Source organism: Bradyrhizobium sp., from assembly GCF_027307225.1.
In the GTDB taxonomy this organism is placed as follows: domain Bacteria; phylum Pseudomonadota; class Alphaproteobacteria; order Rhizobiales; family Xanthobacteraceae; genus Bradyrhizobium.
Genome location: NZ_DAHUXJ010000099.1, coordinates 1 through 48,647 on the forward strand (window position 1 = coordinate 1; position 48,647 = coordinate 48,647).

The window sequence follows — 48,647 nt, forward strand, 5'->3', positions numbered from 1 at the left end:
TGCGAGATCAGCGTGCTTCAGCGCCAGTGTCTCGGCCGCCGCATCGACGACCCCAAAAAGCTCCGAAACGAAATCGCAGCATGGCAACGACGGCGAAATAAAACCCGAGCCCGCATCAAATGGATGTTCACAACCGACAAAGCCCGCGCCAAACTCGGCCGCGCCTATCCAACGACCGTCAAAGAGTCAAAACCACTGTGACGAACCACTAGCGCCTTAAATTCAAACCACCTGCCGCATCTGCCTGCCGACATCCTGCGAGGGCGTCTGCTGTGGCCGGTAGGCGGCTTGCGCATCCGCCATGCTGCCGCGCCGCAGGTTGCGGGCCTGCGGGACCCGCTGGGCTTCGGCGATCAGGTGCGTGACAAAGATCGGGTCAGGCGCCCAGCGGAACCAGCGCCGGCGGGATCGCCGTTCCACGAAGGGGGCTGACGGCACCAAGGCGCGGCTGGCGGGTTTTCTCGCCGCCGCAGCAGCAGCAGCAGCGTCGTCGATGACCGGCTCTGTTCGATCGTTGTTGAACACCGGTGGTGCCTTCCCTGCTGACTGTCACATTTTGGGACAATAGGTCCCGTGTTACAGTTTCTCTCGCAAGGGCCATGCCGGTCCGGACTTTTCTGTATCCGGGGACGAACCAAAGCGGGTTTTCACAATTTTTATGAACTCACCATAAGGTTTAGGGGTGAGCGGCCTATCCTGGTGGCCAGAGAATCAGTCCATCCTGTCCCGAATCGAGGCGATCGTGAACGAAAGTCTTCCCCCGGCCGATAGAATTCTCGCCTCCCTCGGCCAGGCCGCCTTTGTCTGGGATATCGCGACCGACCGGATGATCTGGAGCGAGCATGTCGCCGCGGTTTTTCCCGATATCCCGCCTGAGCGGCTCGCTACGGCCGCGGAGTTTTCCAACCTGATCGAGCCGCAGCGCGCGGTTCGCTCCGATGCGCTCGTGCCGTCGCCGGCCGCGCAGAGCGGCGAGGGCGCGCCCTACCGGATCGAATACGGCGTGCGGGCGAATACGTCGGCGCAAGTGCAATGGATCGAGGAGACCGGCTGCTGGTTTGCCGGCCCCGATGGCAGGCCGCTTCGCGCCCAGGGCATTGTCCGCATCAACAACGAGCGCCATGCCCGCGACGAGCAGCTCGTCAAGCTGTCGCAGAACGATCCGCTGACCGGCGAACTCAACCGCACGCATCTGATCGCATCCTTGGCCGAGATCATCGAGGAAGCCGTGCGCTTCCGCACCAATTGCGCCTTCATGCTGATCGGCATCGACCATCTGGCGCGCATCAACGACGCTTTCGGCTTCGATGTCGCGGACGCCGTGATTTCCGAAGTGGCAGGACGCATTCGCACGCGGCTGCGCGGCTGCGATGTGCTCGGCCGCTTTTCCGGCAACAAGTTCGGGCTGGTCCTGAAGAACTGCACTGTCGACGACATGAGCGTCGCGGCAGAGCGGTTTCTCGCCGCGATCCGCGATGAAGTGGTGCCGACCAGGTCGGGCCCGGTTTCGATCACGGCCTCGATCGGCGGCGTCGCGGTGCCGCGCTATGCGCGCAGCGCCGATGAAGCGATCAACCGCGCGCAGGAAACGCTGGAAGCCTGCAAGAGCCGCCGCGCCGGTTCGTTTGCGCTGTGGCGTCCGAACGTCGAGCGCGAGGCGCAGCGCCGCGTCAACATCCGCGTCACCGACGAAATCGTCACCGCGCTCAACGAGCGCCGCATCACCATGGCGTTCGAGCCGGTGGTCGGCGCGAAGGCGCGCGACGCCGCCTTCTACGAGTGCCTGGTCCGCATGGAGCAGGACGACGGGCAGGTGCTGCTCGCGCCCGACATCGTGCCGGTCGCCGAGCGGCTCGGGCTCATTCGGCTGGTCGATCACCGCGTGCTGGAACTCGTGGTTGCCGAACTTGCGGCGTCGCCGGCGACCCAGCTCAGCCTCAACATCTCGCCGGACACCACCATGGATCCGGACTGGTGGACCTCGATCGAAACGCTGATGCACGCCCATCCCGGCGTCGGCGAGCGGCTGATCGTCGAGATCACCGAGACGGTGGCGATCCAGGACGTCGATGATGTCCGCGGCTTCGTCACGCGGCTGAAGAATTTCGGCAGCCGCATTGCGATCGACGATTTCGGTGCCGGCTACACGTCATTCCGCAACCTGCGCAAGCTCGGCGTGGACATCGTGAAGATCGACGGCGCGTTTGTGCAGAACATCGCGCGCATCCCCGACGACCGCGCCTTCGTGCAGACGCTGATCGATCTGGCGCGGCGCCTCGACATCAAGACCGTCGCCGAATGGGTGCAGGACGAGGAAGCAGCAACCATGCTGCGCGATTGGGGCTGCGACTACATTCAGGGCCGCCTGATCGGGCTCGCCTCCTCGCAGCGGCCATGGCAGCAGCCGGCCACGACGGTGTTGCCGGCGGCGGGGTAGGGTAAGGGGCTTCGCGCAAAAATGTGCACTCGCGGGGACTTGCGACCCGGCGCCTTGGCTATACGCAAACAAGGTCCAGCCTCCTCAAGCGGTATATATCCCTCGCAAATTATAGGCCAATTTTGTGTAACTCATTGTATTTACTTAGATTGATTTAGAACATAACGGGAACAAAAATATTGACCATACGCGCCATTGCTCGTAAGATTTTGTTCGGGGGTTTACCCCACAAAGAAGTGGGACTAACCCATGCAGTTCACACCGGGCCAGTTGCGCGAAACGATCGGGATTTCCGTGGAGACCTTCCGCCACTGGAAACGTGTGCTTCCGCCGTTTGCTCATCGTAAACGCTACATTCCCTGTTTCACCATTGGCGACCTCTTGGCCGGGCGAATCTTGCGCAGCCTGACCGAAGGATGCGGCGTTCGGGTGGGGCATCTGGCGAAAGTGTCTCAGGAGATTGTTCGTGCCTGCAACGTCACGCCTTGGGCTGCCTTGGAAGACAAGACCCTGGTCATCGACTTGGCTAAGGGGACGTGCCGTCTTTCGAAGAACTATCAGCAAAACGAAAGCGCCGATTTCGTTCTTTTATGCGCGATGAATCCCATCACGCATGAGTTACGCGATACGCTGTTGCGGTCGCGCCCATCGACCGATCAACACAACCTGTTTCTCTCTCCGGTCAAGCTCGGGCGAGATACGCCTGTTCGCAGGAGAGCAACGTGACCGACGTCCGACCGCTTTCATCTGCATGGAAGGATCGGCTCGGCTTGGGCGGCCGGCGCGCTCCGGAATTCTATGAAAGCGCGGGCGCGGTCGTTGACACGCCGCACGCGCTTGCCATCCGATCCGCGCTCGATGATCTTGGCCTGTCAGGCGTGCTGTGTGTTCAGGGCGTGCCGACGATCGCCGTTCTTACCGTCGATCACTACGATGCCGCGCGCATTGTAGACATTCACGGAGCGCTTTGGAATCAAGGGCTCGCCAGCCTTCTGCTCGTCGTCGCAGGTGACACCGTGCGTGCATTTTCGCTCGCGCGAACGCCCCAAAAGGATTTGGGTGACGAGTTCGACCGGCGTTGCCTGATTGCGACGCTGGAAGCGACCGCGGACGCGCTGGAAATTCGTAATCTCATTTATGGTGCGGAATCCGGACGTTTGTGGAGGCAGCATGCGGAATATTTTGATGCCAAGGAGCGGATTGACGAGGTCCTCCTCGAAAATCTCAACGCATCACATCAGGCTCTCTGCAAAACCAAGCTGTCTTCCGACGCGGCGCAGGCCTTGCTCATCCAGGCCATGTTTATCGCCTATCTCGAAGACCGGGATATTATAACGGCAGAGTATTTTCAGGCGGCCACGCGTAATAGGGTCGATAGCTTCACTGCATTGCTCCAAACGAAGGACGTGAAGCTCCTAAAGTCGCTGTTCGCCACGTTGCGGGACGACTTCAATGGCGATCTTTTCGTGGCGCCATGCTCTTTTGAATCCCCTTCGAAAGCCCCGACAGTTATAGAAGCTCATTTGGATGTGCTTGCGCGGTTTCGAAGCGGTCGCGAACAGATGGCCAAGGGCGGACAGTTTCGCTTTTGGGGTTACAATTTTCGTTATATCCCGATCGAACTTGTAAGTGCCGTCTATGATCGTTTCCTCGGCGAACGCGAGGAAGAGCGAAAGGCGCAGGGCGCGTACTACACGCCCATGTTTCTTGCCGATACCGTTGTATCGCAAGTGTGGGACTTGCTGCCTTCTGCCACCAAGGAGAAAGGACACTTTCTCGATCCGGCGTGTGGCTCGGGCGTTTTTTTGGTGCGCTCGTTTCAGCGCCTGTGCGAAAATTGGCGCGCAACCCACAGCCCACGAACCATTCGCTGGGACAGCTTGCTCGCAATCCTGCGTCGTGTTCACGGATGGGATGTGAATGGTAGCGCCGTGCGTGTTGCAGTCTTTTCGCTTTATGTAGCGCTTCTTGAAGAGGTCTCGCCGCCGGATATTCGCGCGCTCATAAAACGTGGAAAGCTGCTGCCGGAGCTTTGGGAAAAGAACCTGATTTGCCGGGATTTTTTCATAGACCCGCAACAAACCCCGTCCTTCGAAGTAATTATCGGCAATCCGCCATGGACCAGCAGGCGCGGCCCGAACAGGGCTTCGCTTCGGTGGGCAGAAAAAAACAAGCTGCCGATGCCGAGCGGCGAGGATGCGTGGGCGTTTGTCTGGAAGGCGCTCCGGCACCTACGCCCGGACGGTATTGTTGCCTTTCTTCTTCCGGCAATGGGATTTTTGCATAACCACGCAGCGAACTCGCTTGCCGCGCGAAAGCAACTGATTGCCGAGAGCACGATCCGCAGAGTCATCAACTTTGCAGATTTGCGCTTTCAGCTTTTTGACGGTGCGATCCGTCCGGCAGCACTGATGATATTGGGAAGCAAACGCGTCCCTGCTATTCCTTACCGTTTCGACTATTGGACCCCGAAGGCCGATCTAAATCTCCAACTGAAGCGAATGATAACGCTCAGTAGCGCGGATAGAATCTCTCTCAGTTCCACCGTCGCAGAACGTGATGGGCTGGCTTTCAAGCATCGTCTATGGATGCGCGAGCCGGATGCAAAGCTCTTCAGCTACTTCTCCAAACTGCCCGCCCTCGGTGCGCTCATCAAGGATTTTGGCGGGCTCAAGCGCCGTAGCTTAGCCATTGAAGGACAATGGGTTATCGGACAAGGCTACCAGCCCTTCCATGGATTGGCAGAAGAAGGCTCATCCTCTTCCTATTCGATGAGCAAATTTGTCGGCAAATTGCCCGATTTACCGATCGCCGCCTTCCAGCGCTTGGGGCAACCCATCGCACATTTGACTCCTTCACCTTCAAAGCGGGTGCGCCGAAAAGGATTTGAGGCCGGCTTCTCCGGCCCTCGAATTCTGATACCGCGAGGTGTCGAGACAACGCAGACGCGTCTTCGCGCAGCTTACACCGAAGAGGCGCTGACCTTTCAGCACATTATTCAAGCGATCACGGTTCCACCCAACGAGGAAGGTCGGGGCAAGCTGTTGACGGCTATTTTGAACAGTCGCGTCGCCATCTGGTTTGCGTTTCACGGTACGGCTTCCTTTGGCGCCGAGCGTCCGGAGGTGCAGCAGGCAGAATTGCTGAATCTGCCTTTCCCCACCTTCAATGATCTGCCCGAGCCAGATAGAGCGGCCGATGCAGCCAAGCAACTTATCGCGCTGATCGACCGAGAGGTTCAGAAGGCAAGAGGCCCCTTTGCGCATCAGCAGGACAACGACGCCGTTCTGTCCGAGATCGACAATCTTGCCTACCAGTACTTTTGCCTCTCCAAGGACGAGACGATTCTTATCGAAGATACCGTCGAACGTATCGTTCCCGCCATCCAGCCACACCAAGGGAATTATCCGGATTTATGGAAGGCTCCGACGGAATCCGAAAGACGAGACTACGCCTCCACGCTCCTGACCCATATCGAATCCTGGCTCCAAAACGGAACGCCGGTTTATGCCGCGCTGGAGGCGATGAATGCTGACCTGGGGGTGCTCCGGCTTAGCTTGGAGACTTCGAAATCTACAGTCGGTTATATTGAAGAAGCCGGACGCGCCCTTCAGGATGTTCTTTCGCGGATATCGCAACATATTAAGCAGCCTCTTGACGGGAATTTTCAGCTCCTACCGGATTTGCGCGTCTTTATTGGCAAGAATCTCTATCTCGTTAAGCCCATGCAGAGACGATTTTGGCTGCGTTCAACGGCCTTGGCAGACGCCGACGCAATAGCGACGGATTTGCAAACGGCCATTGATCTCGATCGCAGCCGGAGCCGCGCTTGATGATTATAGGCGATCCTCAGCTTTGGAAGGATCGCTTCATCACGATTGACGAGCGGCTGCTTACCCGCATTTTGCATTTGTGGGCTGCCTGCCTCGCGCCGCTTCCGCAGCAGCCCGACGAAGACTCCATCACGATCAATCTTGTTCATCTGCTAGGGAAGGATCCCGTTGTTCGGAGCATCTGTCATTGGGTTGAATATCAATACGAGCCGTTCGGGGTTCATCCTAATGGCGCGCGATTTAGTAAGGGAATCATCGATCTCGCGGTGCTGCTTGACTGGGAACGGGAGACGTATCTTCCCTACGAGTGTAAGCGCCTCAACGTCGTTCACAGTGGATCGCGGAACTCGCTTGCCACGCCTTACATTGGCGAAGGCCTGATTCGTTTCGTGACGGAGCAATATGCTGAAGGACTCCCGCTGGGATTTATGCTCGGCTATGTAATTGACGGAGATTTGCCATTTGCCTTGAGGCAAATTCATGCCGCCATCGATGCGCAGAAGGTTTCTCTATTATTGACCGATGGCCCCAACCCAGGAGCGGTCGTTCAGGGTATTGAGCGGTTTGCGACCAGCCATCAGCGTGCCAGCAAATCACAAATTGAAGTGCGACATGTGCTGCTGCCATTTCCAACGGTGCCATCAGGTGTCTCGATGCCTCCTGCGGTATCCGGTCGTTCGGAGGCAAACAATCTTGGTCGCGTGGGCTAAATTTCCGCCGGCATTTGAAGCAAGAATTTGAGACGAGGCAAGGCTGAGCGAAGCTGGATGGCCGCTAGTGGCATGACTTGCTCGAACCGGTTTGGGTCGGGATCGGAATGGACCGCGAACGATACGACGGCTCTGCTTTCAAAGGCCGACGCGGTCAGACCGTTACTGCCTCGTCTCCCTAAGGCATGCGTCAAGAAATTTTTGCCTTGCACCGCCGGGCAAATCATTTGTACGCGCGTCGCGCATCCTGTCCCATCAACTGAGGGGCGGCTCGCGATCGTCACGAGGCGTGCTTGGCCTAGGCCAGCCAGTTCTCCATCTTCAGGCCACGAATACGTTTGAATTCGACGGCATTGGCGGTCACGATAGTGGCGCCGGTCGCGCAGGCGTGGGCGGCGATCAGCAGATCGTTTCCTCCGACAGGCTTTCCAGCCGCTTCAAGTTCCGCTCGAATCCTGCCGTATTCAACATCAGCCGGAACATCGAAGGGGAGCGTATCGATTTCGGCAAGAAGGTCCTCAACCGCTTTCTGCAATCGCGCCGAGCTACTCTTTGCACAGCCATATCGCAGCTCCGCCGCCACGATAATGCTGGTGCAGATATTCTGTTCGCCGTGCTTGGCGATTTGCTTCGCTGCCTTGCCGTGCGGGTTTTTGATCAGGTCGGAAATGATGTTGGTATCGAGCATATAACGGGTCAAAACACGCGCTCCGGAGGCGGCACCGGATCAGCCAGATCGGGAAAGCTCTCGTCGATTGGCTTCATCGATTTGAGCAAGGCAATCAGCCCGCGTTTGCGAACTGGCTCGATCACCAGCCGCTCTCCATCGCGATGCATAATGGCTTCATCACCCGGGAGTTCGAATTCCACGGGAATCCGGACTGCCTGGTTGCGGCCGTTGCGGAATAGTCTGACGTGGCGCTGCTCTGTCACGGTTGTCCCAGCGTTGGCATATGCCCGTAACATATGCCAGAATTGTGGTCGATAGCAAGGCCGCTTTCGTCGTTGTTCAAACGGCTTTGCTCGTCATTCCAATCTGCGCCGTTCAATCGTGCGTAAGATGTTAGCGCGTGATCGCTGATTTTCCGCGGCCAACGCGGTTCTTCCTGTCCGGTCGCCGGGCTAAAAAACTTTCATCTTGCGCCGTCGGGCAAATCATTTGTACGCCTCGCGCCATCCTGTCCCAATGACTGAGGGGCGGCTCGCGATCGCCACGAACGCGGGACAGGACGCGATGGCCGCTGGTCTCCTCGCAAGGCGTGCGAAGGACGGGCGGACGGCGAAGCCGTGTGGTCCTGACGCCCCGACGCTGGCGTCAACTCGCGATGATGCTACGCATTGCGCGGGGATGGTGGCAAGAAAGCCCGGTTCACCAGGGAGAGTACGGAGTAAGCCGTAAAGCCACTCGCGCAGGGAATGCCGGCCTTCGCCGGTGAACCTGTGGTGACTAACTCGTATGCTTTTTTACTTGCATACGAGGCCGCGGGTGCATTGGCGCCCGGCATTCCCTGCGCCCTCGGTACGGAGGGCGGACGGCTTTATGCAGCACCCGGACGCGAAGCGCGCCGCGGGAAGGTGGAGGCGTGTCCCGGACGCGGCGAAGCGCGTCAGCGGTGCGCCGCAGAGCCGGGACCCAGCAATCGAATGATGGAAATCGAACTATGGACCCCGGATCAGCAGCGCATCATCTGATCGGGCCGCGCGCCGCGCAGGCCCGATCATGCTGCGCGGCATCCGGGGAACGAGACCTACTCGCTCTTCGGCTCTTTCGACATGCGGTCGAGGCGGTCCTGCATGTCCTTCATCTGCTTGCGCAGATCGTCGATGTTGTCGTCCGCCGACGGCTCTGCCGCCTTTTCGGAGCCTGTGGAGCGCTGCGGCACGAACGGCTTGAACATCGAGAACGTCTGCTGAAACAATTCCATGTTGCGGCGGACGTGCTCTTCCAGCGGCGCAAACGGCGTTCCGCTGAACGTATCGGTGAGCTGCTTGCGGAATTTTTCCTGCTCGCGCGTCAGCGTGTCGATGGATTGTTCGAGATATTTCGGTACCACCATCTGCATGCTGTCGCCGTAAAAGCGGATCAGCTGCCGCAGGAACGTGGTCGGCAACAGATTCTGCCCGGCCTTGTTCTCCTGTTCGAAGATGATCTGCGCGAGCACCGAGCGGGTGATGTCGTCGCCGGTCTTGGCGTCGTAGACGAGGAAGTCCTCGCCCTCCTTCACCATCGCCGCGAGGTCCTCGAGCGTCACGTAGGTGCTCGTTCCGGTATTATAGAGCCGTCGGTTTGCGTATTTCTTGATGGTGGTGGGCTGGTCTGATTTCGCCATGGGGCTCACACGGAAAGAGCGAAAAACGGGAACCCTGCGGGGTGCCGAAGGGTGAGAGGCAACGCATTGCAGCAAAGGTAAGCATTTTCAATGCGGTTCGGCTACCGTTTTGTGCGGCACGGTTAATCCCAAGGCACGGAGGCGGCTTGAGGAAAGGGCAGCGATCACCATTTTGAGTGCAGTGCCGTTGACATGCCTCAACGACGTTAACAGGATGAGGGACGAGACTGGCCCATCAATTGGCGCCCGCCCGGCCTCATAAAAAGAACCCCAAGCTCAGGAGAAAAACCATGTCAGACGATGTCGTCATCGTCAGCGCCGCCCGCACCCCGGTCGGCAGCTTCAACGGTGCGTTCGCCACCTTGCCGGCCCACAATCTGGGCGCCATTGCCATCAAGGCCGCGCTGGAGCGGGCGGGCGTCGAGCCTGCGCGCGTTTCGGAAGTCATCATGGGCCAGATCTTGACCGCGGCCCAGGGGCAGAACCCGGCCCGCCAGGCCTCGATCATGGCCGGCATTCCGGTGGAGAGCCCGGCCTGGGGCGTCAACCAGCTTTGCGGTTCCGGCCTGCGCACCGTGGCGCTCGGCTATCAGGCGCTCCTCAATGGCGATTCGGACATCGTCGTCGCCGGCGGCCAGGAATCCATGAGCATGGCCCCGCATGCGCAGTATCTGCGCGGCGGCGTCAAGATGGGCGGCGTTGAGTTCATCGACACCATGATCAAGGACGGGCTGTGGGATGCCTTCAACGGCTACCACATGGGCAACACGGCCGAGAACGTCGCCAGGCAGTATCAGATCACCCGCTCGCAGCAGGACGAGTTCGCAGTCTCCTCGCAGAACAAGGCGGAAGCTGCGCAGAAGGCCGGTCGCTTCAAGGACGAGATCGTTCCCGTGACGATCAAGACCCGCAAAGGCGATGTCGTCGTCGATGCCGACGAATATCCGCGCCACGGTGCCACACTGGATGCCATGACCAAGCTGCGCCCGGCCTTCGAGAAGGATGGCACGGTGACGGCCGGCAATGCGTCCGGCATCAATGACGGCGCGGCTGCTCTCGTGCTGATGACGGCCAAGCAGGCGGCCAAGGAAGGCAAGACGCCGATCGCCCGCATCGTGTCGTGGGCGCATGCCGGCGTCGATCCGAAGATCATGGGCACCGGTCCCATTCCGTCCTCGCGCGCCGCGCTGAAGAAGGCCGGCTGGAACATCGCCGATCTCGATCTGATCGAGGCCAACGAAGCCTTCGCCGCGCAGGCCTGCGCAGTCAACAAGGACCTGGGCTGGGATACCTCCAAGGTCAACGTCAACGGCGGCGCGATCGCGATCGGCCATCCGGTCGGCGCATCCGGTGCGCGCGTGCTGGTGACGCTGTTGCATGAAATGCAGAAGCGCGATGCCAAGAAGGGCCTCGCCACGCTCTGCATCGGCGGTGGCATGGGTATTGCGATGTGCGTGGAGCGCAATTGAATCGAGGCGCGTGCAACGCACGCGCCAAAAGAAAGTTCAGTCGCTGCCGATTATATTTCCTTCGCAACCGCACAGGACTCACATAAAGGAAACGCCCGGCTCGCGCCGGGCGTTTTGTTCTGATCGGGCGTTTTGTTCTTGATGTTCGCGAGGCGGCTCGCATAATTCGAAGCGCGTTATAAAAAGCGTCTTCAAAATACCAAGGGAGGTTCCGACATGGCACGTGTTGCATTGGTGACGGGGGGAACGCGAGGTATTGGTGCTTCGATCAGCAAGGCTTTGAAGGCTGCCGGTTACAAGGTCGCCGCGAACTATGGCGGCAACGATGCCGCCGCGGAGAAGTTCAAGGCCGAGAACGCCATTCCCGTTTACAAGTGGGACGTGAGCTCGTTCGAGGCGTCGGCCGCCGGCGTCAAGCAGGTCGAGGCGGATCTCGGCCCGATCGAAGTGCTCGTCAACAATGCCGGCATCACCCGTGACGGCGCCTTCCACAAGATGACGATCGAGCAGTGGAATGCGGTCATCGGCACCAATCTCGGCTCGCTGTTCAATGTCACCCGTCAGGTGATCGAGGGCATGCGGGCGAGGAAGTTCGGCCGCATCATCAATATCTCCTCGATCAACGGCCAGAAGGGCCAGTTCGGTCAGGTCAATTATTCCGCCGCCAAGGCTGGCGACATCGGATTCACCAAGGCGCTCGCGCTGGAAAACGCCAAGGGCGGAATCACCGTGAACGTGATCTGCCCAGGTTACATCAATACCGAGATGGTGCAGGCTGTCCCCAAGGAAGTTCTGGAGAAGAGCATCCTGCCGCTGATCCCGGTCAACCGGCTCGGCGAGCCCCACGAGATCGCGCGCGCCGTGGTCTTCCTGGCGGCGGATGATGCCGGCGCCATCACCGGCTCGACGCTGACGATCAATGGCGGTCAGTATATGACGTGATTGATCCGATGATGTCATTCCGGGATGGTGCGTAAGCACCAGACCCGGAATCTCGAGGTTCCGGATTCGCTCAGTATCATTTCGCGCTCCGGAACGACAGCCGACATGACCTCCCGCACCGCGACCCTGATCGGACTATCCGCGATCCTCATGTGGTCGCTGCTCGCCGTGCTGACGGTCGCGACAGGGACTATCCCGGCGTTTCAACTGGCCGCGATCACCTTTGCGATCGGCGGGCTGGTTGGACTGTCAACCTTCATCGGACGGCCGGAAGCCTTGTCGGCTTTGCGGCAGCCGCCGCTGGTATGGGCGGTCGGCGTCGGCGGGTTGTTCGGCTATCACGCGCTCTATTTTCTGGCGCTGCGCTTTGCGCCACCGGCAGAGGCCGGACTTTTGAATTACCTGTGGCCACTCCTGATCGTGCTGTTCTCGTCGTTCCTGCCCGGCGAGCGATTGGCGCCGCATCACGTCATTGGCGCGCTGGCGGGCCTTGCCGGCACCGTGCTGCTGCTGGCCGGCAACGGCCTGTCGGGGTTCGCTCCCGGCGAGTTGCCCGGTCTGTTTGCGGCTTTCGTCGCGGCTTTTGTCTGGGCGACCTATTCAGTGATGTCGCGGCGGCTCAAGTCGGTACCGACCGATGCCGTCGCCGGCTTTTGTCTTGTCACGGCGCTACTCGCCGCGCTCATGCATGCGCTGTTCGAGCGCACGGTCTGGCCCGAGACGTCAAGGCAGTGGCTTGCCGTGATCGCGCTTGGCATCGGGCCGGTGGGGGCGGCGTTCTACACCTGGGACATCGGCATGAAGCGCGGCGACATTCGCGTGCTGGGTGCCGCGTCCTACGCGACGCCGCTGCTTTCGACCGGGTTACTGATCCTCGCCGGTTTCGCCAAGGCCAGCGCCAACATCGCGATCGCCGCCGTGCTGATCGCGGGCGGCGGATTGATCGCGGCGCGCGACATGTTTCGCAAGCGATGAAAGCGCCTTTTGGCGCTAACTCGAACTGCGGAGGGCCGCATGGCCATCAAGCGAATTCCTGCATCAGGATTTGTTCTTGCGCTCGCGCAACTCGCCGAACACTTCAGCCGCGCTGCGGTCTTTCATCCGCACGCTGGCGGCAACGGAAGGTTCGTCCGCGCGCAGGAAGACGTTGGCCTTCTTTTCTTCGCCAAGCAGCGTCGGGATCGTCGGCCTGTTCTCAGCTCGCAAGCGCTTCACTTCCTCGGCACGCGCCTTCAGCACCGGATTTTCCGGTTCGATCGTCAGCGCGAATTTGATGTTCGAAGCCGTATACTCATGGCCGCAATAGAGTTTGAAATCGTCCGGCAGTGCCCGCAGCTTGAGCAGCGATTCCCACATCATTGGATAGTTGCCTTCGAACACCCGCCCGCAGCCGATCGAAAACAGCGTATCGGCGGCGAACACCGCCTTTTCGTTGTCGAAGACGTAGCTGACATGGTCGAGTGTGTGGCCGGGCGTTTCCAGCACCCGCACCAGCAGGCTGCCGATCTTGAGAACATCGCCCTGGCCAGTGCGAAGATCGACATTCGCAATCTTGGTCGACTTGTCGTGGGGCGCGACGACGCGGCAGTTATATTTCTGCTTGAGTTCGGCGACGCCGCCGACATGGTCATGGTGGTGATGGGTGATGAGAATGTCGGTGAGCTGCCAGCCTTCACGCTCCAGCGCGGCGATGACGGGGGCGGCTTCCGGGGCATCGATCGAGGCGGTCGCCTTGGTCGCCGGATCGTGAATCAGATAGCCGAAATTATCGGACAGGCAGGGGAACAGGCGGATTTCGGCGGCCATGATACCTCCGTTTTTCTGGCGGGCGCTTCCTTTAGGCTATGAAATAGGGCGTTAACGCCGAATGAGCAATGCGCGATTGGACGCCCAATAGGGCGGCTTGCCGTGATAGATTGATGTCCATGTCGATCGATGTCATCGATTTGAGAGATTTCTACTCGCAGCGCCTCGGCATCGTGGCGCGGCGATTGATCAACCGCGGTATCCGCGCGCGCTGGCCGGAAGCCGAAGGCCAGCGCGTGCTCGGCATCGGCTATCCCACGCCCTATCTCGGCCTGTTTCGCGATACGTCTGAACGCTGCATCGCCTTCATGCCGGCGGCACAAGGTGTGCTGAAATGGCCGACGTCGCGGCCGACGCTGGCGGCGCTCGTCGATGAATTTTCGCTGCCGCTGCCGGATTCCGCGGTCGACCGCATCCTGCTGGTCCATGCGCTGGAAATGTGTGACGACCCCGAAGGGCTCTTGCGCGAGGTGTGGCGGGTACTCGCGCCCTCGGGCCGCATGATGGCGGTCATTCCCAATCGGCGGGGGGTGTGGACGCGTACTGACAACACGCCGTTCGGCCATGGCCGGCCCTATTCACGCTCGCAAATTACGCAACTGCTGCGCCAGACCTGGTTCACACCGATCGGCTGGGGTGAGGCCCTGTTCGTTCCGCCTGTCGGGGCTGGCTGGTTTCTCCGCTCGGCGACGGCATGGGAGCGCGTCGGCGCCGCGATATCGATGCCGTTTGCCGGCGTTCATATCGTCGAAGCGACCAAGCAGGTCTACCGCGCGATCCCGGCGCACCGCGAGCGCACGCGCCTGATACCGGCGTTGCCGCCGGTATTGGTGCCGTCGTCATTCCACCGGGATGACAGATAGAGAGTTCATCGAGTCCCTGCGCGAGCAGGCGCGGGAAGCCGGCTATTCGTTGCCCGGATTGAAATCGTCGCCAGGGGCAGCCGGTGCAGCGGCCGCGCCTTCCGGACGCGGCCCGTGCGGGCGGCGCCGGCGTCGCGGGAATCGCTCGCGCTCGCCGCGTTCGCCACCGTTGCCTTCGAAGCCGCCATTGATCTGGGGCTGCGGTCCGGTGATGAAGGACGGCAGGCGATCGACGCCGCCATTATCGGGCACCGAAGGTTGCGGCTGCGGCTGATGTTGCGGCTGGTTGCGTTGATCGCGCTGCTCGCGATGTTCGCGCGGCTGATGCTGCTGGTCGCGCGGTTGATAGGATTGCTGATGATCGCGCTGACCATTGTTGTCGCGATTGTCGCGCGGCACGAACGGTTGCTGTTGCTGCGGGACAAATCCCGGCTCCTGGCCGAAGCTTGATGAAAAGCCATCCTCCTCCTCACCGTCTTCCGAGATCATCTCGGCGTCCGGCCGGGGCTGCTGCGGCTGATTTTGGCGGAATTGTTCCTGGGCCGCCGCAATCAGGCGGAAGTAATGCTCGGCGTGCTGATAGTAATTTTCAGCAGCCACGGGGTCGCCGGAGGAGCGGGCATCGCGCGCCAGTTGCACATATTTCTCGGCAACGTGGGATGCAGTACCGCGGATCTTGATGTCGGGTCCGTTGGATTCGAACACCCGAGTCATCGGGTTTTGGCCGCGCCGGTTGTTGTTATTATTGTTATTATTGTTGCTATTGTTCCGGTTACGCATCCGCTTGTTGTTTTGACCGTTTCTCATATCGTGCCTTTGATCCAGCCCTGAAATTGCCCTGTCTCGAATTCCTCGCCCTGATCTCGACGGGCTCGGGAGTACTGCTCTTGCTTCTTCCACCTTCGCGCGCCGCCCGATCCAGCCCGCGCGTTCTCGTCGCGCACCGCACTGAAGCCGCCGCTTATTTCCTTACAGATTTGCTGTACGTCGCAGTCAACAAAAGACGCGTTCCCCACCAGCCCGGCGCGCATCGCCGGCCGCATCATGTCGTTCCGCCTGCGAAAACAAGCGCAGGTTTCGGGCGTGATTTTTCAAGCGCAATATCAATCAGGCTTTCGTTCGCTTTGCGGTCGGAGCAGCGCAGCTTGCTAAGCCATCGCGCTCAAAAGGACCTGCGTTTTGGAACCTTTCACCCGGGGCCGGCTCTCGTTTCGAGAACTCTGGCCTCAATCCGTATACGCCTACGGGGCCAGTAACCCTGGACTGATGTTGAGCGGAACGTAGTCGCTCCGGGGCAATATTCCAAGAGGTTTTTTTGCAATCCAATCAGGCTTTATTGGGACGGTTTCCGCCCCAAGACGGCTCGCGGGATGCCCGCCAGATCGGCTTTTGGCGCCCTCTGCGGCATTAACCCTGCTGCCGCCATCAACTGTGAAATAGGGACACTTTGGCCGCATCCGGCTTCCACGATCAGGATCCCGCCCGGCGCGAGCAGGCGGTCCGATTCGACGACGATCTGACGGTAGGCATCGAGGCCGTCAGCGCCCCCGTCCAGCGCGCCGCGCGGATCATATTCGCGCACTTCCCGATCGAGTTCCGCAATGTCGGCCGAGCGGATGTAAGGCGGGTTCGACACGACCAGGTCGAACGTTCCCGACAGCGCGGCCGCGTAGTTGCAGGCGACAAAGGCGGCCCGCGATGCGAAACCGAGGCGCCTGGCATTGCCCTGTGCGGTTTGCAACGCCATTGGGCTGATGTCGGTGCCGACGCCGGTCGCCTCGCGCCATTCGGACAAGAGCGCCAGCAGAATAGCGCCCGACCCCGTGCCGACGTCGATGATGCGGCGAGGCTGATTACCGTGTTCGCTGCGCCCTAATTCGAGGGCGAACTCGACGACCGTTTCGGTGTCAGGCCGCGGCACCAGCGTTGCCGGAGAAAGCTGCAAGGAGAGGCCCCAGAATTCCTTGACGCCGAGAATACGGGCAACCGGTTCGCCTGCCAGGCGCCGTTCCGCGAATCCCGCGAGCCGATGTGCTTCCTCCGGCGTGAGCCGGCGGCCCGCCGCACGGATCGTGCCTGTCAGGTCCAGCCCAAGGACTTCGCCGACCAATAAGCGGGCGTCGAGTTCGGCCGAAGCGATGCCGCCAGATTTCAAATGTGACGTCAGCGCACGCCGCGCATCTTCGACTGTCTGTCCGTCAAATCGGTCGGTCACGTGCATCCTGCATCCTGGCCCATTGACGCGGCCGTTGTTAGCCGATCACGCTAGTAGCGTCGATATTGCTTGCGTCAAGGCGCAACGGATGCTCTTCGTAAAATTCCGCTAAAATTCCAGCCAGGAATGACAAATGACCACGGCGGCCTATGACGATCAAAACATCTTCGCCAGGATTCTTCGCGGCGAGATTCCCTGCTTCAAGGTTCATGAGACCGATCGCACCTTCGCCTTTCTCGACATCATGCCGCGATCGCCGGGTCACACGCTGGTCATTCCGAAAGCGCCGGCGCGCGGTATCCTCGACATATCCGAGGACGATTTAGCTGAAGTCGCCCGGTCGGCAAAGCGGATCGCGGCGGCGGCGATGAAAGCATTCAAGGCCGATGGCATCATCATCCAGCAATTCAGCGAGCCGGCCAGCGGCCAGGTTGTTTTTCACCTGCATATGCACGTGATGCCGGTGAGCGCCGGGGTCGCGCTGTTGCCGGCCCAGACCCACAAGGCGGAAGCAGCAGTGCTGGAGGAGCACGCTCAGCGCATGATCGTTGCGCTCAGGAGTTGATCTCGATCGATCCGGCGTTAAACGCCGAGATACCGCTGCAGAACCTCGGGCTGGGCCTTGATCTCTTCTGCCGGCCCTTCGTGGACGATGTGTCCGTTGTTGATGATGTAAATGCGCTGGGCGAGCGCAAGGGTTGCGGCGAGATTCTGTTCGACCAGCACGATGGTCTGACCTGCGGCCGCCAGGTTGCGGCAGGCGGTCATGAGATCGCGCACGATAACCGGCGCGAGGCCTTCAAACGGCTCGTCGAGCAGAATGATTTTCGGATCGCGGATCAACGCGCGCGCAATGGCGAGCATCTGCTGCTCGCCGCCCGAAAGGTCGGTGCCGCGGTTGCCGCGGCGCTCCTTCAGGCGAGGAAACATTTCGTAGATGCGATCGAGCGGCCAGCGCGTCGAAGCGGTGATTCCGGCGAGAACGAGATTTTCCTCGACGTTCAGGCTGCCGAAGATCCGGCGTTCCTCGTGAACCAGCTGCATGCCGGCCTGAGCGATCTTGTGGCTCTTCCGCCCAGCCAAGTCGGTGCCGTCAAAGACGACCGATCCCGCCCTCGGGGTCACGACACCCATCAGGCTCTTCAGCGTCGTGCTTTTGCCAGCGCCGTTGCGGCCCAGCAGCGCCACCACCTCGTTGCGCTCCACCCGCATCGACACATCGAAGAGGATGTGGGAATCACCGTAATAGCTGTTCAAGCCACTGACTTCGAGCAAGCTCATGCGGCTAGCACTCCGTGCACGCCGCCCAGATAAGCCTCCTGGACGGTCGTGTTGTTCTTGATTTCTTGCGGCGTTCCCTCGACCAGCACGCGGCCCTCTTGAAGCACCGTCACGCGCTCGGCGAGCTCGAACAGCGCGTCCATGTCGTGATCGATGATGATCATGGTGCGGCCCTGGCTGATCGATTTGAGCAGCTTCACCGTTTCGACGCGCTCGCGCGGGCTCATGCCGGCCAGCGGTTCATCGAGCAGCAGCAGGCTCGGCGCGGTGGCAAGCGCGAGTCCGATTTCCAGGCGCCGCTTTTCGCCATAGGCGAGCTCCGAAACCGGGGTGTCCGGGCGCGCCGTCAAATTGACCAGCTCGAGCGTTTGCTCCACGCGCTCGGAAAGTCCCGGGATGTTCTGGATTCGTCGGAACAGATCGAGGCGGAATTTGCCGCGTAGCGCCGAAAGCGCGGCGATGGTGAGGTTTTCGCGAACGGTCAGGCCTGCGAACAATTGATTGACCTGATAGCTCTTGGTCAGGCCGCGCTGGCACACATCGGTGACCGTCATTCCGGTGATGTCGTTGCCCTCGAACACGATGGTGCCCGAAGTCGGTGGAACCTCGCAGGTCAGCATCTTGAAGAAGGTCGACTTGCCGGCGCCGTTGGGGCCGATGATGCCACGCAGTTCGCCGCGGTTGACCCTGAAGTCGATGTCGCTGTTGGCGAGCAGGCCGCCATAACGCTTGGTCAGGCCCCTGGCCTGCAGGATGGGGCTGGCAGTCGTGCCATCTTCGAGATGCGTGGCGGGTGCGGAGGGCGCGTCCGTCTGCCGCGCGGGACTCGCCTCCGCGGCGGGTTGCGGTTGTTCGGCAGGAGCGTTTGTCGCGGGGAGTACGTCTTTCGGTTCCTGAGCCGCACGCTTGCCGGTCGCAAGGTCGTAGAGGCTTGCGATGCCGCCGATGATCCCGTTCCGGAGAAAGCAGACCAGCAACACGAACACGATGCCAAGCACGAGCTTCCAGGCTGCGCCAAGCCCGAGTGTGGCCTGAAGAAAATCCTGCAAGGAGAGCCAGACCGCGGCGCCGACCAGAGGGCCGAACAGCGTCGCGCGGCCGCCGATCGCGGTTTGCATCACCAGCTGGCCGGAAGTATCGAAGGTAAAAGCATCCGGCGGCATGAACGCCTGCAGGACGCCGAGAAGGCCACCGGCAAAGCCGGCATAGGCCGCAGCAATCACGAAAGCCGTCAGCTTGTAGCTGTGGATGTTATGGCCGACCGCGGTTGCGCGCAGCGGATTGTCGCGGATGGCGCGGAAGACGGCGCCGACCGGAGACCGCACAATGCGCAGTGCGAGTACGATTCCAATGAAGTAGCAGAACGCCAGGAATGGATAGAGCGACCAGCCGGTCGTGAAATGAAGCGTGGTGAATCCGAGATGGATGCTCGGCGTCGGCACGCCCGGCAATCCGTTCTCGCCCCCAGTCCAGTCCGCCAGCGGATTGAATTCGACGAAGAAGAACACCTCGGCAATGGCAACCGTGATCATGGCGAAGTAGATACCGGTGCGCCGCAGCGCGATCAGGCCGACCAGATACCCAACGGCGGCCGCGGCTATCATGCCAATAACGAGCGCCAGCATGACGTTGGGAAATCCGGCCCGGGTCAGCAGATACGCCGCGACAAATCCGCCGGTGCCGTAGAATGCGGACTGGCCGAACGACAACAGGCCGGTAAAGCCGAACAGAATATCGAAACCAAGTCCGAACAGGCCCCAGACCAGAATCCGGTTGGCCGTGTTGGGCGCGAAACCGATCAGCGGCAACAGGAATGGCGCCGCTATCAAGCCTGCCGCCGTCAGGGCTTCGATCAGGAAGGGTCGCTGTTTCAGCATGACAAAAGCGCTCTCATTCGCGGCCCTGTGTACCAAGCAGGCCATGCGGCCGTAACACCAGCACGAGCGTCATTGCCGCAAACAACATGACGTAGGCGTAGCTCGGGTTGAACATGGAGGTGACACTGATGATTTCGCCGGCGATCAGGCCGCCGAGAATCGCACCCGGAAACGATCCGACGCCGCCGATCACCACCACAACGAAGGTCTCGACCAGAATGTCGTCACCGACGCCCGGCGTCAGCGATACCACGGGTGCGTTGACGATGCCGGCAAAGCCCGCGGCCATGGCGCCGATCCCGAACACGATCATGAAGACGCGATAGACGTTGATTCCAAGGGAATCGACCATGACCGAATCCTCGATGCCGGCGCGCACGATCATGCCCAATCGGGTGCGGTACAGCACGATGAACAGGGTGCCAAGGGCCACGGCAACGATGCCGACTACCGCGAGGCGGTAGGTCGGATAAAACATGAAGCCGAGCGAAGTGATGCCCTGAAACAGTGGCGGCGGAGGCACCATCTGCGATTGGCTGCCGAACAGCAGGCGCACGATTTCGACAAAACAGATGCCGAGGCCGAAGGTCACCAGCAGCTGGTCTTCATGCGGACGTTGATAGAAGTGCCGGATGATGACGCGTTCCATCACCACCCCGAGCACCATCACAAACAGTGAACCGGCAATGACCGCGGCGGTGAAGGAGTGGGTATATTCAAAAGCGACATATCCGGCATAGCCGCCGATCATGAACATCGCGCCATGTGCGAGGTTTAGAACGCCGAGCGTGCCGTAGATGATTGTCAAACCCGAGCTGATGAGTGCGAGCAGCGCGCCCAGCGCCAGCCCGTTGAAAAGCTGGGAGACGAAATTTGGCCAATTGATCATAACATCAAATCCACGTGTTCGCGGATCATTAGACACAAAAATAACGCCGTGGGTAGTGTCTCGCTACCCACGGCGTCCTTGCAACCACGAACTTAAGTATAGTCGCCGAGATGGCAGCCGAAGGCGTCCGGCTTCTGCATCAAGCCGTCACCCGGGACGATTTCGACGATGTCGTAATAGTCTTCCTTGTTCTTCATGTCCTTTTCCATCTTGCCCTTGACGATGATCACGGGGCGGACGCACTGGTGATCTTCGGGGCGATAGTGGACATCGCCGACGAACGAGGGGATCGTTTCGCCCTTTTCGTAGGTCTTGATGACGTCCGGCGGATAGAAGCTGCCGGTTTCCTCGACCATCCGCGCCCAATGGGCAAAGCTAATGTAGGCGTTCTCGGCGCCCCACTCGGGCTTGTAGCCGTACTTCTTGCTGAAGGTATCGTTGAACATCTTGGCGAGCGGATATTTGTCCTCGATCGTCCACCAATAGTCCGTTGCGGCATAGACGCCCTGCATCAGGCCACCGGTTTCGCGAGCGACGAACGGAACCTGATAGGGAACGACAAGCTTCATCTTGTCGAGCACGCCGAACTGCTTGGCCTGCTGGATCGAGAGCACCGCGTCATGTCCCCAGTTGACGTTCATCAGGACGTCAGCGCCGGAGTTGACCACGTTGAGCAGATAGGACGAGTAATCCGGCGCGCCCAGCGGCGACACCTGGTTGGTGACGGTCGTCCAACCCGCCTCGGCAAGGTGATCCTGCATCGCCTTGGTGACGGTGTGGCCGTAGGTGTAATCCGGCGTCAGATAGGCAGCCTTCTTGTTCTTTCCGAACTGCTTGACCAGCACCGGCGCGATCGCCGCCGCGGCGGTCTGACCGAAGAAGTTCTGGCGGAAGCCGTAGCGCACGCAATCCTTGCCCGTGGTGTCGTTCGAACCGGAGATGCCGGCGACATACAGGACCTTCTCGCGCTGGGCCAACTTGTTCGTCGCCACGGCGACTGCGCTCGAGGTGGCGCCGGTCAGCAGCACCGCCTTGTTTTCGGTAATGAAGCGTTGTTGCGCCTGCACCGCCTCGTTCGGCTTGGCGGCGGAATCGGCGACACCGATTTTCACCTCCTTGCCGAGCACGCCCTTGGTGGTCTTCGGCGAGATTTTCTTGATCAGCTCGTGGCCGCTATTGATGTGCTCGACCGCGAGCTGCCAGCCCTTCAATTCGTCCTCGCCCTGGACGGCATAGGTGCCGGTGCGAGGGACGGCAATTCCGATGAACACGGAAGAGCCGGACGAGCCGTCGGGATAAGTGCCGATCGCCGGGTGATCCGCTGCATACACCGGCATGGACAACGAAATCGGCAGCAGCGCTCCACCAGCCAAGCCGGCACCTGCCTGCAGCAAGGCCCGGCGCGACACGCCCGATCCCATTCCTTGGCGCAACTCCTTCGTACTCATTGTTCGGTCTCCTCCGTGATTAGATGATTGTTTTCGCGCACACGAGCCCACCGCCGGGTATCGGCGATCGGCTCTCGCGTCCTAGTGCCGCCTATTTGAAGTTCCTGCACCACAAGCGGCGAATTCTGTTCAGGAACTTCAAATAGAAAAGCGACACTAGAATCAATAAGCTTGCTAGTGCCCACCTTCCGAAGTCCGTGAAAGGTCGTGCTGAGATGTAACACGGACTTCGGAAGGTGGGCACTAGGCTGCATGCGCAGCTTTATTGCCGTTAGAATTGCTGTCCCAGCTATTCTGTCAATGTCACTTTGGTCGAAGGATGTTGCGATAATATAAGTATACGATATATCTCGATTTTACCTCTGGTTACCGTCGACCTTCACTTCATATATGCGCGCCCATGGTCCGAAATCGGCAAGCGGATAGTCGAGACGGTGCTTCGCGAGAAGAGACCGGGCCTTGCGGCGAGAAGGCTGCCGCCCTGCCGTCTGGCGGTTTGAGCGTTCGCGCGGTCAACGTGCTGAAGGAATTGGCGCCCGAACTGATTGAGCAAAACCCGCCGAAGGGAGCCTGGATACCCCCGGACGATCTGCTTCGGCAGCTAACCGCCCGGCATCTGGCGACCGCTCGCAATTGTGGGCCGCAGACGGCTCGCGAGATCATCGAGTGGGCCCGAACCAGGGGCGTGTCGATCAAGGTACCCCTCTATGGCGGCAAATCGCTATCGGAGGTGTGGCGCAGCCTGGCCGCGCGCGCGTCGGACGGAAAACTCACCCGGGCCGAAATCACCGAAGCGCTGGAGAAATCGATCCGCCGCAAAAGCGTCCGCATCCCGGTCGCCTTCCAGATCATTCTTCTGGAGATACTGAGTTCGACCTACGATCCGCCGCCGTTCACTTGATGGGTCGGCGTGGCGGCAGCCACGTTGCTTTTTGTCGGATGGAACAGCGTCGGCTGACGGTCCGTGTGACCCGACAGTCGAACAAGGCAGGTGGAATGGCTCAATCGAAGCGGCGACGTCAGCCGCGAGCACGGTCAGGCGCGACCAAGGTCAAGCGCAATGGAAGAGTCGCGGTTGATTACAAGGCGCTGGCGCAGTTTCGCTATCAGCTGCGTGTCTTTCTCGCCTTCAGCGAGACGGCCGCGGCGCGGCAGGGATTGACGCCGCAGCAGCATCAGGCCCTGCTTGCGATCAAGGGGTTCGCCGGATCCGAACTTATATCGGTGGGAGATCTCGCGCGGGCGCTTCTGATCCGGCATCACACCGCGGTCGAGCTGGCCACCCGAATGAAAAGGCTTGGCCTGATAAACCGAAACGTCGACGCCGGGGATCGCAGGCGCGTTCTCCTGAAATTGACGGCGCATGGCGAGCGAAAGCTGCGGGCGCTTTCGGCGATTCACCTCGGGGAATTGCAGGCTGTCGGACCGACTCTGGTCAAGATCCTGCGACAGGTCCGCAGCGCGCGAAAGCGGTGATTCAAAACGCGGGCCGCGTTGGAAGTTAGGCCGAGGCACCTTGCGCGGCCAGCTGTGCGGCCTGATGTTCCGTCGTCAGCGCATCGGTCAATTCGCTTAAGCTTTCGCCCGAGATCACCTGCGGGAGCTTGTAGAGCGTCAGGTTGATGCGGTGGTCGGTGACGCGTCCTTGCGGGAAATTATAGGTCCGGATGCGTTCGCTGCGATCGCCGGAGCCGACTTTTTCCTTGCGATCCGCCGAGCGCGCTGCGTCGATGCGTTGGCGTTCGGCGTCGTAGATGCGCGAACGCAGGATGTTCATCGCGGAAGCGCGGTTCTTATGCTGCGATCGGCTATCCTGCATCATCACCACGATGCCAGTCGGAATGTGGGTGATGCGGATCGCGGATTCGGTCTTGTTAACGTGCTGGCCGCCGGCGCCCCCCGCGCGCATGGTCTCGATCCGCAGATCATCATTCTTGATCTCGACGTCGACATCCTCGACTTCGGGCAGCACCGCCACCGTCGCGGCCGATGTGTGAATGCGTCCCTGCGTCTCCGTATCGGGCACGCGCTGCACCCGATGCACGCCGGACTCAAACTTTAGCTTGGCGAAAGCGCCGCGGCCCTGCACCTCGGCGATGATCTCCTTATAGCCGCCCACGGTGCCTTCGCTCGCCGAAATCACTTCGACCTTCCAGCCCTGCAGGCTGGCGAAGCGCTCGTACATGCGGAACAGGTCGCCGGCGAACAGCGACGCCTCGTCGCCGCCGGTGCCGGCACGAATTTCCAGCACCACGTTGCGGTCATCCATCGCATCCTTGGGCAACAGCGCAACGCGAATCTTCTGCTCCAGGTCGCCGATGCGCGCCCGCAAGGTGTCGCGTTCGGCTTCCGCCATGTTGCGCATTTCGGGATCGGTCTGCGAATCTGCGATCAGGTTCTCGGTATCGGCGAGTTCGCCGCGCGCTGCGCGGTAGGTTTTGACGGCGTCGATCAGCGGGTTGAGTTCGGCAAGTTCGCGCGTGATCCGCACATAGTCTTCCGAACTCACCTGGCCCAGGAGCTGCGCCTCGAGCGAGGCGTGGTGCGCCAGCAGGATATCCAGTTTGGCTTCGGGGAGCATCGACATGGTGAAGTCTCAAATATTTTTTCGCGGGGTTGAGGTGACGGAGCGGGCAGGATTGCCCGCTACAACGCCAGCCCCTCGGCCTCGGCGAATTCGGTGAGCTTCTGACGGATCGACACGCTGCCGGAAGGCGCGTCGAGCAGCGCGTTCATCGTGGCTTGCGCTTTTTTGACATCGAGGTCGAGCACCATTGCCTTGACGGGGCCATGCGCGGTTGCCGACAGCGACAGCGAGCGGTAGCCGAGCGCGATCAGGGCCAGCGCGCCGATCGGCTTTGACGCCATCTCCCCGCACAGCGAGGCGGATTTCTTCGCCGCGCTCGCCTTCTGCACGATCTCGCGCAGCACCCGCAGGATCGGGGCCGACAAGGTGTCGAACCGTTCGGAAACCTTGGCGTTGCCGCGATCGACCGCGAACAGGAACTGGAACAGGTCGTTGGATCCGACCGAGACGAAATCGACCTTCTTCAGGAGCTCGTCGAGCTGATAGAGCAGGGCAGGCACTTCCAGCATGGTGCCGATGTCGATGCGTTCGGGCAGCGCGTGCCCGTGCTGGCGCAAATACGTCAGTTCGCGCTCGACGATACTCTTGGCCGCATCGAATTCGGCGACTTCGGTGATCATCGGAAACATGATGCGCAGGCCGCGGCCGCCGCCGGCGCGCAGCAATGCGCGAATCTGGCCGCGCAGCAGGCCGGGCCGGTCCAGCCCCAGCCGGATCGCGCGCCAGCCAAGCGCCGGATTTTCCTCGATCACGCTCTCCATATAGGGCAGCGCCTTGTCGCCGCCGATGTCGAGGGTGCGGAACGTTACCGGCTTCGTTCCGGCGGCGTCGAGCACGGTGCGGTACAGGGCAAGCTGGTCGCTGGTGCGGGGCAAGCTCTGGCCGACCATGAACTGCAATTCGGTGCGGAACAGGCCGATGCCGGCCGAACCGGTGTCGTCGATGTGCGGCAAGTCGATCGCCAGCCCGGCATTGATCAGCAGTTCGATGGACTGGCCGTCCCTGGTCACACAGGGCTTGTCGCGCAGCGCCGAATATTGCGCCTGGCGTCGGGCGCGGAAGCGCACCCGCTCGGCGTAGGCCGCCTCGATTTCCGCGGAGGGGCGAACGTAGATCGAGCCGGAAGTGCCGTCGACGATGATGGCGTCGCCGGGATCGGCGATGCCCGGCGCGTTGGGCACTTCGCCGACCGCCGGAATGCCGAGCGCGCGCGCCACGATCGAAACATGCGAATTGGTGGTGCCTTCTTCGAGCACCAGGCCTCGCAGGCGCTTGCGGTCATAGTCGAGCAGCGCCGCCGGGCCCATCGCGCGGGCGATCAGGATCGCGTTGTCGGGCAGCTGTTCGCGCGAGGGCGCGTGATCCAGTCCGACCAGTTGCCGCATCAGGCGATAACCGAGGTCCTCGAGGTCGTGCAGGCGGTCGCGCAGATAAGGATCGGTCGAGCGCAGCATGCGCGCGCGGGTGTCGGATTGGACGCGCTCGACGGCAGCCTCCGCCGTCAGGCCGGTGGCCACCGCTTCGTGCAGCTTGTGCGACCAGCCGTGGTCGTTGGCGAACATCCGGTAGGCTTCGAGCACATCGCGGTGCTCGCCGCCGTCGGCGACGTCGCCGCGTTCTAGCATGCGGTCGAGGTCGGCGCGCAATTTGGCCAGCGCCGCATCGAGCCGCTTGATTTCCTTCGGCAGGTCTTCGGCAATGTAATTGGTGATGACGACGCGCGGTTCATGCAGCACGACATGGCCAAGCGCGATGCCGTCGGACAGGATCGCGCCGGTCTTGTGCTGGGAGTGCCGCGCGGCCGGCTCGGCGCCCGGCTGGGCCAGCGCCGCCAGTTCGCCGGAGGCGATCATCTCCGCCAGCACCATCGCGGTGGTCTGGAGCGCCTCGACCTCCTCCTCGACATAGGTGCGCTTGGCGCGGTTCTGCACCACCAATACGCCGAGCGTGTTGCCGGCGCGCAGGATCGGAACGCCGAGGAAGGAGTGGTAGATTTCTTCGCCGGTCTCGGGGCGGAACGAGAAGGCCGGGTGGCTCTGCGCGTCGTTGAGATTGAGTGGCGTCGCCTCGCTGGCCACGAGGCCGACTAGGCCCTCATGCGCGCTCAGGACGGTGCGGTGCACCGCGTCGCGGTTGAGACCCTCAGTGGCGTAGAGCTCCAGGGTGTTATCGACGCGCAGCACGTAGACCGAGCACACCTCCGCCACCATGTTGGCGGCGATCAGCACGACGATCTTATCCAGCCGCTCCTGGGCTGAGACCTGCTCCGCCATGGTTTCGCGAAGCCGTCTCAACAGGACGCGGGGACCTCCCGATGCGCTTCGCAGTGGGTTCAAATCCTATTCCTCCGGGCCAGCCGACCGCGTGGGGCGGGAGCTGGCGTTAGACTCAAGACGCAACAAATCTTATTCATTCAGCGGCGTCACGAATCCAAGCTATTGCCGAATCACGCCACTTAAAACAGTGGCACAGTTCACAATCGGGCTCATCTTCAGGCCGTATACCGAATTGGGCTTTGTTTTGCCAAGCAAAAGGCCTGCCAGCGCGACGGTTTCAAAAATCCGTACACAGCAGCCGATGTGGCTGCTCCACTTATGTTGCAGCCGCTAAGAGGACTGATTTTTCTAGGCTTGATCGAGGCCGTAGAGCGTGTGCAGCGTCCGGACGGCGAGTTCGGTATAGGCGGTGTCGATCAGCACCGAAAACTTGATTTCCGACGTGGTGATCGCACGGATATTGATGTTGCGCGCGGCGAGCGCCGTGAATGCCTTGGCGGCGACGCCGGCGTGGCTGCGCATGCCGCTGCCGATCACCGAAACCTTCGCAACGTCGGTGGCGGTGTCGAGCCGGGCGTAGCCGATCTTGTCCTTGGCGGAGGTGATGGTGTCGCGGGCGCGGCCGTAGTCGGAAGCCGGCACCGTGAAGGTCAGGTCGGTAGTCTTGCCGTCCTCCGAGACGTTCTGCACGATCATGTCGACGTTGATGTTGGCATCCGCGAGCGGGCCGAAAATCGATGCCGCCACCCCCGGTTTGTCCTCGATCTGGCGAATGGAAATCTGCGCCTCGTCCTTGGAAAAGGCGATGCCGGTCACGACGTGGCTTTCCATGATTTCCTCCTCGCTGCAGATCAGCGTTCCCGGCGGCTGGTTGGCATGCGGGTCGATATCTTCGGGCTTGTCGAAACTGGAGCGAACGAAGATTGGCATGTTGTGGACCATGCCGAGTTCCACCGAGCGGACCTGAAGCACCTTGGCGCCCAGGGAAGCCAGTTCGAGCATGTCTTCGAAAGCAATCCGCTCGAGCCGGCGGGCTTTTGGAACCACCCGCGGGTCGGTCGTATAGACGCCGTCGACATCGGTATAGATGTCGCAGCGGTCGGCGCGGAGCGCCGCTGCGATCGCCACGGCCGAGGTGTCGGAGCCGCCGCGTCCGAGCGTCGTGATCCGGTTGGTCTGCGGATTGATGCCCTGGAAGCCGGCGATGACGGCGACTTCCTTGCGCTCCTTGAAGCGGTTGAGCAGTTCAGTGCCGTCGATGTCGAGAATCCGCGCCGAGGCATGGGCGTCGCTGGTCTTGACCGGGATCTGCCAGCCCTGCCAGGAACGGGCCTGAATGCCGATCGCCTGCAAGGCAATCGCCAGCAACCCCGCTGTGACCTGCTCGCCGGAGGCCACCACCGCGTCATATTCGCGGGCGTCATGCATCGGAGAGGCTTCGCGGCACCAATCGACCAGTTCGTTGGTCTTCCCGGCCATAGCCGAGACGATGACCGCGACGTCGTGACCGGCATCGACCTCGCGCTTGACGTGACGCGCGACGTTGCGGATGCGTTCGATGTTGGCGACCGATGTGCCGCCGAATTTCATCACGAGGCGACCCATGATGAGCTAGAGCTCCGATTCCGAAGTTCGCAAACCATTCGCGGCCACCTCTGATGCGAACTTCGGAATCAAAGGAGCTCTACAAGGTATTGATTTGAGTAGCGGCCTTGAATTTGACGTTCCTATCACGAGCTGGCCGCGATACCGTAGGAACTTCAAATTCGCCGCACTGGTTTATTCCCCTGCGGATTATTAATGTAACCGAACGTAACCGTTCGCGAGAGCGCGTATACATAGCGGCGTGGTCGGGGGCAAGCAACCGCTTCCGGCCAGGTGCGATGCCACGCTAGGTCATTGAGTTAATTGAGGCTGTTTGTATGGCGCGTTACATCGACGAGATCCTGCAGCCGGGCGAAAAGGTGCTGTATTCGACCAATGCGCACTGGATCTTCTACCTGCCGGCGATCACCGCCTGGATCGTGGCGCTGGCGCTCCTGATCCTGTCCGCCACCGTCGCCGCCGGCATCCCGTCGGCGGTTCTGGCCGCGTGGGCCGGGGCGGTGATCGCCGCGATCGTGGCCGTCTACTTCACCATCAGGGGCTGGTTCCACCGTCTTACCACGGAGACCGACGTCACCGACCGCCGGGTGGTGCACAAGACGGGCTTCATCAAACGACGCACCTTCGAGATCGCACTCGACAAAATCGAGAGCGTCGACGTCGAACAGACCATTCTTGGCCGCATCTTCAACTACGGCGACGTCACCATCATGGGCGTTGGCGAGGGCAGGCAAACGATTTCGACCATTGCGTCGCCCCTGGCGTTTCGCAGCGCCATCACGGCGCGCTAGGAGCGGCAGATGGCGACCCAGCCAAACCCTCCCGCCGCATCGACCGTTGATCCGGCCGAAATCGCCAAATTTTCGAAACTGTCGGAGCAGTGGTGGGACCCCAAGGGCAAGATGGCCCCGCTGCACAAGATCAACCCGCTGCGGCTGACCTATATTCGCGACGCGGCCTGCCGCAAGTTCGATCGCAACGTCAGGAGCCTGAATTGCCTGTCCGGCCTGCGCATCCTCGATATCGGCTGCGGCGCCGGCCTGCTGTGCGAGCCGCTGACGCGGCTCGGCGCCCAGGTGATCGGCGTCGATCCCTCCGCCAGCAACATCGCGGCGGCTAGGCTGCACGCCGACAGAGGTCATCTGTCGATTGACTATCGCTGCACCACGGTCGAGGAAATGGACGTGCGCGAGCGCTTCGACATCGTGCTGGCGATGGAGGTGGTCGAGCATGTCAGCGATATCGGGCTGTTTCTCGGCCGCTGCGCCGCGATGCTCAAGCCCGGCGGCTTGATGGTGGTCTCTACGCTCAATCGCAACTGGAAGAGTTTTGCGCTGGCGATCGTCGGCGCGGAATACGTCCTGCGCTGGCTGCCGCGCGGCACCCATCAATGGGAGAAATTCGTCACCCCCGATGAACTTGGACGTCACCTGCTCGACAATCGCCTGACGATCACCGAGCAGACCGGTGTGGTGTACAGCCCCTTCGCCGACCGCTGGGGTTTGTCGTCCGATATGGACGTGAACTACATGGTGGTGGCGGAAGGCGTGGTGTGATGCCGTTGCTGCTGTCCCGGCGGGGACGGACGTCATCGGCGCGCAGTTCTGTCATGCGCGGCTTGGGTTGACCGCACGAAGTGCGCCCGGCACGGTGGCGGAGGCTTATTTCGCTCCCCCCGATTTTCACCGCAATGTTCACCGTCACCTCGCTCTGGATTCCCTTCACCGTCACCGCCGCGGCGGGTCAGGTCGCGCGCAACGCGATGCAGCGGCAATTGACCGGGCCGCTCGGGACGTGGGGCGCGACCAATATCCGCTTCCTGTTCGGCTTTCCCTTCGCCATCCTGTTCTTCGCCGCTGTGATGATTGGCACCGGCGAGGCCTTGCCGCGGCCAACCACCGCATTCTGGCCGTGGCTTTTGCTCGGGGCGATCTGTCAGATCGCTGCGACCGGGCTGATGCTGGTGGCGATGAACGAGCGCTCCTTCGTCGTGACCACGGCCTATCTCAAGACCGAGGCGATCCAGACGGCGATCTTCGGCTTCGTCTTCCTCGGCGACGATCTGACGGCCTTGAAGGTGCTCGCGATCGTGATTGCGACCGTCGGCGTCGTCGTCACCGCGTTGCGTCCCGGCGGAGAAAAGAGTTTTACCGATTGGCGGCCGACCGTGATCGGCCTGGTTTCCGCGGCGGCGTTCGCATTATCGGCCAACGGCTACCGTGGGGCGATCATCACGATCCACGGCACCTCGTTCGTGACGGCCGCGACCTATACGCTGGTGTTCGGGTTGTTCGTCCAGACGTTGATCCTGACCATTTATCTATTGTCGCGCGCACCTGACATTCTCAAATCGATTCTGCGCATGTGGAAGCCTTCGCTGCTCGCGGGCTTCATGGGCGCTTTCGCCTCGCAGTTCTGGTTCCTGGCATTTGCGTTGACCGCGGCCGCCAACGTGCGCACGCTGGCGCTGGTGGAAGTGCTGTTTGCACAAGGCGTGGCCTACTACTCGTTCAAGCAGCCGATGTCAGCGCGCGAGCTGATGGGCATCGTGCTGATCGTGATCGGGGTTGGGCTGCTGGTGGCGCTTTAGCCTTTGACGGCAATGAGAATGGCGCCCGCAGCGATCAGGGCGATGCCGACCCAGCCGCTGATCGAAGGTCGCTCGCCGAGAAAGGTCACGCCGAACAGCGCGACCAGCACAACGCTCAATTTGTCGATCGGAGCGACCAGCGTGGCAGGTCCGAGTTTCAGGGCGCGAAAGTAGCACAGCCAGGATGCGCCGGTGCCGAGCGCCGAGAGCACCAGAAAGAGCCAGCTTTTCGGGGATATCGATCCGGGGCTGGTCAGTTGCCCGGTTGCAAAGAGGATCAGCGACAGCGTGACCAGTACGATCGCGGTGCGGATCAGGGTGGCGAGATCGGAGTTGATGCCCTCGACGCCGACCTTGGCAAAGATCGCGGTCAGGGCGGCAAACACAGCGGACAGCACAGCCCAGATTTGCCAGGAGGTGCTCATGATTGGGCGCCTAACGAAGACTAGAAATGATTTCGGGCGCTTTGATCAGAAGGGGCCCGCAAAGCGTCGGGTTCGCGAGCTGAAATATCGCATCAGAGATCACCTGGGCATGGTCAGGCTCAAACTCGATATCCTCTCGGCACTCCACGAGATTGGCCCATTCCTCCAAAGCGTTCGCGTCAAATTCGCCGACCACAAACCGCTCTAAAATTGCGATGACATCGCGCTTCGCTAACGTGATGATCGAATTGTCGACATCCCAGGGAAATGACTCAAGCGCAACCTTTAGCCGCGTCACCGTTTCGCTGAACTGAATGAGTGAGGTGAGGACCGCCTGTCGGTTCATGGGGGCGTCCCGGCGCACGAATTTAGTTCCGGTCGTCCGGCAGGGTCGGCAGCGGCATCACTTCGACACCTTCCTCGATCAAGGCCTTCGCTTCATCGGGCGAGGCCTCGCCATAGATCGGGCGGTGCTCGATATCGCCATAGTGCATCTTGCGGGCCTCGTTCGGGAAGCGCTCGCCGACATTGTCGGCGTTCTTGACGATGTGGTCGCGCAATTCCTTAAGCTTGGCGCGCATCTCGCGCTCTTGCGTCATCAACAGCGGCGTCGACGGCGAAGGCGGGATGACTTCGGCGGGCGTGGCCGGCACAGATGCTGCCGGCGCGGGCACCTGCTCGACGGCGGGCGCCTGTTCGCGGCCTTTCTTGCGCGCGATCCGCGGGGCCATGATGGCGCGTTCGACATCGGTCGAGCCGCAAAGGGGGCAGTTCACCAGCTTGCGTTTCTCCTGGGTTTCATACGCGGACGAACTCTGGAACCAGCTCTCGAAGGCATGGCCCTTCTTGCAGCGCAGATTGTAATGGATCATGTCGATCCCGCCGATCCCCGCACGACGTGCAGATGGTCCGGACCGGACTTCGGATCGGCGACGGAAAAGCGCCGGCCATGCTGCAGTGATGGCACCGTCTTGCGCGCGGTCTCGACCAGCGAGGGATCGATCCTGGCCATGAACACGCCGGGCTCGACGCCGCCCTCGGCCAGCACCTCGCCCCAGGGCGCGATGATCAGCGAATGCCCAAACGTCTCGCGCTTGTTCTCATGCAGGCCGCCCTGGGCGGCTGCGAACACGAAGCATCCATTCTCAATGGCACGGGCGCGGAGCAGCGTTTGCCAATGGGCCTCGCCGGTTTTCCGGGTGAAGGCGGATGGCACGCTCAGGAAAGAGACGCCGCTTTCGGCCAGCGCGCGATAAAGCGCCGGGAAACGCACATCGTAGCAGATCGTGAGCCCGATGCGCCCCCAGGGCAGATCGGCGATCACGGCGGTCTCGCCCGGCTGATAGTTGGCGGATTCGCGGTAGCTCTCGCCGCCCGGCAGATCGATATCGAACATGTGGATCTTGTCGTAGCTCGCGATCACGTCGCCATCGGGGCCGATCAGGAACGAGCGGTTGACCGCGCGTTCAGGGGAAGCGCGCAGCGCCAGCGATCCGATGTGCAGATGGATTTTCAGTTCTGCCGCGAGCGCCCGATAGGCCTTCAACGAAAGATCGTCGGCCTCGTCCGCCAGAAGTTCGAACAGCGCCTTGCGGTTCACCTGCATCATGTTGCTCACCTCGGGCGTGAGCACATAGTCGGCGCCCTGCGCGGCGGCCTGCCGAATCAATTTGACGCCCTGCTCAAGGCTCGGCTCGGGCAACAAGCCCGTGCGCATCTGCACCATGGCGGCGGTAAAGGCGAGATTGGCGCTCATGAGTTGGCCTCTTCGCCGGCGAGCAAGGCGTCAAGCTTGCCCGCGCGGTCGAGCGCATACAACTCATCGCAGCCGCCGACATGGGTCTGGCCGACGAAAATCTGCGGGAAGGTCGCGCTAGTGCCGGCGCGGTCGTACATCTGTTGACGGTAGTTCGGATCGGTCGCCGTGCTCAACTCCGTGAAGGCGGCCTTCTTGCGCCTCAACAGCGATACGGCAGCGGAGCAATAGCCGCAGCCGGGACGGGTATAGATTTCGATGGCGGCGGGCATGGCGCGTTCTTCAGGCCGGGTCAGATAGTGACTGGAATCGTCGATTATATGGGATTTCGATGGCTATCCACAACCCGGGCAAACACCAGCACGTCGACAGCGGCCGCTTTCGCGCGCAGGAGCGCCCGCGCACAAGCGTCCACCGTTGCGCCTGACGTCAGCACGTCGTCGATCAGCACCACGCGGCGTCCGGCGATCAGATGCTGCCGATCGGCGGCGACCTTGAATGCGCCCTGCACGTTGCTGGCTCGCTGAGGCCGCGACAGCCCTATCTGCTGTTCGGTGGGACGGATCCGGCGCAGCGCCTCGGTTGCGAGCGCAACGCCGCTCTCGCCCGCGATGATTCGCGCCAGCGCACCCGATTGATTGTAGCGGCGGCTCCATCCTCGCCGCCAGTGCAGCGGAACGGGCACGAGCGTGTCGGCACCGTCAAGCAGTTCCCGCCCGGCGCGTGCCATCCAGCGGCCCATCGCCGGCGCCAGGTCGGTGCGGTCCTGGTATTTCAGGGCGTGTACCAGCTTTCGCGCCACGTCGTCATAGCGCACGGCGGCACGGGCGCGCGTATAGGCGGGCGGATTGGCAATCGCCTCCATCGAAAGCATGTCGGGTCCGGGATCGTACACAAAGGGAATGCCTAGCCGCGGGCAGAACGGCGGCGCGATGAACGACAGCTTGGCCCAGCAACTAGCGCAAACGCCTTCACCTTCGACCGGCTCGCGGCAGGACACGCACAGCGTTGGCAAAGCGATGTCGAGCGCGAGTTTGGCGGCGTGCGAGAGTGCACCCCGGCACGCAGAGAGCGCGCCGTGGAATTGCGCAGCGATAGAGCGGGATGGAGAGGGCCCGGCGTCCATGCGCCGAAGGCTATCGTTGGGCCGGCGGACGCTCAAGCGGCAAGAAGACATGGAGCGGCCTTGCCGAAACGCCCATCCATCGCTAGCTCAGCAAAGCAACGATTTGCGTTGACCTGACGACGAAGCCGGATCGCCATGTTCAGGGTCATTTTCCCGTACCCCTACCAGATCGAAGTCTCCAGGCTTCGTCAGACAGAATTCGCCAAACTTCTCCGGCACCTCGAGGAGGTGCATCTGGCCTGGGCGACGGAGTGGAAGCGAAGGCAGGATGATTTCAAGATTGAAAACATTCGCTTCCGCCATGATCCCACCTGGAATAAGCGAATCCTCAGCCTGCAGGCGGCCCGCGACGGCAGGATCTGGTTCTGGCGGGCCACGCGCGTTTTTCTGACCTGGGGCGTCGCGTCGATCTAGGACCCGCTATCCCCGCGCGACTCGCTGGCGAGAGGCTGGCTGGTAGGCAAGCCGGCTATGGCCGGCGCAATAGGGCAGGCCCTCCAGCGGCCGGTCGCCGCAGAAGCAGAAGTCTTCTTCCCCGGGGCTGTTGATCGGCCAGCGGCACCTCTCTTCGCTCAGTTCAAGCAACGAGCAGTGCTGTTCGCTGTGGATCGTCACGACATCTTCCGCCGGCGCCGCCTCCGCAAACAACTTGCGCAGGATCCGGTACTGCAGCCTCGGCACGGAGCGCGGGCGGTTTGTCTTCGCTCTCGGCCGTCGTATCTCGGGCTTCTTTTCCCGGGTCAGATCGAGGCGGGAGAGTTTGCCGATCACGGCGTTGCGGCTCACCCCGATTTCATTGGCGATTTCACGGCACGACAGGCCGGCTGAGAAATGGATTTTCAGGATTTCGATGCGTTCGGTCGTCCAGGTCGGTTCCTTGGCGGGCATTTGAAAAGTCCCAAACTATGAGCCGTCACGCCGGCTCCCCCATAGGCCTCCCAGTCGCCAATCCGTCCCGAATGCCGCGATTCTCAGGGCGCCTTGCCGTTGTCGCGGATCGAAAGCAGCCCGTCCTTGATGGCGAGACGGATGCCTTCCTCAATCAGGGTTCGCGCTACGCCCGGTACACTTGTCCCGTGGGTTCCCTGTCTGACCAGTTTTTCGAGATAGGTGATGGTCGAAAGGGCCAACGTGACTGGAACGCGGTCGGTTTCGGCTTTTTCTGTGGCCATGCAAAACGCTAGCCTCTCACGCGGGTACTGAAAAGTATCTATTAAGAGTCTATTTACACCAGAAAGGGGCGCCTTGTCAGCCCATGATCGCAAGCCTACCAACCGGCATGGTTACGAACCCGGCCGCCACCCCCGTCCTGTTTGACCGCACTTTGCTGCGCGCCCGCCTGAACCGGGCGCAACGGCTGGGCCCGGCGACGTTCCTGCTCGATTGCGTCGGCGCCGACATGGCGGAGCGGCTCAGCGCCGTATTGCGCGATTTCAAAAGCGTCGCCGAGGTTGGATCGCCGGGCGATCAAATCGCGCGCGCACTTGCGGGAAGGTTCGCTCACGTTGCGCACGTCGATCTGCCGGAGCGGGAATCCGAGCCGCTTGCACTTGCCGCGCAGTCGCTCGACCTCGCGATTTCCGCGCTCGCGTTTCAGTTCGTGAATGACTTGCCCGGCGTGCTGGTGCAGGTACGCCGCGCGCTGCGGCCGGACGGACTATTGATGGCGGCGATGGTTGGCGGCGACACACTGATCGAATTGCGGCAGTCGTTCGCCGCAGCCGAAGCTGAACTCGAAGGCGGCGTGTCGCCGCGCGTTGCGCCGTTTGCCGATCTTCGCGATGTTGGCGCGCTGTTGCAGCGTGCCGGATTCGCGCTCCCCGTCACCGATGTCGATCGCGTTGTCGTGCGCTATGACAGCGCATTCAGCCTGATGCAGGACCTGCGGCGGATGGGCGCGGCCAACATCCTGACGGAGCGCCGGCGAACGCCGACCCGGCGCACCACGATGTTGCGGATGGCGGAAATCTACCGCGAACGCTTTGCCGAATCCGATGGCCGCGTTCGCGCGACCTTCGATGTCATCTGGCTCTCGGGCTGGGCGCCGCACGAAAGCCAGCCAAAGCCGCTCAAGCCGGGATCGGCGAAAGCGAGTTTGGAAGAAGCGGTGAAGAAGGGGAGGGCGTAAACTGCCTACTCCGTCATTCCGGGGCGCCTCGAAGAGGCGAACCCGGAATCTCGAGATTCCGGGTTCGGTCCTGCGGACCGCCCCGGAATGACGCCATGCGTCACATCAACAGGTCGAGCAGATGCGGGATCAGCGGAAGGTCCGCCGGCGGCATCGGGTAGTCGCGCAGCTTGTTGACGCGGACCCAGGCGAGGTTCTGCCCCTCCTGCGGGGCCACGTCGCCTTCCCAGCGGCGACAGATGTAAAGCGGCATCAGCAGGTGGAAGTCGTCATAGGCGTGGCTCGCGAATGTGAGCGGCGCAAGGCAGGCTTCCCTCACGGTGATGCCGAGCTCCTCTTGAAGCTCGCGAATGAGGGTCGCTTCCGGCCGCTCGCCGGGCTCCAGCTTGCCGCCCGGAAATTCCCACAGGCCCGCCAATGCCTTGCCTTCCGGTCGCTGCGCAATCAGCACGCGGTTGTCGACGTCGATCAGGGCGCAGGCCACGACCAGGGTCAGTTTGATGTCAGCCATGTCTCGCCGTTGCCTGCAACGACCTCAACCAATATTCACGCGACGGCGTTTCACGCTGAGGCCCGTGCTCCATGATTGAGATGAGCCATAGTTGAGGCCCGTAGGCAACCCGAGCACGATCTTCTGTCTGCCTTCGATAAGCGGCGGTTATCTCATCGCCGCTTCTAGCGAGGCTAACAGGTCTTCTTCTGCAAATGTTGAATGCAGGTGCACGTCGTGTCCGGGGGGTTGCTGCTGCCATATTTGATATCATAGTACGCCGGACCGCTCGAGTTCGCGGGGCTGTCGGTCGAACAGCGCGGAAACAGCCAAAAGCTGTCCGCAAGATTTACGGTACCGCTGATCGTATAGCCGAGGTTGGGCGTATAGGCGTAGCTGGCTTCACTCACAATGAACGAAACCTGGTCGTTTTGATTGTTGGGATTGTTTGGATTGTTCGCCGTTCCGTTGAGCGATGTTGGCACTGTCAAGGCTCCGTAGGGTGGCGTTGTCGAACTGCCAATGCCCGGCCTTCCCGGTCCGAAGCTTGATCCGTCGAACGATCGACTCCATTGAAGGGTCAGGTTGCCACTGGCGTCGCTCGAGATTTCGGAAACCGTAATCATGAATTTGTTATTGTTGACGGAATACGGTGCGATGATTGTCGTTGCACCGGTGAGAATGTTCTGCATCGAGGCCGCACTGAGCGACGTGTTCTGCGTAACCATATCGGCGACGGAGTGTGCAGTCGCGCTGACCTTGACGTTGATCGCCATTCCGTCCCCGAGTTCGACGCCGCCGACCAAAAGCACCAACATGAACGGCACCACGATCGCGAACTCCGTCGCTGCCACGGCATCGGCGTCGGTAGAAAATTTCCGCATGCGAAATAGCAGGTTGGTCATGGGCTGATACCTCTAGGGATTGGCCGGCTCATTCTGGAATGCCGCGGACGCCATGATCAGCCGGCTGCCGTTGGCCTGATTGGCCATGTTGAAGGCGATCGGCCCGAAGAAAACCGGCCAGAGATACATCACGCGGACGACGACGATGTCGCCCGCATTTCCAGGATTGAATTGCAAGCTGGCAAGAGATCCGGCGCTGACATTCCCACTGGCGTCGTAGGTAAACGTCGGCATGGCGGCATTGGCCGAGGACCACTGGGGAGCGACCTGCACGTCGACCATCAAGCCGGCGCAGTTGAACAGGACGTTCGCATTATTACAGACGGTCTGGTGAAATGCGGCCACGGCTTGGGCCTGGGTCAGGCTCGCATCCGCTGTCTGCACCTGTCCGGTCAGAATTTGGCGGGCCGATGCCCGTACCGCATTTTCAAGCATCGACTGTGCGAAGAAAAGGAGAAACGTCTGGATGAGGGCAGCAATCAGGGCGAGAAACGGCGTGGCGATCAGCGCGAACTCGACCGCCGTGGCGCCCTTGCTGTCCCTGGTAAAGGCGCCGAAACGGTTGTGGCGTCTTTTCCCTGCTGTGGTTTCCATTTCGGCCATGGCGCTTCTTATTGCGTGAGGCTGGCGGTGCTTGACGCCACTTTGATGAACAGGTCCGTCAGCGCCTGCGTGATGTTGCCGCCGGTTGTCACGTCGGAGAAGAAGCCGGGCGAGGCGCACGCTTTCAGATTTGTTGCGATGGTGCCGCTTGAGGAGGTCGGGGTGTCGTAGGGGTCTACCCAGGTCATGTACCAGTTGTCCGTCACCGGGACATTGGGAGTTTTGAGTTGCAGGTACTCCGTGTAGAGGATCGCGATTTTGATGCCCCGGTTCTTGATGGCCGTGCACGCCGTCGTGTCGAGTGGCTGCTGGCAGCGCTTGCTACCGGCGAGGCTCGCATTGGGGCAAGCTGAAGCGCCCGAGACGATCTTGTCCTCGACGCCGTCGGTGACAAGGAAAACCACCTCCTGCGGCGTATCTCCTGCCGAGTTGCTGCCGAGGCCCGGGGTCGGCATGCTGCTGTTGAGGGTTGAGAGCGCGCCGGCGATATTTGTACCGTGGTCAGTGGTGGGATTGGTCGGGCTTGAGGAAGAGCAGCCAGAAAAGACGCAGTTGTGGTGGTCGACCGCCATCAGCTGAATGTTGGAAACCTTGGTTCCAGCGGTGGTCGGGGTGGACAGCGTCTGCAGTGTGTTCAAACCTAAGTCGAACGTATAGAGGGCGGCTTTATAGGTCGTGTTGTTCAGGGCCGACATGCACTGCATGACGCCGCCCGATATGCCCGTCTGCGGGCAGTTCGACCATGTATTGAGCAACTGGTTGACGGCATCCGTCACGAGATCGATCCGCAAGGTGATATTGTTGGCCCGTGCGACCGAGAGGTTATCGCGCGTCGCGCCCCCGCCGTCGGCAGCGATATTGGTTTCATGACAGGCAAAGCCGCAACTCTTCGACCCACCTGGTTGGCTCGCGGTGGCCGCGATGAGATTGCTGATGTCGGTCGTGGTTGCGCCGATCGCCATCGACGGCGAGTCGTCCATCAACAGATAGAAATTCATGTTGGGCGCGGCTGCCGCCTGCGACGTCGCCGAACCGCTGATCGGCCAGGAGGCGGTATTCAGGAGCACCTTGGGAAAATTGTTGAGGGATGCGGCGTTATACGAAACCGAGACGGTACGCTGAAGTCCCGTATCGGTGACGGTGATCGTCGGCGTCGGTGTCGCCGCCAGGCCGGGAAGACTGTTCGCAACCGACATAAAGATGGCCATGGCGGTGTCGGAGGCCACCGTATCGGATTGCATCAGCATGGCGGGCCTGACGGCCGCAATTGCTGCGGCGTCGGCGGCCGCGTCCAACTGCTCTTTCTTGCGCAGCGCCTGGCTGAAATCCAGCGTCATGCCCAACAGGAAGATGATGGGAACGATCGTGAGCGCAAAGATCACGGCGACGTTCGCCTTGCGATTTCCGGCGAAGCAATACAACCAAGCGCGGAGCATAACCTTCATCCCAATCGCCGCAGGTCACGGCAGAGGCAATTCCTTGGCATTTCAAAAGTTGAGGACGGAAGAAGGCGATCGAAGAGCCTCCGCCGCTCGCTCGACGGAACTCTGACGGCCGGCCGTTAAGTAATGCTTACGTGGACCGCGTGAACATGAAGCGGTCGAAAATCGGGCCAATCTGATCAGGCCGTATCGTTAACCGATGTTAAATGAGTCCGGAAAATTTGTCGTGAACGTCACGACCGGTAGTCGCCGTTGATGGCGACATATTCCTTGGTGAGGTCGCAGGTCAGAACGCGGTCGCGGCCCTTGCCGAGGCCGAGCGCGACCTTGATCGCGATCTTCGGCTGCTTCATCGCGGCCGAGACTTCCGCCTCGTCGTAAGAGGGATCGCGCGCGCCGCTTTTCGCAACGCGGATGCCGTTGAAGGAGATCGAGAGCTTGTCGCGGTTGGCGGGTTCGCCGGCCTTGCCGACCGCCATCACCACGCGGCCCCAATTGGCGTCTTCGCCGGCGATGGCGGTCTTCACCAGCGGCGAGTTGGCGATCGACATTGCGATACGGCGCGCCGAGGTTTTCGAGACCGCGCCCTCGACCGTGATCTCGACGAGCTTGCGCGCGCCTTCGCCATCGCGCGCCACCTGCTCGGCCAGATTGGCGAGCACCGCATGGAAAGCTTTCGCAAACGCCTTCAGGCGCGGATCGCTGGCGCGGCTGATTTTCGGCGCGCCGTGGGCGGCGGCAGCGCCGGTCGCAAAGGCGAGCAGCGTATCCGAGGTCGAGGTGTCGCCGTCGATCGTGACGGCGTTGAAACTGTCTTCGACGCCGGCCTTCAGGAGCGATTGCAAGGCGGGCGCGGAGATCGGCGCATCGGTGAAGATGAAGGACAGCATGGTCGCCATGTCCGGCGCGATCATGCCGGCGCCCTTGGCCATGCCGTTGATCGTCACCTTGGCCTTGCCGAGCCTGACGGTTGCGGTCGCGACCTTCGGGAAGGTGTCGGTGGTCATGATCGCGCGCGCGGCCTCCAACCACGCATCCGGCGCGGTTTTGGCCGCGAGCTCGCCGAGCACGCCGTCGAACTTGGTGGCGTCGAGCGGTTCGCCGATCACGCCGGTGGAGGCGAGAAACACTTGGCCCGTCTGGCAGCCGACAGCCTTCGCGGCGATTGAAGCGGTCAGCGACGTCGCCTGCCGGCCAGTCTTGCCGGTGAAGGCGTTGGCATTTCCGGAATTGACGACAAGGGCTCGGGCTAATCCCGTCTTGGAAGATTTGCCTGCCTTGGAAGATTTGCCGCCGCCGAGCCTGGCGCGGCACCACTCGACCGGCGCTGAGGCGCATTTCGACTGGGTGAAGACGCCGGCCACCGTCGTCCCCTTGTCCATGATCGCCAGCAACACGTCGGTGCGGCCCTTGTAGCGGATGCCCGCGGCAGCGGTCGCGAGCGTCACGCCCGCAATCGCAGGCATCGCGGGGACATCGGTCGGGGCGAGGGGAGAAATGGCGGAGGACATGGGAGCGCGCCGGGTGTGGAAATGCGGGAAGCGCTCTCTATCACCTTCGCTCTTAGGAAGGGAGGGGGCATTAACTCTCTCGTCGTCCCCGCGAAAAGCGGGGACCTATAACCAGAGGCGAGAGTTGTTATGCTAACTCGTCGGGCCGCGGTACCCAAAATACACGCTTGGGGTTATGGGCCCCGGCTCAAGGCCGGGGCGACAAGGGCTTTCGGTCCCTTTACTTCTTCGCGGGAGCCATCTTCGAGTCCGACGGTTTCGCGGCGTCGGGGGCGGGCGCCGGCGTGTTGGAAGCCTGATCCATACGCTCGATTTTCGCGCCTTCGCGCAATTTGGCGACGTAATCGGCCTGCGCCTTGCGGGTGACGTAGTTCTCGATCTGCGGCTTGACCTGGGCGAAGTCGGGCGCCTTGCGGTTGCGCTTCTCCTCGACCTTGATGACGTGCCAGCCGAACTGCGACTTCACGGGGTCTGAGATCTTGCCGGGCTCGAGGCTGAAGGCGACGGCGGAGAATTCCGGCACCATCTGATCCTTAGTGAAGAAGCCGAGATCGCCGCCATCGGACGCCCCGCCGGGATCCTTCGACTTCGCCTTGGCGAGGGTGGCGAAATCGGCGCCGTTCTTCAGTTGGGTCTCGATCGCCTTGGCCTCATCCTCGGTCTCGACCAGGATATGGCGCGCGTGCACTTCCTGCTCGCCCTGGATCTGCTTGGCGGCCTCGTCGTAGACCTTTTTCATGGCGTCGTCGGTCACCGCCGCCTTGCCTTCGGATGCGAGCAGATTGTCCATCAGCAGACGGTTGCGGGCGAAATCGAGCCGGGCCTTGAACTCGGGACGATCCTCGATCTTCTTGTCTTCCGCGGCCTTGGCGACGATCTTCATGTCGATCAGAAACGCCAGCACGTTTTCCTTCTTGGCCGAGGGATCCATCTGCGCGAGGCTGGGACCGAGTTCCTCTTCCGCGAGATTGACGTCGCTCTGATGGATTTCCGAGCCGTTCACCTTGGCGAGGACGGGATTGGCATCTTCAGCACGCAGCGGCAGGCTCGCGAAGAGAGCAATCGCAAGTGCGCCGGCTGCGGCAGCATAGCGCGCGCGTTTCGCGTGTGATGACAAAGTAGTCATGAAAAATCCTTATCTCCAAGCCGTATGGCTGTTGCGGCGGGGGTCCTTTAAAGCGGCGCGACACTCGCCCAATCGCGTGGCCTTGGCAACGCGAAAAGTCTGTCAAAATGATGAAATCCTTGAAAGTCGGGCCTCGGCTTGAAGGAGCGCCGGCGGACCGGCCAGGCACCCGCCAGGGATGCCCGAAAAGGGTCTCCCGAGGCCTCGACGGATAGCTTCGGCCGAGCCTTGTACCGCCGACCGCAAATGCCGATCCCGCCTGCCTCGGCGAGCAACCCGGGAGGCTCTCACGACGTTGACAAGGCCTGGGCCCAGCCATATCTCTGCCGGACCTGGGTCAACGGCGATAGCGCCTATTTTGCCGCGTTTTAGCCGCTGAACACCGGATTGCTGAACTCCCACTCATTCGACGGACGATCCTCCCTCAGGGCCGGTCATTAACGCGTCACGGTGAGTTGATTGGCAGTACCATGAAGTTCGGAATCGGAACGCTAGACAGGAATTTGGCATGATCGGCGCGCTCGCCCGGAAGTTTTTCGGTTCCTCAAACGACCGGCGCGTCAAGGGGTACCAGGGCCGCGTCGATGCCATCAATGCATTGGAGGGGGAACTCGTCTCGCTTTCGGACGAAGCGCTGAAGGCGCGCACGGTCGAATTCCGCAAAGAACTCACCGAGGGCAAGACGCTCGACGAGATCCTGGTTCCGGCCTTCGCCACCGTGCGGGAAGCTGCCAAGCGCACGCTCGGCCAGCGGCATTTCGACGTGCAACTGATCGGCGGCATGGTGCTGCACGAAGGCGATATCGCCGAAATGAAAACCGGTGAGGGCAAGACGCTGGTGGCGACCCTGGCGGTCTACCTCAACGCGCTTGCGGGCAAGGGCGTCCATGTCGTCACTGTCAACGACTACCTCGCCCGCCGCGACTCCGCCTGGATGGGCCAGGTCTACTCTTTCCTCGGTCTGACCACCGGCGTCATCGTGCATGGCCTCGACGACGCCGAGCGCAAGGAAGCCTACGCCTGCGACATCACCTACGGCACCAACAACGAATACGGCTTCGACTATCTGCGCGACAACATGAAATACCGGCTGGAGGACATGGTCCAGCGCGAGCATTTCTACGCCATCGTCGACGAAGTCGACTCGATCCTGATCGACGAAGCGCGCACGCCGCTGATCATCTCGGGTCCGCTCGACGACCGGTCGGATTTCTACAACACCATCGACACCTTCTTTCCCAAGCTGGACAAGGCCGATTACGAGGTCGACGAGAAACAGCGCACGGTAACGCTCACGGAAGGCGGCATGGAGAAGCTTGAAACGCTTCTGCGCGATGCCGGTCAGCTCAAGGGCGACTCGCTGTACGACGTCGAGAACGTCTCGGTCGTGCATCACGTCAACCAGGCGCTGCGCGCTCATACGCTGTTCACCCGCGACAAGGACTACATCGTTCGCGATGACGAGGTCGTCATCATCGACGAGTTCACCGGACGCATGATGCCTGGCCGGCGCTATTCGGAAGGTCTGCATCAGGCGCTGGAAGCCAAGGAGCATCAGACGGTCCAGCCGGAAAACCAGACGCTGGCCTCGATCACCTTCCAGAACTATTTCCGGATGTACGCGAAGCTCGCGGGCATGACCGGTACGGCAGCGACCGAAGCCGACGAATTGTTCGACATCTACAAGCTCGACGTGGTCGAAATCCCGACCAACCTGCCGGTGGCGCGTCTCGATGAAGACGACGAAGTCTACCGCAGCCAGAATGAAAAATACGCGGCCATCCTCGCCGAGATCGAGCGCGCGAACGCGCGGTTGCAGCCGGTGCTGGTCGGCACTGCCTCGATCGAAAAGTCCGAAGTGCTTGCCGAATATCTCAAGAAGCACGGCTACAAGCAGATCGACTTCGGCAACGAAAGGGCGATGGAGAAGCTTTACGCTGCGGCCCGCGCTGGCAAGCCGGCCAAGTTGTTCGCGGTGTTGAACGCGCGCTTCCATGAACAGGAAGCCTATATCGTGGCCGAAGCCGGCGTCCCCGGCGCGATCACGATTGCCACCAACATGGCGGGCCGCGGCACCGACATCAAGCTCGGCGGTTCGCTCGACATGCGCATCCAGCACGATACCGCGGGGATCGCCGACGAGGCCGAGCGCAAGGCCAGGATCGAGCAGATCAAGGCTGACGTCGAACGCTTCCGCGACATCGTGCTCAAGGCCGAGGAAACCATCGAGATCGAGCCAGCCAAGGGATCGAAGCCGGCCAAGACCGCGACCAAGCCGGGCGGGCTCTACATCATCGGTTCGGAACGCCATGAATCGCGGCGCATCGACAACCAGTTGCGCGGCCGTTCCGGCCGCCAGGGCGACCCCGGCCGCTCCAAATTCTTCCTGTCGCTGGAAGACGACCTGATGCGGATCTTCGGCTCCGACCGGCTCGACAGCATGCTGACGCGGCTCGGCCTGAAGGAAGGCGAGGCCATCATCCATCCCTGGATCAACAAGGCGCTGGAAAAAGCGCAGCAGAAGGTGGAAGCCCGCAACTTCGACATCCGCAAGAATCTGTTGAAGTTCGACGACGTGCAGAACGATCAGCGCAAGGTGATTTTCGACCAGCGCATCGACCTGATGAAGGACGAAAGCGTCGCAGAGACGATTGCCGACATGCGTCACGCCTTTGTCGAGGACGTCGTGACCAAACATGTGCCCGAGCATGCTTACGCCGAGCAGTGGGACACCGCCGGCCTCAAGGAAGAACTCAAGCGCGTGCTCGATGTCGACTTGCCGGTCGATGAATGGGCCAAGGAAGAGGGCATCGCGGACGAGGAATTGTTGACGCGGATCGAAAGCCGCGTCGATCAGCACATGGCGGCCAAGGTGGCGCAATGGGGCCCCGAGGTGATGCGCTATGTCGAGAAGACGATCCTGCTGCAGACGCTGGATCACCTCTGGCGCGAGCACCTGATCATGCTCGACCACCTGCGCCAGGTGATCGGCCTGCGTGGCTACGGCCAGCGCGATCCGCTGCAGGAATACAAGTCGGAAGCGTTCGCCCTGTTCGAAACCATGGTCGCGCATTTGCGCGAGGCGGTGACGGCGCAATTGATGCGCGTCGAAATCGTGCCACCCGAGCAGCAGGAGCCGCAGCCGCTGCCGGCGATGGAGGCGCACAAGTTCGATCCCAACACCGGCGAAGACGAGATGGCGTTCGCCAATGCTTCACTGGTGCCGACGGCGACCGCCGACCGCGACCCGAAAAATCAGGCGACCTGGGGCAAGGTCGGCCGCAACGAGGATTGTCCCTGCGGCTCGGGCAAGAAGTACAAGCACTGCCACGGCAAGTATGCGTGAGGGCGAAGGCTCTCATGGCACGCTGTAAGTCATCCCCGATCATTGACCTTCAGCGCCCGACTTTGAGCAGCGGAATGCTGTTTGGATCGGGCGGTGTTGGGATCTGCTTCAGGTAGGAATAGATGTCGGCGGCATCGCGATCGGAAACAACCGCGGTCTCGTAGGGCGGCATCTGATTGGCAGGATGACGCAACTGGTTGAGGAAGGTGTCGAGCGGCAGTTCCGTGCGCGACACGCGCGGGCCCGTCATCAGCGCCCCCTGGCCTGCGAGACCATGGCATTGATAGCAGCCGATCGCGCGATAGAGCGCGTTGCCGTGCTCGACGTTGCCGGCCGAACTCGCGGCTTGTTGAGCGGTGGCCGGTTTGATTGCCGGCAAAATAGCTGCGATCGCGGCTGCGATGATGAGGCTGACGTGTTTCATCGCATTTTCCTCAGCGCGGCTGCGTGACGACGTCGATCAGCACGGGCTGACCGGTTTTTACGGCGGAAATTCCCTTGCGGAAAGCCTCGGCGAGATCGGCGGGATCCTCGATCGGCCCGATGCCGAGCGCGCCGTAGCCCATCGCGATCTTCGCGTAGTCGATGTTCGGATTGTCGATGGTCGCGCCGGTCGGCGCGGTGCGTATGCCGCGATTGTGCCGGTTCGCCATCCGCTGGAGATGCATGATCTCTTGATGATAGGCGCGGTTGTTCTGGATGATGGTGAGGTAGGGAATGCCGTGATGCGCCGCGGTCCAGAGCGTATGCGGCGCCATGTTGAATTCGCCGTCACCGGTGACATTGACCACCACGCGTCCGCCGGCATCGCGATGCGCCAGCGCGGCGCCGAGGCTCGCGACCGGTTGATAGCCGACGCCATAGCCGCCCGATCCGCCGATGAAGCGATAGTGCTTGTCCAGCGGCCACAGCCGATGCGGCCAGCGCGACGAGAAATCGCTGTCGGAGACCAGCGCCCAGTCTTCCTTTTGCAATTGCCCCCACAGCTCCATGTAGAGCCGCGCGGTCGAGATCGGTTTGGCGTCCCATGCAAAGGTTGCCTCCGTCCGTGCGCGCTCGATCGCGTTGTGATAGGCTTGGCGCAACTTCTCGCCGCGCATTTCGTTAGCGCTCTTGCCGCTCGCGGTCGTCTCCCGCTGCACGGCTTCGATCAGGAACGGAAGCGTCGTTTGTGCGTCGGCGGCGATATTGAGGTCGGCGGCGAAATAGCGCTGGAAATCCTGATAATTCGAATGCACCAACAGGTCGTGGGTCGAGATGCTGATGACTTTCACGCCTGCCCTGGTCCTGGGCAGGTCGGTGCGTTCGATCTGGTCGCGCATCGAATTGAGCTGGCCGAACAGATCGACCGGCTCAAGCGAGAGAATGCAATCGGCTTGTCCGATCAGCGTGCCGGCCCGCTCCGACTGGCAGAGATAGTGCGTGTTCGGCATGTTCATGCGCGAACGGTTGTCGATGACAGGCGCCTGCAGGAGTTCGGCCAGCCGCACGAGATCGTCCATCGCTGCTTGCGAGCGCGCGTAGCGGTCGGCGATGATGACCGGGTTTTCGGCAGCCACCAGCATTTTGGCGGCGTCGCGCAACGCATTCGGATCGCCCGCGGTCTGTGAAGGCATGGTCAGACGCGGAATCCGCAGTTTTCGCGCCGCGCGCTCCTCCAGCGGTTCTTCCTGCAGCTTGCTGTCGGCGACCAGGAATACCGGTCCGGGCGGCTCGGCGCAGGAAAGCGCGTAGCCACGCACGGCCGACTCGGCGAAATGCTGCAATGACATCGGATAGTCGTCCCACTTGACGAAATCGCGCACGGTGGCCGCGCCGTCCTGCACGCTGTGGAACCATTCGACGCCCGGCCGTCGCTCGGTAAGCGGACCGGCGTTGCCGGTGAAGAGCATCATCGGAACGCGGTCGCAATAGGCGTTGTAGATCGCCATCGCCGCATGTTGTGTGCCCACGGTACCGTGCATGATCGCCGCCATCGGCTTGGCGGCAACCTTGGCATAGCCGTGCGCCATGCCGACCGAGACTTCCTCGTGCAGGCAGGTCAGCCATTCCGGCTTCTTGTTGGTGCCGTAATTGATGAAGCTTTCCTGCAAGCCGCGAAAGGTCGAGCCGGGGCAGGCGGCGATGTAGTCGAGATTGAGCGTCTTGCAGACGTCGACCATGAAATCGGAGCCGGTCTTTTCCGTCGTCAGCCGTTCGACCACAGGCGGCTGCTCCCGCTCCCTCGACTGAGTGGCGGCGGTGGGCAGGGGCGTGCTGCCCTTGGCCGGTGCCGAAGTTTGCGCGTGGGTGGCTTTCGGAACGGCGATCGTGGCGCCGCCTGCTGCAACCACGCCCTTGAGAAATCGGCGGCGATGCAAGCCGGCATCTTCCGATTTGGCCATCAATGCTCTCCCGTTTTTTGACGGGCCATGGACGACGTTGGCCCGACGCTTCTTGTTGGCGCGGGAGACTAGCGCATTAAAAAACTCGAGGCGAGGCGCCGGCCGCCAAGTGTCAGTAGCGCGTGATCTGTCGCCTGTTTGTAGCTCGTGAAGTGTCGTGTTTTTAGTGCCCTGGAACAAAGGGGGCACGATGGGCACGGCATCCATTCACGAGGGTGTACGACGGATGCGGTTTTCAAGTTTGCTG

Annotated in this window: 47 protein-coding genes and 1 pseudogene; 18 read left to right on the plus strand and 30 right to left on the minus strand. The window is 61.5% G+C overall.

All coding sequences use genetic code 11. The annotated features are described in order from the left end of the window. Positions 1–201, plus strand: a pseudogene (locus tag M6D32_RS17390) (IS630 family transposase); the annotation flags it as partial. A 21-nt stretch (positions 202–222) separates the two neighbouring features. Here M6D32_RS17390 and M6D32_RS17395 read toward each other — a convergent pair. Beyond that, entirely contained in the window at positions 223–525 is a 303-nt protein-coding gene (locus tag M6D32_RS17395) for a hypothetical protein (RefSeq protein WP_298258391.1), read from the minus strand. 217 nt (positions 526–742) lie between these two features. Between M6D32_RS17395 and M6D32_RS17400 the strand changes: the two genes are divergently transcribed. From M6D32_RS17400 to M6D32_RS17415, 4 genes are all read left to right on the plus strand, one after another. Beyond that, entirely contained in the window at positions 743–2,437 is a 1,695-nt protein-coding gene (locus M6D32_RS17400; protein WP_298258393.1) for a bifunctional diguanylate cyclase/phosphodiesterase, read from the plus strand. Between the two features lie 249 nt (positions 2,438–2,686). Beyond that, on the plus strand, positions 2,687–3,163 hold the full coding sequence (locus M6D32_RS17405; RefSeq protein ID WP_298258394.1) for a hypothetical protein: 477 nt from the start codon (positions 2,687–2,689) through the stop codon (positions 3,161–3,163). Beyond that, positions 3,160–6,270: an N-6 DNA methylase gene (locus M6D32_RS17410; RefSeq protein ID WP_298258396.1), complete on the plus strand. Its 3,111-nt coding sequence runs from the start codon at positions 3,160–3,162 to the stop codon at positions 6,268–6,270. Before M6D32_RS17405 ends, M6D32_RS17410 begins: the two co-directional genes overlap by 4 nt. Beyond that, positions 6,270–6,980: a hypothetical protein gene (locus tag M6D32_RS17415; protein WP_298258398.1), complete on the plus strand. Its 711-nt coding sequence runs from the start codon at positions 6,270–6,272 to the stop codon at positions 6,978–6,980. Before M6D32_RS17410 ends, M6D32_RS17415 begins: the two co-directional genes overlap by 1 nt. A gap of 298 nt (positions 6,981–7,278) precedes the next feature. On the opposite strand, the gene M6D32_RS17420 is transcribed toward M6D32_RS17415, so the two are convergent. From M6D32_RS17420 to phaR, 3 genes are all read right to left on the minus strand, one after another. After that, on the minus strand, positions 7,279–7,680 hold the full coding sequence (locus M6D32_RS17420) for a type II toxin-antitoxin system VapC family toxin (RefSeq protein WP_298258400.1): 402 nt from the start codon (positions 7,678–7,680) through the stop codon (positions 7,279–7,281). Further along, a complete protein-coding gene (locus M6D32_RS17425; protein ID WP_298258402.1) occupies positions 7,677–7,913 on the minus strand; it encodes an AbrB/MazE/SpoVT family DNA-binding domain-containing protein in 237 nt (78 codons plus the stop codon). Before M6D32_RS17425 ends, M6D32_RS17420 begins: the two co-directional genes overlap by 4 nt. Before the next feature lie 815 nt (positions 7,914–8,728). Further along, positions 8,729–9,310 carry a polyhydroxyalkanoate synthesis repressor PhaR gene (gene phaR / locus M6D32_RS17430; protein ID WP_298258404.1) on the minus strand — a complete coding sequence of 194 codons (582 nt, stop codon included), beginning with the start codon at positions 9,308–9,310 and terminating at the stop codon, positions 8,729–8,731. Between the two features lie 290 nt (positions 9,311–9,600). Between phaR and M6D32_RS17435 the strand changes: the two genes are divergently transcribed. The 3 genes from M6D32_RS17435 (at position 9,601) to M6D32_RS17445 (ending at position 12,696) form a co-directional block, all read left to right on the plus strand. Continuing rightward, on the plus strand, positions 9,601–10,779 hold the full coding sequence (locus tag M6D32_RS17435; protein ID WP_298258406.1) for an acetyl-CoA C-acetyltransferase: 1,179 nt from the start codon (positions 9,601–9,603) through the stop codon (positions 10,777–10,779). Between the two features lie 216 nt (positions 10,780–10,995). Beyond that, positions 10,996–11,721: an acetoacetyl-CoA reductase gene (phbB, locus tag M6D32_RS17440; RefSeq protein WP_298258407.1), complete on the plus strand. Its 726-nt coding sequence runs from the start codon at positions 10,996–10,998 to the stop codon at positions 11,719–11,721. Positions 11,722–11,826: 105 nt separating this feature from the next. Continuing rightward, positions 11,827–12,696, plus strand: coding sequence for an EamA family transporter (locus M6D32_RS17445; protein ID WP_298258408.1), 870 nt, complete (start codon positions 11,827–11,829; stop codon positions 12,694–12,696). A gap of 63 nt (positions 12,697–12,759) precedes the next feature. On the opposite strand, the gene gloB is transcribed toward M6D32_RS17445, so the two are convergent. Beyond that, positions 12,760–13,527 carry a hydroxyacylglutathione hydrolase gene (gene gloB / locus M6D32_RS17450; RefSeq protein ID WP_298258410.1) on the minus strand — a complete coding sequence of 256 codons (768 nt, stop codon included), beginning with the start codon at positions 13,525–13,527 and terminating at the stop codon, positions 12,760–12,762. A 119-nt stretch (positions 13,528–13,646) separates the two neighbouring features. Between gloB and M6D32_RS17455 the strand changes: the two genes are divergently transcribed. Then, a complete protein-coding gene (locus M6D32_RS17455) occupies positions 13,647–14,390 on the plus strand; it encodes a methyltransferase domain-containing protein (RefSeq protein ID WP_298258469.1) in 744 nt (247 codons plus the stop codon). A 42-nt stretch (positions 14,391–14,432) separates the two neighbouring features. On the opposite strand, the gene M6D32_RS17460 is transcribed toward M6D32_RS17455, so the two are convergent. Beyond that, positions 14,433–15,197, minus strand: a complete 765-nt coding sequence (locus M6D32_RS17460; RefSeq protein WP_298258470.1) for a DUF4167 domain-containing protein — start codon at positions 15,195–15,197, stop codon at positions 14,433–14,435. 526 nt (positions 15,198–15,723) lie between these two features. Then, the gene (prmC, locus tag M6D32_RS17465; protein WP_298258412.1) at positions 15,724–16,611 is read right to left on the minus strand and encodes a peptide chain release factor N(5)-glutamine methyltransferase; all 888 of its coding nucleotides are present in this window, start codon (positions 16,609–16,611) and stop codon (positions 15,724–15,726) included. A 127-nt stretch (positions 16,612–16,738) separates the two neighbouring features. Here prmC and M6D32_RS17470 point away from each other — a divergent pair, with 127 nt between their 5' ends. Beyond that, a complete protein-coding gene (locus tag M6D32_RS17470) occupies positions 16,739–17,170 on the plus strand; it encodes an HIT domain-containing protein (RefSeq protein WP_298258414.1) in 432 nt (143 codons plus the stop codon). A gap of 17 nt (positions 17,171–17,187) precedes the next feature. Here M6D32_RS17470 and M6D32_RS17475 read toward each other — a convergent pair whose 3' ends face one another. From M6D32_RS17475 to M6D32_RS17490, 4 genes are all read right to left on the minus strand, one after another. After that, positions 17,188–17,886, minus strand: coding sequence for an ABC transporter ATP-binding protein (locus M6D32_RS17475; RefSeq protein ID WP_298258416.1), 699 nt, complete (start codon positions 17,884–17,886; stop codon positions 17,188–17,190). After that, positions 17,883–19,763, minus strand: a complete 1,881-nt coding sequence (locus M6D32_RS17480; protein ID WP_298258417.1) for a branched-chain amino acid ABC transporter ATP-binding protein/permease — start codon at positions 19,761–19,763, stop codon at positions 17,883–17,885. The genes M6D32_RS17475 and M6D32_RS17480 overlap by 4 nt, the downstream gene beginning before the upstream one ends. 13 nt (positions 19,764–19,776) lie before the next feature. Then, on the minus strand, positions 19,777–20,652 hold the full coding sequence (locus tag M6D32_RS17485) for a branched-chain amino acid ABC transporter permease (RefSeq protein ID WP_298258418.1): 876 nt from the start codon (positions 20,650–20,652) through the stop codon (positions 19,777–19,779). Positions 20,653–20,744: 92 nt separating this feature from the next. Then, a complete protein-coding gene (locus tag M6D32_RS17490; protein ID WP_298258419.1) occupies positions 20,745–22,100 on the minus strand; it encodes a substrate-binding protein in 1,356 nt (451 codons plus the stop codon). A 496-nt stretch (positions 22,101–22,596) separates the two neighbouring features. Between M6D32_RS17490 and M6D32_RS17495 the strand changes: the two genes are divergently transcribed. Both M6D32_RS17495 and M6D32_RS17500 read left to right on the plus strand, forming a co-directional pair. After that, positions 22,597–23,001: a hypothetical protein gene (locus M6D32_RS17495; protein ID WP_298258421.1), complete on the plus strand. Its 405-nt coding sequence runs from the start codon at positions 22,597–22,599 to the stop codon at positions 22,999–23,001. 95 nt (positions 23,002–23,096) lie between these two features. Continuing rightward, positions 23,097–23,576 (plus strand): MarR family winged helix-turn-helix transcriptional regulator, encoded by a 480-nt coding sequence (locus M6D32_RS17500; RefSeq protein ID WP_298258423.1) that lies wholly within the window; start codon positions 23,097–23,099, stop codon positions 23,574–23,576. Between the two features lie 25 nt (positions 23,577–23,601). Here the strand turns inward: M6D32_RS17500 and prfA are convergent, their stop codons facing one another. From prfA to M6D32_RS17515, 3 genes are all read right to left on the minus strand, one after another. Then, a complete protein-coding gene (gene prfA, locus M6D32_RS17505) occupies positions 23,602–24,687 on the minus strand; it encodes a peptide chain release factor 1 (RefSeq protein WP_298258425.1) in 1,086 nt (361 codons plus the stop codon). 59 nt (positions 24,688–24,746) lie between these two features. Continuing rightward, positions 24,747–27,014, minus strand: a complete 2,268-nt coding sequence (gene ptsP / locus M6D32_RS17510; protein ID WP_298258472.1) for a phosphoenolpyruvate--protein phosphotransferase — start codon at positions 27,012–27,014, stop codon at positions 24,747–24,749. Positions 27,015–27,311: 297 nt separating this feature from the next. After that, the gene (locus tag M6D32_RS17515; RefSeq protein WP_298258427.1) at positions 27,312–28,568 is read right to left on the minus strand and encodes an aspartate kinase; all 1,257 of its coding nucleotides are present in this window, start codon (positions 28,566–28,568) and stop codon (positions 27,312–27,314) included. A 317-nt stretch (positions 28,569–28,885) separates the two neighbouring features. On the opposite strand from M6D32_RS17515, the gene M6D32_RS17520 reads away from it, so the two are divergent. The 3 genes from M6D32_RS17520 (at position 28,886) to M6D32_RS17530 (ending at position 31,158) form a co-directional block, all read left to right on the plus strand. Further along, positions 28,886–29,359, plus strand: a complete 474-nt coding sequence (locus tag M6D32_RS17520; protein WP_298258429.1) for a PH domain-containing protein — start codon at positions 28,886–28,888, stop codon at positions 29,357–29,359. Positions 29,360–29,368: 9 nt separating this feature from the next. Next, positions 29,369–30,124 carry a bifunctional 2-polyprenyl-6-hydroxyphenol methylase/3-demethylubiquinol 3-O-methyltransferase UbiG gene (ubiG, locus tag M6D32_RS17525; protein WP_298258431.1) on the plus strand — a complete coding sequence of 252 codons (756 nt, stop codon included), beginning with the start codon at positions 29,369–29,371 and terminating at the stop codon, positions 30,122–30,124. A 134-nt stretch (positions 30,125–30,258) separates the two neighbouring features. Further along, positions 30,259–31,158, plus strand: a complete 900-nt coding sequence (locus tag M6D32_RS17530; RefSeq protein WP_298258433.1) for a DMT family transporter — start codon at positions 30,259–30,261, stop codon at positions 31,156–31,158. Here the strand turns inward: M6D32_RS17530 and M6D32_RS17535 are convergent. From M6D32_RS17535 to M6D32_RS17560, 6 genes are read right to left on the minus strand one after another with little or no spacing between them, the layout of a single operon-like run. Further along, entirely contained in the window at positions 31,155–31,583 is a 429-nt protein-coding gene (locus M6D32_RS17535; RefSeq protein WP_298258435.1) for an EamA family transporter, read from the minus strand. The genes M6D32_RS17530 and M6D32_RS17535 overlap by 4 nt on opposite strands. A 10-nt stretch (positions 31,584–31,593) precedes the next feature. After that, positions 31,594–31,929, minus strand: coding sequence for a hypothetical protein (locus tag M6D32_RS17540; protein WP_298258437.1), 336 nt, complete (start codon positions 31,927–31,929; stop codon positions 31,594–31,596). A 22-nt stretch (positions 31,930–31,951) separates the two neighbouring features. Further along, positions 31,952–32,455, minus strand: coding sequence for a DUF1178 family protein (locus M6D32_RS17545; RefSeq protein WP_298258439.1), 504 nt, complete (start codon positions 32,453–32,455; stop codon positions 31,952–31,954). Next, entirely contained in the window at positions 32,452–33,339 is an 888-nt protein-coding gene (locus M6D32_RS17550; protein WP_298258441.1) for a carbon-nitrogen hydrolase family protein, read from the minus strand. Before M6D32_RS17550 ends, M6D32_RS17545 begins: the two co-directional genes overlap by 4 nt. Next, positions 33,336–33,611, minus strand: a complete 276-nt coding sequence (gene grxC / locus M6D32_RS17555; protein WP_298258443.1) for a glutaredoxin 3 — start codon at positions 33,609–33,611, stop codon at positions 33,336–33,338. The genes M6D32_RS17550 and grxC overlap by 4 nt, the downstream gene beginning before the upstream one ends. A gap of 44 nt (positions 33,612–33,655) precedes the next feature. After that, positions 33,656–34,465, minus strand: a complete 810-nt coding sequence (locus M6D32_RS17560) for a ComF family protein (RefSeq protein ID WP_298258445.1) — start codon at positions 34,463–34,465, stop codon at positions 33,656–33,658. 135 nt (positions 34,466–34,600) lie between these two features. Between M6D32_RS17560 and M6D32_RS17565 the strand changes: the two genes are divergently transcribed. Further along, the gene (locus M6D32_RS17565) at positions 34,601–34,879 is read left to right on the plus strand and encodes a hypothetical protein (protein ID WP_298258447.1); all 279 of its coding nucleotides are present in this window, start codon (positions 34,601–34,603) and stop codon (positions 34,877–34,879) included. Positions 34,880–34,885: 6 nt separating this feature from the next. On the opposite strand, the gene M6D32_RS17570 is transcribed toward M6D32_RS17565, so the two are convergent. Then, complete coding sequence (locus M6D32_RS17570; protein WP_298258449.1) at positions 34,886–35,353, minus strand: GcrA family cell cycle regulator; 468 nt, start codon at positions 35,351–35,353, stop codon at positions 34,886–34,888. 83 nt (positions 35,354–35,436) lie between these two features. Further along, entirely contained in the window at positions 35,437–35,637 is a 201-nt protein-coding gene (locus M6D32_RS17575; RefSeq protein WP_298258451.1) for a hypothetical protein, read from the minus strand. Positions 35,638–35,744: 107 nt separating this feature from the next. On the opposite strand from M6D32_RS17575, the gene M6D32_RS17580 reads away from it, so the two are divergent. Continuing rightward, positions 35,745–36,593 (plus strand): methyltransferase domain-containing protein, encoded by an 849-nt coding sequence (locus M6D32_RS17580; protein WP_298258474.1) that lies wholly within the window; start codon positions 35,745–35,747, stop codon positions 36,591–36,593. A gap of 100 nt (positions 36,594–36,693) precedes the next feature. Here M6D32_RS17580 and mutT read toward each other — a convergent pair whose 3' ends face one another. The 6 genes from mutT to M6D32_RS17610 all read right to left on the minus strand — a co-directional run bounded on the left by mutT (position 36,694) and on the right by M6D32_RS17610 (position 42,670). Continuing rightward, entirely contained in the window at positions 36,694–37,104 is a 411-nt protein-coding gene (gene mutT, locus M6D32_RS17585; RefSeq protein ID WP_298258453.1) for an 8-oxo-dGTP diphosphatase MutT, read from the minus strand. A gap of 173 nt (positions 37,105–37,277) precedes the next feature. Further along, the gene (locus M6D32_RS17590) at positions 37,278–37,988 is read right to left on the minus strand and encodes a TadE/TadG family type IV pilus assembly protein (RefSeq protein ID WP_298258455.1); all 711 of its coding nucleotides are present in this window, start codon (positions 37,986–37,988) and stop codon (positions 37,278–37,280) included. A 12-nt stretch (positions 37,989–38,000) separates the two neighbouring features. Next, the gene (locus tag M6D32_RS17595; RefSeq protein ID WP_298258457.1) at positions 38,001–38,591 is read right to left on the minus strand and encodes a TadE/TadG family type IV pilus assembly protein; all 591 of its coding nucleotides are present in this window, start codon (positions 38,589–38,591) and stop codon (positions 38,001–38,003) included. Between the two features lie 8 nt (positions 38,592–38,599). After that, the gene (locus M6D32_RS17600) at positions 38,600–40,027 is read right to left on the minus strand and encodes a pilus assembly protein TadG-related protein (RefSeq protein ID WP_298258476.1); all 1,428 of its coding nucleotides are present in this window, start codon (positions 40,025–40,027) and stop codon (positions 38,600–38,602) included. Positions 40,028–40,266: 239 nt separating this feature from the next. Further along, on the minus strand, positions 40,267–41,544 hold the full coding sequence (gene argJ, locus M6D32_RS17605; protein WP_298258459.1) for a bifunctional glutamate N-acetyltransferase/amino-acid acetyltransferase ArgJ: 1,278 nt from the start codon (positions 41,542–41,544) through the stop codon (positions 40,267–40,269). A 220-nt stretch (positions 41,545–41,764) separates the two neighbouring features. Next, a complete protein-coding gene (locus tag M6D32_RS17610; protein WP_298258461.1) occupies positions 41,765–42,670 on the minus strand; it encodes a peptidylprolyl isomerase in 906 nt (301 codons plus the stop codon). Positions 42,671–43,178: 508 nt separating this feature from the next. Between M6D32_RS17610 and secA the strand changes: the two genes are divergently transcribed. Continuing rightward, a complete protein-coding gene (gene secA / locus M6D32_RS17615; protein ID WP_298258463.1) occupies positions 43,179–46,016 on the plus strand; it encodes a preprotein translocase subunit SecA in 2,838 nt (945 codons plus the stop codon). A 49-nt stretch (positions 46,017–46,065) separates the two neighbouring features. Here secA and M6D32_RS17620 read toward each other — a convergent pair whose 3' ends face one another. Next, positions 46,066–46,440, minus strand: coding sequence for a cytochrome c (locus tag M6D32_RS17620; protein ID WP_298258465.1), 375 nt, complete (start codon positions 46,438–46,440; stop codon positions 46,066–46,068). Between the two features lie 10 nt (positions 46,441–46,450). Continuing rightward, positions 46,451–48,400, minus strand: coding sequence for a thiamine pyrophosphate-dependent enzyme (locus M6D32_RS17625; protein WP_298258467.1), 1,950 nt, complete (start codon positions 48,398–48,400; stop codon positions 46,451–46,453). Positions 48,401–48,647: the final 247 nt, after the last annotated feature.

Excerpts from the sequence above, each read along its gene's own strand:
- argJ (WP_298258459.1), bottom strand. The coding sequence starts at position 41,544 with ATGTCCTCCGCCATTTCTCCCCTCGCCCCGACCGATGTCCCCGCGATG.
- M6D32_RS17515 (WP_298258427.1), bottom strand. The coding sequence starts at position 28,568 with ATGGGTCGCCTCGTGATGAAATTCGGCGGCACATCGGTCGCCAACATC.
- M6D32_RS17600 (WP_298258476.1), bottom strand. The coding sequence starts at position 40,027 with ATGCTCCGCGCTTGGTTGTATTGCTTCGCCGGAAATCGCAAGGCGAAC.
- M6D32_RS17480 (WP_298258417.1), bottom strand. The coding sequence starts at position 19,763 with ATGCTGAAACAGCGACCCTTCCTGATCGAAGCCCTGACGGCGGCAGGC.
- M6D32_RS17535 (WP_298258435.1), bottom strand. The coding sequence starts at position 31,583 with ATGAGCACCTCCTGGCAAATCTGGGCTGTGCTGTCCGCTGTGTTTGCC.
- grxC (WP_298258443.1), bottom strand. The coding sequence starts at position 33,611 with ATGCCCGCCGCCATCGAAATCTATACCCGTCCCGGCTGCGGCTATTGC.
- M6D32_RS17560 (WP_298258445.1), bottom strand. The coding sequence starts at position 34,465 with ATGGACGCCGGGCCCTCTCCATCCCGCTCTATCGCTGCGCAATTCCAC.
- M6D32_RS17570 (WP_298258449.1), bottom strand. The coding sequence starts at position 35,353 with ATGCCCGCCAAGGAACCGACCTGGACGACCGAACGCATCGAAATCCTG.
- M6D32_RS17415 (WP_298258398.1), top strand. The coding sequence starts at position 6,270 with ATGATTATAGGCGATCCTCAGCTTTGGAAGGATCGCTTCATCACGATT.
- prmC (WP_298258412.1), bottom strand. The coding sequence starts at position 16,611 with ATGCACGTGACCGACCGATTTGACGGACAGACAGTCGAAGATGCGCGG.
- M6D32_RS17500 (WP_298258423.1), top strand. The coding sequence starts at position 23,097 with ATGGCTCAATCGAAGCGGCGACGTCAGCCGCGAGCACGGTCAGGCGCG.
- M6D32_RS17625 (WP_298258467.1), bottom strand. The coding sequence starts at position 48,400 with ATGGCCAAATCGGAAGATGCCGGCTTGCATCGCCGCCGATTTCTCAAG.
- M6D32_RS17575 (WP_298258451.1), bottom strand. The coding sequence starts at position 35,637 with ATGGCCACAGAAAAAGCCGAAACCGACCGCGTTCCAGTCACGTTGGCC.
- M6D32_RS17565 (WP_298258447.1), top strand. The coding sequence starts at position 34,601 with ATGTTCAGGGTCATTTTCCCGTACCCCTACCAGATCGAAGTCTCCAGG.
- M6D32_RS17445 (WP_298258408.1), top strand. The coding sequence starts at position 11,827 with ATGACCTCCCGCACCGCGACCCTGATCGGACTATCCGCGATCCTCATG.
- phaR (WP_298258404.1), bottom strand. The coding sequence starts at position 9,310 with ATGGCGAAATCAGACCAGCCCACCACCATCAAGAAATACGCAAACCGA.
- M6D32_RS17595 (WP_298258457.1), bottom strand. The coding sequence starts at position 38,591 with ATGGCCGAAATGGAAACCACAGCAGGGAAAAGACGCCACAACCGTTTC.
- M6D32_RS17455 (WP_298258469.1), top strand. The coding sequence starts at position 13,647 with ATGTCGATCGATGTCATCGATTTGAGAGATTTCTACTCGCAGCGCCTC.
- M6D32_RS17520 (WP_298258429.1), top strand. The coding sequence starts at position 28,886 with ATGGCGCGTTACATCGACGAGATCCTGCAGCCGGGCGAAAAGGTGCTG.
- M6D32_RS17470 (WP_298258414.1), top strand. The coding sequence starts at position 16,739 with ATGACCACGGCGGCCTATGACGATCAAAACATCTTCGCCAGGATTCTT.
- M6D32_RS17475 (WP_298258416.1), bottom strand. The coding sequence starts at position 17,886 with ATGAGCTTGCTCGAAGTCAGTGGCTTGAACAGCTATTACGGTGATTCC.
- M6D32_RS17545 (WP_298258439.1), bottom strand. The coding sequence starts at position 32,455 with ATGATCCATTACAATCTGCGCTGCAAGAAGGGCCATGCCTTCGAGAGC.
- M6D32_RS17405 (WP_298258394.1), top strand. The coding sequence starts at position 2,687 with ATGCAGTTCACACCGGGCCAGTTGCGCGAAACGATCGGGATTTCCGTG.
- M6D32_RS17550 (WP_298258441.1), bottom strand. The coding sequence starts at position 33,339 with ATGAGCGCCAATCTCGCCTTTACCGCCGCCATGGTGCAGATGCGCACG.
- mutT (WP_298258453.1), bottom strand. The coding sequence starts at position 37,104 with ATGGCTGACATCAAACTGACCCTGGTCGTGGCCTGCGCCCTGATCGAC.
- M6D32_RS17620 (WP_298258465.1), bottom strand. The coding sequence starts at position 46,440 with ATGAAACACGTCAGCCTCATCATCGCAGCCGCGATCGCAGCTATTTTG.
- M6D32_RS17435 (WP_298258406.1), top strand. The coding sequence starts at position 9,601 with ATGTCAGACGATGTCGTCATCGTCAGCGCCGCCCGCACCCCGGTCGGC.
- M6D32_RS17460 (WP_298258470.1), bottom strand. The coding sequence starts at position 15,197 with ATGAGAAACGGTCAAAACAACAAGCGGATGCGTAACCGGAACAATAGC.
- phbB (WP_298258407.1), top strand. The coding sequence starts at position 10,996 with ATGGCACGTGTTGCATTGGTGACGGGGGGAACGCGAGGTATTGGTGCT.
- prfA (WP_298258425.1), bottom strand. The coding sequence starts at position 24,687 with ATGTCGATGCTCCCCGAAGCCAAACTGGATATCCTGCTGGCGCACCAC.
- secA (WP_298258463.1), top strand. The coding sequence starts at position 43,179 with ATGATCGGCGCGCTCGCCCGGAAGTTTTTCGGTTCCTCAAACGACCGG.
- M6D32_RS17490 (WP_298258419.1), bottom strand. The coding sequence starts at position 22,100 with ATGAGTACGAAGGAGTTGCGCCAAGGAATGGGATCGGGCGTGTCGCGC.
- M6D32_RS17530 (WP_298258433.1), top strand. The coding sequence starts at position 30,259 with ATGTTCACCGTCACCTCGCTCTGGATTCCCTTCACCGTCACCGCCGCG.
- gloB (WP_298258410.1), bottom strand. The coding sequence starts at position 13,527 with ATGGCCGCCGAAATCCGCCTGTTCCCCTGCCTGTCCGATAATTTCGGC.
- M6D32_RS17590 (WP_298258455.1), bottom strand. The coding sequence starts at position 37,988 with ATGACCAACCTGCTATTTCGCATGCGGAAATTTTCTACCGACGCCGAT.
- ubiG (WP_298258431.1), top strand. The coding sequence starts at position 29,369 with ATGGCGACCCAGCCAAACCCTCCCGCCGCATCGACCGTTGATCCGGCC.
- M6D32_RS17540 (WP_298258437.1), bottom strand. The coding sequence starts at position 31,929 with ATGAACCGACAGGCGGTCCTCACCTCACTCATTCAGTTCAGCGAAACG.
- M6D32_RS17580 (WP_298258474.1), top strand. The coding sequence starts at position 35,745 with ATGGTTACGAACCCGGCCGCCACCCCCGTCCTGTTTGACCGCACTTTG.
- M6D32_RS17485 (WP_298258418.1), bottom strand. The coding sequence starts at position 20,652 with ATGATCAATTGGCCAAATTTCGTCTCCCAGCTTTTCAACGGGCTGGCG.
- M6D32_RS17610 (WP_298258461.1), bottom strand. The coding sequence starts at position 42,670 with ATGACTACTTTGTCATCACACGCGAAACGCGCGCGCTATGCTGCCGCA.